38 protein-coding genes and 2 pseudogenes are annotated in these 44,127 nt (G+C 67.1%); 13 read left to right on the top strand and 27 right to left on the bottom strand.

What is annotated here, in order from left to right; all coding sequences use genetic code 11:
* The 9 genes from AC1D1W_RS10800 to AC1D1W_RS10760 all read right to left on the bottom strand — a co-directional run.
* On the bottom strand, positions 1-615 hold a 615-nt coding region (locus AC1D1W_RS10800; RefSeq protein WP_476943660.1), incomplete at its 3' end, for a shikimate dehydrogenase family protein.
* On the bottom strand, positions 612-2,366 hold the full coding sequence (mltG, locus tag AC1D1W_RS10795) for an endolytic transglycosylase MltG (RefSeq protein WP_476943659.1): 1,755 nt from the start codon (positions 2,364-2,366) through the stop codon (positions 612-614). The genes mltG and AC1D1W_RS10800, both read right to left, overlap by 4 nt.
* Complete coding sequence (gene ruvX / locus AC1D1W_RS10790; protein WP_243177367.1) at positions 2,363-2,947, bottom strand: Holliday junction resolvase RuvX; 585 nt, start codon at positions 2,945-2,947, stop codon at positions 2,363-2,365. The genes mltG and ruvX overlap by 4 nt, the downstream gene beginning before the upstream one ends.
* Before the next feature lie 10 nt (positions 2,948-2,957).
* The gene (alaS, locus tag AC1D1W_RS10785) at positions 2,958-5,636 is read right to left on the bottom strand and encodes an alanine--tRNA ligase (RefSeq protein ID WP_476943658.1); all 2,679 of its coding nucleotides are present in this window, start codon (positions 5,634-5,636) and stop codon (positions 2,958-2,960) included.
* A gap of 175 nt (positions 5,637-5,811) precedes the next feature.
* A complete protein-coding gene (locus AC1D1W_RS10780) occupies positions 5,812-6,078 on the bottom strand; it encodes a DUF6167 family protein (RefSeq protein ID WP_223916699.1) in 267 nt (88 codons plus the stop codon).
* Between the two features lie 20 nt (positions 6,079-6,098).
* Positions 6,099-6,473, bottom strand: a complete 375-nt coding sequence (locus AC1D1W_RS10775) for a DUF948 domain-containing protein (RefSeq protein WP_476943662.1) — start codon at positions 6,471-6,473, stop codon at positions 6,099-6,101.
* 167 nt (positions 6,474-6,640) lie between these two features.
* Positions 6,641-7,267, bottom strand: a complete 627-nt coding sequence (rpsD, locus tag AC1D1W_RS10770; protein WP_018773157.1) for a 30S ribosomal protein S4 — start codon at positions 7,265-7,267, stop codon at positions 6,641-6,643.
* Positions 7,268-7,453: 186 nt separating this feature from the next.
* Positions 7,454-7,852 (bottom strand): cupin domain-containing protein, encoded by a 399-nt coding sequence (locus tag AC1D1W_RS10765; protein WP_028276474.1) that lies wholly within the window; start codon positions 7,850-7,852, stop codon positions 7,454-7,456.
* 265 nt (positions 7,853-8,117) lie between these two features.
* Positions 8,118-9,446, bottom strand: a complete 1,329-nt coding sequence (locus AC1D1W_RS10760) for a replication-associated recombination protein A (protein ID WP_476943661.1) — start codon at positions 9,444-9,446, stop codon at positions 8,118-8,120.
* 177 nt (positions 9,447-9,623) lie between these two features.
* On the opposite strand from AC1D1W_RS10760, the gene AC1D1W_RS10755 reads away from it, so the two are divergent.
* Complete coding sequence (locus AC1D1W_RS10755) at positions 9,624-10,271, top strand: acVLRF1 family peptidyl-tRNA hydrolase (RefSeq protein WP_476943657.1); 648 nt, start codon at positions 9,624-9,626, stop codon at positions 10,269-10,271.
* Positions 10,272-10,426: 155 nt separating this feature from the next.
* On the opposite strand, the gene chcC2 is transcribed toward AC1D1W_RS10755, so the two are convergent.
* Positions 10,427-12,145, bottom strand: a complete 1,719-nt coding sequence (chcC2, locus tag AC1D1W_RS10750) for a 4-oxocyclohex-2-ene-1-carboxylate 5-dehydrogenase (protein ID WP_476943656.1) — start codon at positions 12,143-12,145, stop codon at positions 10,427-10,429.
* A 139-nt stretch (positions 12,146-12,284) separates the two neighbouring features.
* Here chcC2 and AC1D1W_RS10745 point away from each other — a divergent pair, with 139 nt between their 5' ends.
* The 5 genes from AC1D1W_RS10745 to AC1D1W_RS10725 all read left to right on the top strand — a co-directional run bounded on the left by AC1D1W_RS10745 (position 12,285) and on the right by AC1D1W_RS10725 (position 17,442).
* Positions 12,285-13,070 carry an IclR family transcriptional regulator gene (locus tag AC1D1W_RS10745; RefSeq protein ID WP_243177362.1) on the top strand — a complete coding sequence of 262 codons (786 nt, stop codon included), beginning with the start codon at positions 12,285-12,287 and terminating at the stop codon, positions 13,068-13,070.
* 106 nt (positions 13,071-13,176) lie between these two features.
* On the top strand, positions 13,177-13,938 hold the full coding sequence (locus AC1D1W_RS10740; RefSeq protein ID WP_243177361.1) for an SDR family NAD(P)-dependent oxidoreductase: 762 nt from the start codon (positions 13,177-13,179) through the stop codon (positions 13,936-13,938).
* A gap of 94 nt (positions 13,939-14,032) precedes the next feature.
* A complete protein-coding gene (chcC1, locus tag AC1D1W_RS10735) occupies positions 14,033-15,703 on the top strand; it encodes a 4-oxocyclohexanecarboxylate 2-dehydrogenase (protein ID WP_476943655.1) in 1,671 nt (556 codons plus the stop codon).
* Position 15,704: 1 nt separating this feature from the next.
* Positions 15,705-16,034 carry a Dabb family protein gene (locus tag AC1D1W_RS10730; RefSeq protein ID WP_243177359.1) on the top strand — a complete coding sequence of 110 codons (330 nt, stop codon included), beginning with the start codon at positions 15,705-15,707 and terminating at the stop codon, positions 16,032-16,034.
* A 10-nt stretch (positions 16,035-16,044) separates the two neighbouring features.
* Positions 16,045-17,442, top strand: coding sequence for an MFS transporter (locus AC1D1W_RS10725; RefSeq protein WP_476943654.1), 1,398 nt, complete (start codon positions 16,045-16,047; stop codon positions 17,440-17,442).
* A 320-nt stretch (positions 17,443-17,762) separates the two neighbouring features.
* Here AC1D1W_RS10725 and AC1D1W_RS10720 read toward each other — a convergent pair whose 3' ends face one another.
* Positions 17,763-18,605, bottom strand: coding sequence for a GNAT family N-acetyltransferase (locus AC1D1W_RS10720; protein WP_476943653.1), 843 nt, complete (start codon positions 18,603-18,605; stop codon positions 17,763-17,765).
* A gap of 95 nt (positions 18,606-18,700) precedes the next feature.
* On the bottom strand, positions 18,701-20,485 hold the full coding sequence (aspS, locus tag AC1D1W_RS10715) for an aspartate--tRNA ligase (protein ID WP_028277684.1): 1,785 nt from the start codon (positions 20,483-20,485) through the stop codon (positions 18,701-18,703).
* Between the two features lie 123 nt (positions 20,486-20,608).
* Here aspS and AC1D1W_RS10710 point away from each other — a divergent pair, with 123 nt between their 5' ends.
* Positions 20,609-21,988: an APC family permease gene (locus tag AC1D1W_RS10710; RefSeq protein WP_476943652.1), complete on the top strand. Its 1,380-nt coding sequence runs from the start codon at positions 20,609-20,611 to the stop codon at positions 21,986-21,988.
* Here the strand turns inward: AC1D1W_RS10710 and hisS are convergent.
* Positions 21,985-23,325, bottom strand: a complete 1,341-nt coding sequence (gene hisS, locus AC1D1W_RS10705) for a histidine--tRNA ligase (protein WP_476943651.1) — start codon at positions 23,323-23,325, stop codon at positions 21,985-21,987. The two genes, AC1D1W_RS10710 and hisS, sit on opposite strands and share 4 nt — an antisense overlap.
* A 279-nt stretch (positions 23,326-23,604) precedes the next feature.
* Between hisS and AC1D1W_RS10700 the strand changes: the two genes are divergently transcribed.
* The 3 genes from AC1D1W_RS10700 to AC1D1W_RS10690 all read left to right on the top strand — a co-directional run bounded on the left by AC1D1W_RS10700 (position 23,605) and on the right by AC1D1W_RS10690 (position 26,931).
* Positions 23,605-24,411, top strand: coding sequence for a peptidylprolyl isomerase (locus AC1D1W_RS10700; RefSeq protein ID WP_476943650.1), 807 nt, complete (start codon positions 23,605-23,607; stop codon positions 24,409-24,411).
* 61 nt (positions 24,412-24,472) lie between these two features.
* Positions 24,473-26,134, top strand: coding sequence for a DUF349 domain-containing protein (locus tag AC1D1W_RS10695; protein ID WP_476943649.1), 1,662 nt, complete (start codon positions 24,473-24,475; stop codon positions 26,132-26,134).
* Positions 26,135-26,250: 116 nt separating this feature from the next.
* Positions 26,251-26,931, top strand: a complete 681-nt coding sequence (locus tag AC1D1W_RS10690) for a hypothetical protein (protein WP_476943648.1) — start codon at positions 26,251-26,253, stop codon at positions 26,929-26,931.
* Between the two features lie 41 nt (positions 26,932-26,972).
* Here AC1D1W_RS10690 and AC1D1W_RS10685 read toward each other — a convergent pair whose 3' ends face one another.
* From AC1D1W_RS10685 to pdxT, 9 genes are all read right to left on the bottom strand, one after another.
* Positions 26,973-29,291: a RelA/SpoT family protein gene (locus AC1D1W_RS10685; protein WP_439954080.1), complete on the bottom strand. Its 2,319-nt coding sequence runs from the start codon at positions 29,289-29,291 to the stop codon at positions 26,973-26,975.
* A 215-nt stretch (positions 29,292-29,506) separates the two neighbouring features.
* Complete coding sequence (gene secF, locus AC1D1W_RS10680; RefSeq protein ID WP_028277691.1) at positions 29,507-30,526, bottom strand: protein translocase subunit SecF; 1,020 nt, start codon at positions 30,524-30,526, stop codon at positions 29,507-29,509.
* Positions 30,527-32,302 (bottom strand): protein translocase subunit SecD, encoded by a 1,776-nt coding sequence (gene secD, locus AC1D1W_RS10675; protein WP_476943647.1) that lies wholly within the window; start codon positions 32,300-32,302, stop codon positions 30,527-30,529. It lies immediately after the preceding gene.
* Positions 32,303-32,406: 104 nt separating this feature from the next.
* Positions 32,407-32,829, bottom strand: coding sequence for a preprotein translocase subunit YajC (gene yajC, locus AC1D1W_RS10670; protein ID WP_028277693.1), 423 nt, complete (start codon positions 32,827-32,829; stop codon positions 32,407-32,409).
* A 214-nt stretch (positions 32,830-33,043) separates the two neighbouring features.
* A complete protein-coding gene (gene ruvB, locus AC1D1W_RS10665) occupies positions 33,044-34,168 on the bottom strand; it encodes a Holliday junction branch migration DNA helicase RuvB (RefSeq protein ID WP_476943646.1) in 1,125 nt (374 codons plus the stop codon).
* Complete coding sequence (gene ruvA / locus AC1D1W_RS10660) at positions 34,161-34,805, bottom strand: Holliday junction branch migration protein RuvA (RefSeq protein ID WP_018773177.1); 645 nt, start codon at positions 34,803-34,805, stop codon at positions 34,161-34,163. Before ruvA ends, ruvB begins: the two co-directional genes overlap by 8 nt.
* A gap of 125 nt (positions 34,806-34,930) precedes the next feature.
* Entirely contained in the window at positions 34,931-35,518 is a 588-nt protein-coding gene (gene ruvC, locus AC1D1W_RS10655; protein WP_476943645.1) for a crossover junction endodeoxyribonuclease RuvC, read from the bottom strand.
* A gap of 48 nt (positions 35,519-35,566) precedes the next feature.
* A complete protein-coding gene (locus tag AC1D1W_RS10650; RefSeq protein ID WP_476943644.1) occupies positions 35,567-36,322 on the bottom strand; it encodes a YebC/PmpR family DNA-binding transcriptional regulator in 756 nt (251 codons plus the stop codon).
* Positions 36,323-36,325: 3 nt separating this feature from the next.
* Complete coding sequence (pdxT, locus tag AC1D1W_RS10645) at positions 36,326-37,036, bottom strand: pyridoxal 5'-phosphate synthase glutaminase subunit PdxT (RefSeq protein ID WP_476943643.1); 711 nt, start codon at positions 37,034-37,036, stop codon at positions 36,326-36,328.
* Positions 37,037-37,138: 102 nt separating this feature from the next.
* Here pdxT and AC1D1W_RS10640 point away from each other — a divergent pair, with 102 nt between their 5' ends.
* From AC1D1W_RS10640 to AC1D1W_RS10630, 3 genes are read left to right on the top strand one after another with little or no spacing between them, the layout of a single operon-like run.
* A complete protein-coding gene (locus AC1D1W_RS10640) occupies positions 37,139-38,428 on the top strand; it encodes a MurT ligase domain-containing protein (RefSeq protein ID WP_476943642.1) in 1,290 nt (429 codons plus the stop codon).
* Entirely contained in the window at positions 38,425-39,222 is a 798-nt protein-coding gene (locus AC1D1W_RS10635; protein ID WP_459384953.1) for a type 1 glutamine amidotransferase, read from the top strand. The genes AC1D1W_RS10640 and AC1D1W_RS10635 overlap by 4 nt, the downstream gene beginning before the upstream one ends.
* Before the next feature lie 5 nt (positions 39,223-39,227).
* Positions 39,228-39,716, top strand: a complete 489-nt coding sequence (locus AC1D1W_RS10630; RefSeq protein ID WP_476943641.1) for a GNAT family N-acetyltransferase — start codon at positions 39,228-39,230, stop codon at positions 39,714-39,716.
* A gap of 34 nt (positions 39,717-39,750) precedes the next feature.
* Here AC1D1W_RS10630 and AC1D1W_RS10625 read toward each other — a convergent pair whose 3' ends face one another.
* From AC1D1W_RS10625 to AC1D1W_RS10605, 5 genes and pseudogenes are all read right to left on the bottom strand, one after another.
* Entirely contained in the window at positions 39,751-40,530 is a 780-nt protein-coding gene (locus tag AC1D1W_RS10625; protein WP_476943640.1) for an alpha/beta fold hydrolase, read from the bottom strand.
* 69 nt (positions 40,531-40,599) lie between these two features.
* On the bottom strand, positions 40,600-41,481 hold the full coding sequence (locus AC1D1W_RS10620; protein ID WP_476943639.1) for an alpha/beta fold hydrolase: 882 nt from the start codon (positions 41,479-41,481) through the stop codon (positions 40,600-40,602).
* 11 nt (positions 41,482-41,492) lie between these two features.
* Positions 41,493-41,843: pseudogene (locus tag AC1D1W_RS10615) on the bottom strand (CapA family protein); the annotation flags it as partial.
* 254 nt (positions 41,844-42,097) lie between these two features.
* Positions 42,098-43,390, bottom strand: a pseudogene (locus AC1D1W_RS10610) (UDP-glucose dehydrogenase family protein).
* A 177-nt stretch (positions 43,391-43,567) separates the two neighbouring features.
* Positions 43,568-44,127: 3'(2'),5'-bisphosphate nucleotidase CysQ family protein (locus AC1D1W_RS10605; RefSeq protein ID WP_476943638.1), on the bottom strand; the 560-nt coding region annotated here is incomplete at its 5' end.

Here is a 44,127-nt window from a genome sequence, read left to right as displayed (position 1 = left end):
GGGCGGCAGCGTGGAGATGACCACGTCGGCCGCGGCGACGGCGGCTGCCGCCCCGGCGAGGGGAAGCACCCGGACGGGGACGCCGACGGCGGCGGAGGCCGCGCGGGCCTCCGCCGCGCGGCTGACATCGCGGACGAACACTTCGGCGGACACCGCCCCCAGTTCCTTGAGCGCCGCGATGGCTGCTGCCGCGGTCCCGCCCCCGCCGAGGATCACGGCGGTGGGCGCCGAGGCTGCCCCCGCGTGCCGGAGCGCGTTGACGATCCCGGTGACGTCGGTGTTGTACGCGACCAGTCGCGTGTGGCCGGCACTGCCGCCGTCTGATTCGAACGCAACCGTGTTGACGACCCCGAGTGCGCGCCCCACGCCCCGGACCTCGTCCACTTCCGCCACCATGGCCGATTTGAGCGGCATGGTGACCGACAGGCCGCGCCAGGAACCGTCAGCGCGCACCTCGTCCCTGACCTGCCTCATAAAATCGGGCAGGGCGGCCTCGGTCACGTCAATGGCGGAGTAGGCGATATCCACGCCCAGGTGGGCGTACGCGGCCCGGTGCAGCGCGGGCGACTTCGAATGGCTGATGGGATGCCCGAGGACGGCCGCCCGCAGCGTCATACGCAGCGTCCCGGGTTGGCCTCGCACCAGGCGTTGTACTGCGCCACGTAGCCGTTGTGTTCCGCGAGCGTCTTGGAGAACTTGGTCTCCTTGGTGTCCAGGTTGATGGTGACCCAGTAGAGGAAGCTGTTGGACTTGGGCTTGGCGGCGGCGTCAATGGCCGTCTTGCCGGGGGAACCGATGGGGCCGGCGGGCAGCCCCTGGTTGGCGTAGGTGTTGTACGGGTTCGACTTGTCAGCCTTCTGGGCCTCGTCGATGTGGAAGCTGCGGATGCCCAGGCCGTAGGTGACGGTGGCATCGGACTGGATGAGCCCGTTGGTCTCGGTGTTGTTGGGCTTGAGGCGGTTGTAGATGGCGCCGGCGACGTCACCATATTCGGCTTGGCCGCCTTCGGCCTGGACGATGCTGGCCACGGTCACGACGTCGTACTGTTTCGCGGGATCGGTAACGCCCTGGGTCTTGAGTTCATCCTGGGTGCTGCCGACGAGCTTCTGCAAAATGTCTTTGGCGGAGGAGCCCAACGGGAAGCGGTACTCCCCCGGCGCCAGGTAGCCCTCGAGGTTCTTGGCTTTGGCCGGGACGCCGAACTGCGCGGGCGCATCGCTGAGCGCTTTCAGATCCTGAACAGGAATCCCGGTGCCCTCGGAAATCGCCTGCAGGGATTCGCCGATCCGCAGCCCGGCGCTGAGCGCAAAGTACATGACCTTGCTCTGGCCCTTGTTGAGCAGGACATCCACGGCATCGGAGTTCTTCATTTCCTGGCGCATCGAGAACGTGCCGGGGTTCAGGGCACCGCCGGATGCGGTGAACTCCTTGAGGAAGGTGTCCGCGTTGGCCACGACCTTTTTCGACTGAAGTTCGGTGGCCACGGACCGCGTTCCGGCGCCGGGTTCGACCGTGATGGTGACCTCACCGGTTCCGGGGCCTGGGTAGTCGGCCATGGTGTCCCCGCCCAGGAGGGGCTTGAGGAACTGTGCGCCGACGGCGATTGCGACGACGAAGACCGTCAGGGTCAGCACCAGTGCCAGGAAGCGGCGCCGCCGGCGGACCTTCTTGGACGGTCCCTTGTCGTAGCGGACCGCTCCGGCCATCAGCTCCTCGCCCGGGTCGCCGTGGTACTCGGCCTCCGGGTGCGGCTGTGCCTGGGGGTCAACGGAGCTGTCGTAGAGATGGTGGGCCGCGTCGTGGGGGTGCGGAGCGTAGCCATCGTGGACGCCGGCGTCATGGGCAGCCGCATCGTGGCTGGCCCCGTGGCCGAGCCGGCCCGCTGACGCATAGACGACGTCCTCGTGGCCAGCGTCTTCGCGGACGGGCTCGTCGCGGGAAGGTACTTCGTGGACTGGTACATCACGGACAGGGATCAGCTGCGTGAAGTCTTCGTGCACGCCTTCTTCGCGCACGGACTCTTCACGCACGGCTTCTTCACGCACGGCTTCTTCGCGCACGGGCTCTTCACGCACGGCTTCTTCGTGCACGGGCTCTTCACGAATGGCTTCTTCGTGCACTGTCGGTGCCGCGTCGGGAAGTTCCGGTGCGGCCTGCGGCAGTTCGCTGTCTTGTGCCTGTTCCTGTGCCGGTGCCGTTGCCGGCGTCGGAACGTCCGGTCCCGTCTCAAAAGCCTGCGGCGGGATCACGTTGTGGCCCTGGGTGGCCAGAAGCTTTTCCCGGGCCCGGATTTCTTTGCGCGTCAGCGGTCGGCCGGCGCCACCAAGGGCGTCACCGGAGGAGTCATCACTGTTGACCGGGCTCACTGTAGCCTTCCATTTTCTGAAGAGTGCGTCTGTACTGCCGGGCCGGTCTGTGCGCCGCCTCCGGTCGGCCCCGGCGCAGACTCCGCGTACACGCGGTTTCCGACCTCCGTTCCCCTGGCCTTTTGCATATCAATCGCATGTTGCAGAATACCTGCCGCCGCAACCTGATCAACAACTGTACGGTGATTCCTGCTGCTCATGCCAGCTTCGTGCAGGTTGCGGTGGGCGCTCACGGTGCTGAGCCGCTCGTCAACCAGGCGCACGGGCACCTCGGATCCGGCGTCCTGCAGGGCCAGTACCAGCAGCTGTGCGTACTCGGTCGCCATCCTGGCGGAGGCGTGCTCTTCGCCCTTCATGGTGCGCGGCAGTCCCACGAAAATCTCCACGGCGTCCAGCTCCGCGGCCAGGGCAGCCAGGATTCGCACGTCAGTGTTCTTCTTCACGTTCCGCGCCAGCGTGCGCAGCGGCGTCGCCAGGATTCCGTCGGGGTCGCAGACGGCCACCCCCACACGGACGGTGCCGACGTCCACCCCGAGCTTCACGCCCCGGGGGTAGACGCCGGCCACAGCAGCTTCAGACACGTGGGATCCGCTATCGCCTGGTAATGGCGTCCACGACGGCGCCGAGGGCAGCACCGACCTTGGCTGCGTCGGTCCCGCCGCCCTGGGCGACGTCGTCCTTGCCGCCACCGCCGCCGCCGAGGATGCCTGCGGCGAGGCGCACCAGGGCACCGGCCTTGACTCCGGCTGCCCGGGCGGCTTCGTTGGTGGCGACCAGGATCACGGGACGGTCGTTGCTGACTCCGGCCACCGCGACGGCGGCGGCCTCGGACCCGAGACGCGTCCGCAGGTCCAGGGCCAGGCCGCGCAGGTCGTCCGCGCCGCTGACCTGGCCGGCGTCGTGCGCGATGACCTTGACGCCGGCGGCATCCTGGGCGGTGCCGACCAGCTGGGCTGCGGCGGCAGTGAGCTGCTCTTTGCGCAGCCGCTCAAGTTCCTTCTCGGCCGTCTTGAGCTTGGTCAGGGTGTTGGAAATCCGGTCCGCGAGCAGCCCGGAGGGAACCTTCAGCATTTCCGTGAGCTCGGTGACGAGCGCCCGCTCCGCGGCCAGGTGCCGGAACGCGTCCATGCCCACGAAGGCTTCAACGCGGCGGTTTCCTGAGCCGACCGACTGTTCGCCGAGCAGGGACAGGCTGCCGATCAGCGAGGTGTTCTCGACGTGGGTGCCGCCGCAGAGTTCCCGGGACCAGGCGCCGTCGATTTCCACAACGCGGACCTCGTTGCCGTAGTTCTCGCCGAACAATGCCATGGCGCCGAGCGCCTTGGCCTCGGCAAGCCCCATGATCTTGGTCTCCACCCGGAAGTTGTTGCGGATGGCGATGTTGGAGACTTCCTCGATCTCGGACCGGGTGGCGGCGCTCAGGCCCTCACCCCAGGCGAAGTCGAATCGCAGGTAGCCGGCCTTGTTGAAGGAGCCGCGCTGCAGGGCTTCCGGGCCGAGGATCTGGTGCAGGGCAGCGTGCACAATGTGCGTGCCGGTGTGGGCCTGCTCCGCGGCGTGGCGGCGTTCCCGGTCCACGGCGGCCTGAACCAGCGAGTCGGCACCGATTTCGCCTTCGCGGACGATTGCCTTGTGGACACTGAGGCCCTTGACGGGGCGCTGGACATCCAGGACCTCGACGACGAAGCCGTCGCCGGTGATCAGCCCGGTGTCGGCAGCCTGGCCGCCGGCTTCGGCGTAGAACGGCGTCTCGGCCAGGACCAGTTCGATTTCATCGCCGGTGGAGGCCTGGGCGACCTTCCGGCCGCCGGAGAGGATGCCGCGGACCTTGGACTCGCCCTGGAGCTCGGTGTAGCCGGTGAAGACTGTCTCGCCGGCGGACAGCAGCTCCTGGAACGCGCTGAGGTCAGCGTGCGACCCCTTCTTGCCCTTGGCGTCGGCCTGGGCGCGCTGGCGCTGCTCGAGCATGAGCTTGCGGAACTCGGGCTCGTCGACTTTCAGCCCGGCCTCTTCGGCCATTTCCAGGGTCAGGTCGATCGGGAAGCCGTAGGTGTCATGCAGGGCAAAGGCGTCGGCGCCGGAGAGCGGCTGGTTGGCGGCCTTGGATTCCTTGACGGCGTCCTCGAGGCGGGCGGTGCCGGAGGCGATGGTGCGCAGGAACGCCTTCTCTTCGGCGTAGGCAATCCGGCTGATGCGTTCGAAGTCGGTCTCTACGATCGGGTAGACACCCTTCATGGCGTCCCGCGAGGCGGGCAGCAGTTCCGGCAGGCACGCCTTTTCGACGCCGAGCAGGCGCATGGAGCGGACGGCCCGGCGGATCAGGCGGCGCAGCACGTAGCCGCGGCCCTCGTTGGAGGGGGTCACGCCGTCGGCGATCAGCATGAGGGCCGAGCGGATGTGGTCGGCAACGACGCGCATGCGGACGTCGTCCGTGTGGTGCGGGTCCTCGGCGGACTCCGCGGAGGTGTACTCCCGGCCGGAGAGTGCCGCGGCCCGGTCGATCACGGGGCGGACCTGGTCCGTTTCGTACATGTTCTCGACGTCCTGGAGGATCATCGCGAGGCGCTCCATGCCCAGGCCCGTGTCGATGTTCTTCTTGGGCAGCTCTCCGGTGATGTCGAAATCCACCTTCGAGCGGACGTTGTCGATCTGGTACTGCATGAACACGAGGTTCCAGATCTCGACGTAGCGGTTTTCATCGGCGATGGGGCCGCCCTCGACGCCGTAGGACGGGCCGCGGTCGTAGTAGATCTCCGAGCAGGGACCGGCGGGGCCGGGCTGGCCGGTGGACCAGTAGTTGTCGGACTTGCCCATGCGCTGGATCCGCTCGGCCGGCATGCCGGTGTTCTTCAGCCACAGCTGCTCGGCCTCGTCGTCCTCTTCATAGACGGTGACCCAGAGCCGCTCCGGCGGCAGTCCGTACCCGCCGTCGTCCACGCTGGTGGTCAGGAGCTCCCACGCGAACTTGATGGCGTCTTCCTTGAAGTAGTCGCCAAAGGAGAAGTTGCCGCACATCTGGAAGAACGTGCCGTGGCGGGCGGTTTTGCCCACTTCCTCGATGTCACCGGTCCGGATGCACTTCTGCACACTGGTGGCCCGCTGGTAGGGGGCCTCCTCACGGGCGGTCAGGTACGGGATGAACGGGACCATGCCGGCCACCGTGAACAGCAGGGACGGGTCGCTGGAGACCAGGGAGGCGGAGGGCACGGCGGTGTGCCCCTTGCTGACAAAAAAGTCGATCCAGCGCTTGGTGATCTCCTGCGACTTCATGAGCTGTTTTCTTACCCTTCAATATTCACTGCGTTAGGTGGCCCGCGTCTGTGCTGCGCGGGACAAGCTGAGGACCGGCATTGATCCGGGCCCGTCAATCTGGTGCCCGTCACCGGGGGCGTCGGCGCACCGTCGCCCCCGGTGACGGGCACCTTACTTACTAATTCTCTCCCGGCTAGCGCCGGACCGCATCCCGGCGGGCGACAGTGCCGCCGGCAGCGAGGTCCGTTGCCGTCTCGATCCCGAGGGCCGTGCGGAGTTCTGACTCCCGCTCGCCCATGCCATCGCGGACGGCATCGGCGAAGTCGAGCAGGCCGTCCGCCAGCCGTCCGACGGCGCGGTTCAGGCCTTCGGGGCCGAGGGCGGACTGCGCTTCGGTGACTTTGCGGAAGGCGATGACGCCGATCGCGACGCCGATTCCCATCCAGATGATTCTGTTCATGTCAGGTGCTCCCGGAGGGTTTAGCGGCTGCGGCGGCCGGTGGCGGGCTTTTTGCGGGTGCTGAAGGCGKAGCGCACGCCGTAGCTGAAGGCTGCCACCTTGATCAGCGGCGAGCCCACGGTGGCGGCCATGAGCGAGGACAACGCCGAGATGTTGGCGGAGGCGTCCGAGACGTTCGAGGAGATGCCGTCAACCTTCTTCAGCTGCTCGTTAGTGGTGGTCACCGTGGCGGTGACCTCGTCCATGAGCGGGGTGGCGCCGTCGCTGATGGAGCGGATGGTGGTCCGCATTTCGTCGAACACTCCCCCGAGCTTCAGGATCGGCACGGCGAGCAGCAGGACCAGCAGTGCAAACACTCCAGCCGCGATCAGGCCGGCAATATCGCCACCAGACATAGACACTCATCTCCTTGAACTGCAGTGGATACCTGCTTGTTGCGTCGGGCTCCGACGGTTTCGACCGCCGGGCGGAACCGGCTCCCGGGGAACTCCCCCAAGTACCTTACATACAAAGAAGCCCGCGGCGCTTGCCACGGGCTTCTTTGTAGGTGATGCCTTTTGAATTAGCGTGCGTAGAATTCCACGACGAGCTGCTCTTCGCAGGTCACGGGGATCTCGGAGCGCTTGGGGCGACGCACCAGGCGGGCCTGCAGGGCGTCAAGCTTGACGTCCAGGTAAGCCGGAACGATCGGCAGGACGTCGCGGTGAGCGCCGGCTGCTGCAACCTGGAACGGAGGCATGGTCTCGCTGCGGCTGTGAACGTGGACCAGCTGGCCCTCGCCGACGCGGAAAGACGGGCGGTCAACGCGGATGCCGTCAACGAGGATGTGGCGGTGCACAACCAGCTGGCGGGCCTGGGCGATGGTGCGGGCGAAGCCGGCACGCAGCACGAGGGCGTCGAGACGCATTTCGAGCAGTTCGATCAGGTTTTCACCGGTCAGACCCTTGGTGCGGCGTGCTTCTTCGAAGGCACGGGTCATCTGGGCTTCGCGGATGCCGTACTGGGCGCGCAGACGCTGCTTTTCGCGCAGACGTACGGCGTAGTCGGAGTCCTGCTTCTTGCGGGCACGGCCATGCTCACCGGGGCCGTACGGGCGGCGCTCCATGTACTTGGCGGCCTTGGGGGTCAGAGCGATGCCGAGTGCACGCGAAAGGCGTGCGGTACGGCGAGCACGAGTGTTGTTAGCCACTTGTGTCCTTCCAATATCTGCGGTGTGTCAGTGTTACTGGCCTCCACGATGGAGAGCATCGGCCAACCGCTGCCTTTTGCTACTGGGCACAGGGCAACCCTCATCGAACCGAAGTTTCCATGGATTGTGCGTCCGTGCCTTGCCAGACAACGGTCCAGCCTACCAGATCCGGCCCGCGGACCGAAGTCAGATTCTGGCGTGCGCTCCCCGGACACCGCTGCGCCCGAAGGACGCCGCGCCCAGGAATTCCACGGCCACGAACGGTTTCGGGCCCACCACCCATTCGTCGTGTCCCGGCGGAATCGCGTAGGTGTCGTTGGCGTGGATCGTGGAGCGCAGCCCTTCGGCCGTTTCGACTTCCATTTCACCGGAGATGCAGAAGCCGAGATGGTGGTGCAGGCAGACGTCGGTCCGCTCGTAGGGTCTGGTGTTCTCCGACCACCGCCAGCCCGGGCCCAGGATCAGCCGGGCCACCGAGTAGTCGTTCACTGTGCAGAGGTCGAATTCGGCCTTGTCCGGGCACCGTTTCTTGTCCGGCACATCGAAGGACTTCACTGCCATGGCTGTAACGAAGTTGATACTCATGGGACACCTGCCGGGGACGGGACGGGAACGCTCGCGCTGGATGAGCTGGGATGGAGCGAAGCCAGCTGCCGTTCCGGGGTCCGGAACGAGGGAGCCAGCGATGTGACCGCGCTGTCCCCTGCGCCGCACGGACGGTCAGCAGATCCATGCCGCCGTAATTCCACGTTAGACCTCTTGGCCCCTATGTCAACGGCGGATTCCGGCGCCACCGGGCGCCGCCGACCAGCCGCAGGTCACGGGCGTTCACTTGCCGCCCACGTGCCTTTCAGGTGCCGCGGATGATCCTCCGAAGCCGCTCGAGCCGGGTGGCGATGTCGCGTTCGGCCCCGTTGCCGGTGGGTTCGTAGTAGTTGCGCCCGACGAGGTCGTCCGGCGGGTATTGCTGCGTGGCGACGGCGTGCGGGGCATCGTGGGCGTATTTGTAGCCCTTGCCGTGGCCGAGCTGTTTCGAGCCCGGGTAGTGGGCGTCGCGAAGGTGGGCGGGGATGCCGTTCCCGAGCCCGGCGCGGACGTCGGCGATCGCCTGGTTAATGCCCATGTACGCGGCGTTGGACTTCGGCGCGGTGGCCAGATGCACCACGGCTTCGGCGAGGATGATGCGGCCTTCCGGCATGCCGATCAGCTGTACGGCCTGGGCCGCCGCGACGGCGGTCTGCAGCGCAGTCGGGTCAGCCATGCCGACGTCCTCAGCCGCCGAGATCACGATCCTGCGGGCCACGAACCGGGGGTCCTCGCCCGCCTCCAGCATCCGGGCCAGGTAGTGCAGCGCGGCGTCGACGTCGGAACCCCGGATCGACTTGATGAACGCGCTGGCGACGTCGTAATGCTGGTCCCCGGCCCGGTCGTAGCGGACGGAGGCAACATCCAGGGCGCGTTCGGTGTGTTTGAGCTCGATCTTCACCGGGGCCGCCTCGGGCGCCCCGCTGGCTGTGCCGGCTACGACTGCGTCGGCGTCGTCCGCGTCCCCGAACGCGACGCCGGCCGCCGCCTCAAGCGCGGTCAGCGCACGGCGGGCATCCCCGCCGGAGAGCCGGATGAGGTGTGCCAGGGCCTCGTCGCTGAGTTCCACTTTGCCGCCGAGCCCGCGGTCATCCGTTGCGGCCCGCAGGAGAAGGCCCTCGACATCGGCGTCGGTGAGCGGTTTGAGCGTCAACAGCAGGGAGCGCGATAGCAGCGGGGAAACGACGGAGAAGGAGGGGTTTTCGGTGGTCGCGGCGACCAGGACCACCCAGCGGTTTTCGACGCCGGGCAACAGGGCGTCCTGCTGGGCCTTGTTGAAGCGGTGGATCTCATCCAGGAACAACACAGTGGTGGTTTTGAACAGGTCACGGGCGGTGAGGGCTTCGTCCATGACGCGGCGGACGTCCTTGACGCCGGCAGTGATGGCGGAGAGCTCGACGAACTTCCGCCCTGGGCCCTTGGCGATGACGTGCGCGAGCGTGGTTTTGCCGGTACCCGGAGGGCCCCAGAGGATCAGCGAACTGGGACCCGCGGGGCCGGTGGCGTCCGTGCCTGCGGCGAGCTGGCGCAGCGGCGAGCCGTGGCCGAGGAGGTGCTGCTGGCCCACCACGTCATCAAGTGTCCGAGGCCGCATCCGGACGGCGAGCGGGCTGCGCGGGGAGACCCGGCGGCTCTCGCCGGTCTGGTCAGCGTCGCCCTCATCCTCGATAGCGGCGCCGCCGTCCCGCCCTGCGCCAAAGAGATCATCCACATAGATAGGCTACTTCTAGTTCCCGCCTGCCCAGACACCCTCGTAACGGAGACCCGCGCCATGACAACACCCGACACCCGTGTGGCGTTCGTCTCCGGGGCGCGGCTGCCGGGCTGGGTGGACCGCTTCGCCGCGAGCCACGGCGCACTGGTGGAGGAGGAGCTCGACGCCGGTCTGCAGCTGCGCGCCGCCGACGGCGCCGTAGCCCTGCTCCAGGCGCCGTGGCCGGCGGACGGCCGTCCTGGGCGCGGCGGCGACGCCGTCGCCCGCCTCGCTTCCCTGGCGTCCCAGTCGCGGAGCATCGGCACCGTGCTGGTCCGCCGCGGCGGATATTCGGTGGCTGTGGTCAGCGCCGGCACCGTGCTGGCGTCCAAGACCGGCACGCGCCACGTCCAGTCGCGGACGGCTGCCGGCGGCTGGTCCCAGCAACGTTTTGCCCGGCGGCGCGCCAACCAGGCCGATGCCCTGGTGGAGGCCGTCGCCGAGCACGCCGGGCGGATTTTCGCGGAGCACCCGATCGAGTATCTGGCTCCCGGCGGCGACCGGACCCTTGCCGAGCAGGTCCTCGCCGAACCGGTTCTGAAGCAGTACGCGGCACGTCCGAGGCTGGCGTTCCTCGACGTCCCGGATCCGCGCGCCGCAGTGCTGAAGAAGGCGGCCGCGGACCTGTGCGCGGTGCGGATCCTGGTGACGGATCCGCAGGCGTAGGATAATCCGCCGTTCCATCCCCCAATGTATACAGATGGAATGACGGCCTCTTCGCTATCCGGCTACCGGACGCCGCGGCTACTCTTCCGGCGCCAGAGTGACGGTGACGCCGTCGAGGGCGAATTCGCCATGATGGACTCCCCCGGCCTACGGCGTCAGACGCCGGCCGCGCGGGTTACACCGCGATCGGCGGCGAGTTTGGCGACGTCGCGTCCCGCCCGGTAGCCGAACACCAGGGCCGGGCCGATGTGGGAGCCGTAGCCAGGGTAGCCGCCGCCGAAGACGCTGACCGCTGCCGCACCGACGGCGATCAGGCCGGGAACGGCGGTTGCCTCCTCGGTAACTACCTCGGAGCGTTCGTTGACGCCGATGCCGGCGAACGTGCCCAGGTCGCCCATCTGGATCTTGGCCGCATAGTACGGGCCCTTGCCGACAGGGGCCAGATTGGGGTTCGGCTTGTGTTCCATATCGCCGCGGAAGTGGTTGTACAGGGTGGAGCCACGGCCGAACGCCGGGTCCTCGCCGCGTTCCGCTGCCGGATTGAACCCGGCCACGGTCTCCTTCAAACCCGCGGCGTCGATGCCGAGCTTGCCTGCCAGCTCCGCCAGGGTGTCCCCCTTGACCAGGTAGGCCGTTTTGTAGAAGTAGCCGCGCGGCATCGGCCAGGGCTTGGCATAGCCGATGCCGTACTTGTGCATCGTCCTGGCGTCACCAATCACATACCCGAACGTCTTGTCCTCGTCCTTGTTGTGCTCGATCATGGCCCCGCCGAAGTCGTGATAGCTCAGGGCTTCGTTCCCGAAGCGCTTGCCGTGACGGTCGACGGCGATCAGTCCCGGCAGCCCGATGGCCCGCAGGTGCGGGAAGAGGCGCTCTTTACCGCTGAGGTACTTGAAGACAGTTACCGGCGCCCAGGACCCCACACTGAACACCGAGTTGTCGATGTGGCCGCCCACGCTGATTGCCAGGGTGGCAGCGTCACCGCCGTGGCCCACGGTCGGGGTGAAGTGGTCGTCACCGTCGGCGTCGTGCGGGAAGTACCGCTTCCGCAGTTCCTTGTTGCCGGAGAAACCACCGGCAGCGAGGATAACGCCGAGCCGTGCGGCCACAGTCGCGGCGTGGTCTCCCCCAATGACCGCTCCGGTGATAGTGCCGGCGTCGTCCCTGGTCAGGGAGAGGACAGGAGATGAATTCCAGAGTCGCACACCCAAGTCATCGGCGCTCTTGACCATGCGGGTCATCAGCGCGTTGCCGTTGGAACGCAGGACCGGCCGCTTATAGCGGGCGGCATCGGCCCAGGTGCGCAACAACTTCTTCGCCACGTAGACGAACGACTTGACCGACTGGTTGACATGGAAGAACTCGTTGATGTCCGGACCCACCTGCGGCATGTAGCCAAAGACGGTGTAGGAACTCATGTAGGGCTGCATCAGGAGCCGCTTGTCCCCCAGCACGCGTGCGTCGACATCCTGCGGCAGTATTGCCCGCCCTGAGAGTTTCGCGCCGGGCAGGTCCATCTTGTAGTCCGGCGACTTCTCCGGGTAGGTGAACTTCACGTCGGTCTCGTTCTCGAAGAAGGCGATGGCCTCCGGCACGGTATCCAGGAAGTCACGGACGCCGGTCTGGTTGAACGTCTCCGGCGCCAGGCTTCGCAAGTAGGTCTCCGCTGCCTCGCGGGTATCGCCCTGCTCTACGCCCTGCTTGTTGCCGGGGACCCACGCCCAGCCCGCGGAGATCGCCGTCGTGCCGCCGAAATACTGCTCCTTCTCGGCCACAATCACGTTCAGGCCTTGCGAGGCGGCCTTCAACGCTGCGGCCATTCCGGCCGCACCGGAGCCGATGACGAGGACATCACAGAGGACGGGTATACACATGGTTTTGCTCCGTTCAGTCGGCCGCGCGCTTCGCTGCGGCAGCCGGGGTTGAATGCTAGTCCCCCAGTAGAGCCGGTGACGGCCAGCCCCGTGAGCAGGATTACCATTGAGCGGGAATATGGTTCCCTGAGGAGGGCGTGTGGCGAATTCCCCATCGGGCGAGTCGATCATCGGACGGTTCGTCAGAATCGTCAGCGCCTTCGACGACAGCCACACCTCCATGAGCGTCGCCGAACTGGGTCGCCGCACCGGACTGCCGGTGACCACCACCTACCGCCTCGTTAACGAACTCCTCCTCGAGCGGCTTCTTGAGCGCGAACCTGGAGGTGACATCCATATCGGAACGCGGATGTGGGAACTCGTTTCCCGAGGGTCCAAGATGCTGGGGCTGCGGGAGGCCGCCTTGCCGTTCATGGAGGACGTCCAGGCCGTGGTGCAGCACTCCACCACCCTGGGCATCCTTGATTCGGACGAGGTCCTGTATATCGAGCGGCTGGGCTCCGACAAGACCATTGTGGACATCACCAAGATCGCCGGCCGCCTCCCCGTCCATGCGACGTCCTCCGGACTGGTCCTGCTGGCCCACTCCCCCGCCGCCTACCAGGACCGCATCCTTGCCCGGCCCCTGACGAAGTTCACCGAAACCACCCTGACCGATCCCGCTTTGCTGCGCCGGCACCTGGCCGAGATCAGGCAACGCGGCTTCGCTGCCATGCCCGGCGTGATCGTGCCGGAGTCCAGCGGCATCGCGGTCCCCGTCTTCGGCCCGGACAACACCATCCGCGCCGCACTCAGCGTGGTGGTGCCGCGCAACGAGGAGAACGCGGCCGCCCGCGTACCCGTCCTGATGGCTGCCGCGCGGGGCATTTCGCGGGCCCTCGGCTGGCAGGGAGAACTCAAGGGAACCCTCCGCCAAAGCCACTAAGGCATTCCATTTCCGTTCATCGGGAATCGTGTGGTTGCCGTCACAGACTCACTGTCACTCTGGCTTAGTCGCAGCGAAGATGCTGCAGGAGCACGAGGAGCACCACATGAACCCCACACAGAGCCGCGTTGCCGGAAAGACCGCCATCGTCACCGGCGGCCGCGGAGATCTGGGCGGCGCCACCGCCGCCCTGCTGGCCGAGCACGGCGCGAAGGTCGCCAGCCTCGACGTTGCCGGCATCCCGGCCGGCGCCACTCACGAAAACATCAGCGAGTACGACGTCGACGTCACCAGCGAGGACAGCGTCGCCGAGACGATCCGCCGCGTCACCGACGACCTCGGCGCCCCCGACATCCTGGTCAACGCCGCCGGCATCATCGGCCCGGCCGGCGCGTCCCACACCGCCACCGTCTCTGACTTCGACACGATCTTCGACGTCAACGTCAAGGGCGTCTGGCTGATGACCAAGCACGTGGTCCCGGGAATGATCGAGAAGGGCGCCGGCAGCATCATCAACTTTTCGTCCATCCACGGCATCACGGGCGGCCGGAACGTGCCGCTCTACCACGCCACGAAGGGCGCCGTCCGGCTGCTGAGCAAGTCCGATGCGGCAGCCTACGGCAGCCACGGCATCCGGGTGAACTCCATCCATCCAGGTTCCATGAACACCCGGATGAGCCGCCGCTCCGCCGAACAGTCCGAGATCGGCGCGGAACAGTATTACAAGCAGCTCGTCGGCTCCAATCCGCTGCCCCGGCAGGGCGAACCGGACGAAATCGCCTACGGCGTCCTGTACCTGGCCTCGGACGAATCCCGCTTCACTACGGGTTCGGAACTCGTGATCGACGGCGGCTACACCGCCGTCTGACCTCTCCACCCCTGACCTGCCGCCCTTGCCCCAGTTTCCCGGAGCGGCTTACCGGCCGCGCAGGAACTTCTTCATTCCCTGAAAGGCATCACCTATGAAATTCGTCCATGGAACCGACCTGGACCGCTACGACGTCGTCGTCGTCGGCTCCGGCGCCGGCGCCCTCACCGCGGCTGCCACCGCCGCACGTGCCGGCAAGTCCGTCGTCGTCCTGGAAAAGAGCGCCCTGCTGGGCGGCACCTCTGCCGTCTCCGGCGGCATGCTCTGGGTCGCCGACAACCACTACGCCCGGGAAGCCGGGATCGCCGATTCGAAGGAAGCGGCCGCCGAGTATGTCCGCGCCGTGGCGCGGGGCCGTGGGCGGGAAGAGCTCCTGGACGCCGCCCTGAACTACGGCGGCACGATGCTCCGCTTCGTCGAAGAGGAATGCGGCGTCCGCTTCATTTTCCTCAACAACTTCCCGGACTACCGCCAGGACCTGCCCGGCGCAATGGAGGGTGGCCGCACGGTGGAGCCCGAACTGTTCAACAGCAAGGAAGCCCTCGGCGCGCTCACCTCCCATGTCCGCACCGACGGCCGCGCCCCGTTCACGATGCAGGAATATGAAAACTGGGGAGCGTTCGCCAAGTTCCCCTGGGATGACCTCGGCCAGCGCCAGGCCGACGGGCTCGTGGCCAAGGGCCAGGCCCTCGTGTCCATGCTCCTGGCTAGTCTGGTCCGCGACGGCGCCGCCCTCGTCACGGGTGCCCGCGGCCACCGGCTGCTCACGGACGGCGGCCGGGTGACCGGGGTCGAACTCGAATCCGGCGACATCTTCCAGGCGAACGACGGCGTGGTGCTGGCCACCGGCGGCTTCGAATGGGACAAGGCACTGGCCGACTCCATGCTTGCCTCACGGCTGTACACAATGTGCTCGCCGCCCTCGAACACCGGCGACGGCCTGCGGATGTCCCAGCGGATCGGCGGCCAGACCCGCGGCACCCGTGAAGCCTGGTGGGCGCCAATGTCCATTACCGGCGACACCCGCGACGGGCAGCCGATCGGGACCCTGCTCCGCTTCGAACGCCAGGGCCCGGGCTCGCTCATGGTCAACCGCCACGGCCGTCGCTTCGCCAACGAATCCCAAAACTACAACGACCTCGCCCGCAGCCTGCAGTCCTGGGATTCCGCCAGGAACCAGAGCCTCAACACCCCCGCGCATGTGATCGTGGACCACGCCTACATGGAGCGCTACGGCATCTTGGCACACCGCGCAGGCCAGCCCACCCCCGCCTACCTGATCGAGGCTCCGACGCTGGAGGAGCTCGCGGCGAAAATCGGCGTCCCGGCCGAAAGCCTGGCCGCCACGATGGCCAGGTTCAACGAGTTCGCCGTCAAGGGCGAGGACCCCGATTTCGGCCGGGGCGAAAGCGCGTACGACAAATACTGGGGCGACGACGAGAACCCCTACCCGAACCCGTCCCTCGGTCCGCTGCAGACCGGACCGTTCTACGCCATGGAAGTGGTCAACGGCGCGTTCGGCACGAACGGCGGCGTCGCCACCGATGGCCGGGCCCGGGTCCTGGACGTGGACAACCGCCCCATCGAGGGCCTCTATGCCGCCGGCAACACCACCGAAAACGCCTACGCCGCAGGGTACCCGGGTGCCGGCGCGACGCTCGGCCCGATCATGACCATGGGCTACCTCGCCGGCCGCACCATCGCCGGACAGGACCCCGAGTTCGTCTCCGGTTCCTCGGTCCCCGCCGAACTGATAGAAGCCTGAGATGATCCGCCACACCGTCCTCTTCAAGTTCAAACCGGACTTCCCGCCCGCCGACAAGCAGGCATGGATCACAGGACTCAACAGGATGACCGGGAACATTCCCGGAATGCTCAGCCTGACCCACGGCCCGGACCTGCTCAGCACCGAGCGCTCCTTCGACTACGCCATCGTGGCGGACTTCGAAAAGGTCGAGGACATCGCGGTATACAACACGCATCCGCTTCACGAGCCGCTCAAGGCGTACTCGTTTCCCAACAGCCAGCAGATCCTCGCGGTGGACTTCCATCTTGAGGCTACGAAGCCGGCGTCCACTGAGACATCGTCGTCTTAAGGAGATCACCATGCACACTGCATCCGCCCCACGCCTGGCCGCTCGCAAAACTCCGCGGAAGGCTGCCCTGGCATCCTTCCTGGGCAGCACCCTGGAGTACTACGACTTCTTCATCTACGGGACTGCCGCTGCGCTGGTGTTCCCGCACCTGTTCTTCCCGTCCGCCGACCCTGCCATCGGACTGATCGGCGCCTTCGCCACGTTCGGCGTCGCCTACGTGGCACGGCCGGTGGGCGGGCTGGTCATGGGCCATTTCGGCGACAAGCTGGGACGCAAGAAGATCCTGCTGCTCACCCTGGGCATCATGGGCCTGGCCTCGCTCGGCATCGGCTTCCTGCCGACCTATGAACAGGTCGGCGTCTTGGCCCCGATCCTGCTCGTGGCGGGCCGGCTCGCCCAGGGCTTCTCCGCGGGTGCCGAGTCGGCGGGCGCGTCCACGCTCACGCTTGAACACTCCCCGGACGGCAAACGCGGCTTCTTCACCAGCTTCGTGATGACCGGCTACGCCTCCGGCATGGTCCTAGCCACGCTCGTCTTCATTCCAGTCACGTCCATGCCGCAGGAAGCCATGATGAGCTGGGGCTGGCGCGTCCCGTTCTGGTTCTCGATCGTGGTCCTGGGCATCGCCTACTGGGTGCGGACCCACCTGGACGAAACTCCGGTCTTCGAGGAGGCCCAGGAGCACCGGCACGTCGCCCCGATGCCGGTCAAGGACGTCCTCAAGTTCCAGGGCGCCGATGTCCTGCGTGTGATGGGAATGTCCATCATGTCCGTCATGCAGACCATCTTCACGGTCTTCGGCCTGGCGTACGCCACCTCCACGGCCGGTTTTGACCGGGCCTCCATCCTGACCGTCAACGCCGTGGCCATCGGCTTGTCGATGTTCGCCATGCCGCTGGCCGCGAAGCTCTCGGACCGGATCGGCCGGCGCCCGGTGCTGCTGACCGCCGCGATCGGCTGCTCCCTCACGATTTTCCTGTACTTCCTGGCCCTGTCCTCGGGCAACATTGTGCTGGTCTTCCTAGCCGCGTTCCTGAACATGACGGTGCTCTACTCCGGCTTCAACGGCATCTGGCCCTCGTTCTTCGCCGAGCAGTTCGCCGCCCCGGTGCGCTATACGGGCATGGCGATGGGCAATCAGCTGGGTCTGGTCCTGGCGGGCTTCGGCCCAATGATCGCTGGCATGCTCCTAACCCCGGGCATCGCCGGCTGGGTTCCCGTGGCCGTCTTCGGCACGGTCTGCATGCTGATCGCCGCCGTTTCGGTGTACTTCTGCCGTGAGACGTACAAGACCCCGATTCAGGATCTGGGCGGCCCCTACCTGGCCGGGACCGCCCGGCGCCGAGAACTGCTTGCCGGGGAAAATCTCGCCGGGCAGCAGGCTCTGCCGGCCATGCGGCTTCCCTGAACCGCCCCGACCCTGAGGAGACCCTCATGTCCAGAACCAGCCCCCGCAGCGCATTCCCGCACCGCTGGCCCATTCACGTGACCGGGCCCCGGACCTTGGGACCGCAGGGATCCACCACACAGAGACCCATGCCGTGCGTAGCCCCGGCTGCACACGGCGAGGTACCGCCGGCCGCACCTCGGACCTCCAATGGTCAACTGACTGCCTCGCCGTGGCTCGGCCTGCACTTCGAAACCGAAGACATGTAGAGTCCCGTGCTTCGCCTAAAGGCCCGTCGGCGTCTGCGGTGCCCGATTCGCTCGGGTGCCGCAGAGGCCGTTTTAGCAGCCGGTCAAATGCCGCTTGGGCCTGTCCTGACGGTAGAGGTAGCGGCCGGCTTCGCGGAAGCCGGCGCCGGCGTAAAGCCCACGGGCACCGGCGTTGGAGGCCATGACCAGCAGCCAGTACCCCGCCAGGCCGCGGGCCCGGCCCTCGTGCAGCAGCGCCCGGACCACCCGGCCGCCATAGCCCCTACGCCGCGCATCCGGACGCGTTGCCATGCAGTACAGCCCGCCCCATCCGGGCCCGGACGGGCCGGTGTTGGGCAAGGCGAGGCGTGCGACGGCGGCCGGCGCGCCGCCGTCGTCCCGCACCAGAGCGTACAGCGAGGGGCACCCTTCGAGAATGCCGCGGGCCACGGCGAGCTCGTCCGCTCCCCCGCGGCCGTCGACGCTCCACCACAGTTCCAGCCATTCCGCCGACGGCTGGGCCGAAATTTCCACGGCAGGTTCGGGGCCGCCGGAGCCCGCGCCGGACTCCGGTCCGGACTCAGCACCCGGAACGTGGACGAGCACCAGGGTTTCGGACTGCCGGGTGAACCCTTCGGCGTCGAGCACCGCGTTGAGCGCCGCACGGCGTGGGTCCTCAAAAATTTGGAAGATGAGCGGAAGCCGCCGGCTGCGGTACCAAAGCCGGGCGTCGCGGACTGCGGCGAGCTGCCGGTGCGGATCCTCGCCGGGGTCCCTCGGCCAGACCGAGTTCGCCCGCTGGGTCACCCCTGACGCCGCCCGCAGCACCCACCCGCCGGATTCCTCGCGCTCCGCGGCAGGCCACGCTGAATCCATCAGCGTCTCCAGCCCGGGGATGGATCCAGGAATCATCCCGGGGCGCGGGTCCAGGTTCATCGAGCTACTCCGTCCGGGACGAATGCGGGCTACAAATGACAGACGGCAGGGGCTCCCCGGTTGCCCGGGGAGCCCCTGCCGCTGAAGTTCGCAGGCTAGTCCCTACCGTCCTCAGGTTTCTTGGGCTGCGGCTTGAAGTCGACGCCGGCTTCCTTGCGCTGCTGCGCCGTGATGGGAGCGGGAGCCTGGGTCAGCGGATCGAAGCCGCCGCCGGACTTCGGGAACGCGATGACATCGCGGATGGACTCCACGCCGGCCAGCAGGGCAACCACGCGGTCCCAGCCGAAGGCGATGCCGCCATGCGGAGGGGCTCCAAACTTGAAGCCCTCCAGCAGGAACCCGAACTTGGTCTGGGCGTCTTCCTTGTCCAGGCCCATGAGCTCGAAGACGCGTTCCTGGACGTCGCGCTCGTGGATACGGATCGAGCCGCCGCCAATTTCGTTGCCGTTGCAGACGATGTCGTAGGCGTAGGACAGCGCCGATTCGGGATCGGTGTCGAAGGAGTCCATGAACTCGGGCTTGGGCGAGGTGAACGCGTGGTGGACGGCGGTCCACTTGCCTGCGCCGACGGCGACGTCGCCGGAGGCGACGGCGGCGGCGGCCGGCTCGAACATCGGCGCGTCCACGACCCAGCAGAACGCCCAGTCAGCGGGGTTGATGAGCCCGGTGCGGTGGCCGATCTCGACGCGGGCAGCGCCGAGGAGCGCGCGGGACGGGGTCTTCTCGCCGGCTGCGAAGAAGATGCAGTCACCGGGCTTGGCGCCGACGGCGTCGGCGAGGCCCGCCCGCTCGGTCTCGGTGAGGTTCTTGGCGACGGGACCGGCGAGTTCGCCGTCCTCCTTGTACAGGACGTACGCCAGGCCCTTGGCGCCGCGCTGCTTGGCCCACTCCTGCCAGGCGTCGAGGGCCCGGCGGGCCTGGGAGGCGCCGCCGGGCATGACGACGGCGCCGACGTAGGGCGCCTTGAAGACACCGAAGTTGGTGTCCTTGAAGAATTCGGTCAGCTCGGTGAGTTCCTGGCCGAAGCGCAGGTCCGGCTTGTCCGAGCCGTAGCGGGCCATGGCGTCGTGGTAGGTGATGCGCTGGATCGGCGTCGGGATCTCGACGTCGATCAGCTTCCACAGGGCCTTGACGATGTTCTCGCCCAGACGGATGATGTCGTCCTGTTCCACGAAGCTGGCCTCGATGTCCAGCTGGGTGAATTCCGGCTGGCGGTCCGCGCGGAAGTCCTCATCGCGGTAGCAACGGGCGATCTGGTAGTACTTTTCGAAGCCGCCCACCTGAAGGAGCTGCTTGAACAGCTGCGGGGACTGCGGCAGCGCGTACCAGGAACCCGGCGCCAGGCGTGCGGGGACCACAAAGTCGCGGGCGCCTTCCGGCGTCGAACGGGTCAGCGTGGGGGTTTCGATCTCCACGTAGCCGTCCTGGTGGAGCAGTTCGCGGGCCACCCGGTTGGCTTCCGAACGCAGGCGCAGGTTACGGGCGGGGCCGGGGCGGCGCAGGTCCAGGTAGCGGTGCTTCAGGCGTGCTTCCTCGCCCACCTCAACGTGTTCGTCGATCTGGAACGGCAGCGGGTCCGAGGTGTTGAGGATCGTGACCTTCTCGGCCATGACCTCGATCTCGCCGGTGGGAAGCGCCGGGTTCTCGTTGCCTTCGGGACGCTGGGAGACGGTGCCGACGATCTGCAGCACATACTCGTTGCGCAGTCCGTGGAAGACCTCTTCTTCGCGGACCACAACCTGGGCGACGCCGGACGCGTCGCGCAGGTCAACGAATGCGACACCACCGTGGTCACGACGCCGGCCGACCCAGCCGGCGAGGGTTACGGTTTGTCCAATGTGCTCGGAGCGAAGTGATCCGAGGTCATGTGTGCGCAGCACAGCACGCCTTTCTGAAGAAGACAGAGGGAAAATCAAAAGCGATATCAAAACAATGACGTTCTAATAGGATCGCTACGGGAACGATCCCGTTAGAGTTTACCCGTTGGAAAGGCCCCTTTTGCCATGGCAACCCGGCACAACGGAAGCCAGCCCGGTGACCAGCCCCCGCGTCAGCCCCGCGATCAGCCCGGCGGCCGGCCTGGCCCGCAGCGGCCACCTCAGCGGCTGCAGCGCCGCCTCGGCGTGTTCGATTCCACGGCGATTGGCCTGGGTTCGATGCTGGGCGCCGGCGTGTTCGTCGTGTTCTCCCCCGCCGCAGCCCTGGCCGGGCCGCTGCTGACGCTTGCCGTGGCCGTGGCCGGCGTCATCGCCTACTGCAATGCCGTCGCGTCGGCGCAGTTGGCGGCGAGGTACCCCGACAGCGGGGGAACTTACGTGTACGGGCGCCGGCAGCTCGGCCAGTGGCCGGGCTTCATTGCGGGCTGGGGTTTCATCACGGGTAAGACGGCGTCCTGCGCGGCGATGGCGCTGACGTTCGGGCACTACGTGGCGCCGGCTTATGCCACGCCGCTGGCGGTCGCCGGCGTCGTCGTCCTCACGGGAGTTAATCTGCTCGGCATCACGCGGACCGCACTGCTGACCAGGATCCTGCTGGCCGTCGTGTTGGCCACGCTCGTCTTCGTCGCCGTTGCGTCCCTGCTCGGTCCGCACCCGGCGGGCGCCCCTGCCGTGTCGGCGGCGCCGGCCTATCCCGCGCCGCCCTCCGGCGGCTGGGGCGTCCTTCCCGCGGCGGGGCTGATGTTCTTCGCCTTCGCGGGTTATGCGCGGATCGCCACCCTCGGCGAGGAGGTCAAGGATCCCGCCCGTACCATCCCGCGGGCCATCCTGGCCGCACTGGCCGGGGCCTTCGTGATCTACCTTGGCCTGGCCGCGCTGCTGCAGTGGCACCTGCCCCCGCAGCAGCTGGCTGGTTCGACGGCGCCGCTGCTGGACGCGGTGGCCGTCACCCGCCTCGGCGCCGGCGTCCCGTTCGTCCAGGCCGGAGCGGCAGCGGCCTGCCTCGGCGCGCTGCTGGCCCTGATCACCGGGGTCGGCCGGACCACGTTGGCGATGGCGCGGGAACGGGACCTGCCCGCCCCGCTGGCCAGTGTGGGCCGCGCCCGCACTGTCCCGTTCATGGCGGAACTGGCCGTCGCGGCCGCCGTCGTTGTCCTGCTGCTGAGCACTGACGTGATGACCGTGGTCGGATTTTCCAGCTTCGGCGTGCTGGTCTATTACGCCGTGACGAACGCCGCGGCTTTCACGCTGGCCGGTCGCCCCTGGCATGCGCCGCGCTGGCTCAACGTGCTGGGTTTCCTCGGCTGCCTGGTCCTGGCCGTCACCCTGCCGCCGGCCTCCGTGCTGTTCATGGCGGCGGTGCTGGCGGCAGGGGTGGCCGGGCGGTTCCTCGTCCTGCTGGTGCGCCGGACGCGGGACGCTAGCGGGCCTGCCGGGAAGTCCTAGCTCGCGGCGATTACGCGCACGTGCAGGTCCTCCTTGGAGGGCGTCCACGAGGCCGGGTCGGCGTCGTACTGCTCGCCCGTGCGGATGTCTTTGACCTGGTGCTTGCCGTCGTCGTCAGTGAACCAGACAAACGGAATGCCGCGACGGTCGGCGAACTTGATCTGCTTGCCGAACTTCTCGGCCTTCGCGGCGACCTCCGTGGCGATGCCCCGGCTGCGCAGCTGCGCGGCGACATCCTGCGCCGCGGCCCAGCTGTCGTCGTTGTTCAGCGTCACCAGCACGGCGGTCGGCACGGAGCGCGTGGCCTTGGCCAGGTCCTGGCTCAGGATCCGCGACACCAGCCGGGTGACGCCGATGGAGAGTCCGACGCCGGGGAATTTGCGGTTGCCCTTGCTCGCCAGGGCGTCGTAGCGGCCGCCGGAGCAGATCGAGCCCAGCTGCTCGTGCCCCACCAGGACGGTTTCCACCACGGTGCCGGTGTAGTAGTCGAGGCCGCGGGCGATGCTGAGATCGGCGACGACCCGACCCGGCGCGTGCTGGACAGCGGCCGCAATGACCTGCTCCAGCTCGTTCAGGCCTTCCTCCAACAGCTCGTTGGTGACGCCCAGCGCCCGGACCTGCTCCACAAAGGACGTGTCCTTGGTGCGGATGCCCGCGAGCTTCAGGGCAGCCTGCGCCTGATCGTCAGTGGCGCCGAGTTCCTCCTTGAGCAACTCGGCCACCTTCGCCGGCCCGACCTTCTCGAGTTTGTCGATGCTGCGCAGGACGCCCGCGGTGTCCGTGAGGCCGATCCCTGTGTAGAAGCCCTCGGCCAGCTTGCGGTTGTTGATCCGCAGCAGGAAATCGGGGATGGGCAGCGCGTTGAGCGCCTCCGCAATCACCAACGCGATTTCGACGTCGTACCGGAACGGCAGTTCGCCATCGCCGACGACGTCGATGTCCGCCTGGGTGAACYCCCGGGCCCGTCCCTCCTGGGGACGTTCGCCGCGCCAGACCTTCTGGATCTGGTAGCGGCGGAACGGGAACGCCAGGTAGCCGGCGTTTTCCACGACGTACCGGGCGAAGGGCACGGTGAGGTCGAAGTGCAGGGCAAGGGCGTGCGGGTCGAACTTGGCCGCGGAGTCCTCATCGTCCTGGAGCCGGCTGAGGCCGTAGACCTCTTTGTCAATTTCCCCCTTGCGCAGCAACTGGCCCACCGTCTCCACGGCGCGGGTCTCGATCGAGGAGAAACCATGGAGTTCGAAGGTCCGGCGCAGCGTGTCCAGCACATGGAGTTCCACCAGCCGCTCCTCGGGAAGCCACTCGGGGAATCCTGACAGGGAGGCTGTGCGTGCCATGGTGAAATTTTCTCCTCTGGTTACCACTGCGGTATCTCGTTGCTACTGCAGTATCTTCGGGCGCGGGCGTCAGGCGGCATTCTCTCTATCGAAACGTAACGAAGATAAGCGGCAGACCGGCCAGTCGTGCATAAACTGTGTGCGGCAGTCAGTTTATGCGTTCGGCGCCTGCTTCTTCCAACGGAGCCGGACCCGGCGGGACTGCCGGCAGCTTGCTGCTGCTACCGCGACGGCGCCTACGGCCCCGTCATGGTGGCGGCCATACAACCAGGAGGACCTTTGGCGGCCAGTTCACGCAGCGCACGCGAGGCGAAGCGGCGCGTCCAGCAGATGGAGGCCAGGCGCGGCCTGCGCCGGGACCAGGACAAGCGCCGCAAGCGCGACAACGTCTTCGCCATCAGCGCCGGCACGGCAGCAATTGGCCTCGCTTTGGTGCTTCAGCTGACCGCCTTCGCCTCAAACCCGACCGAAGAGGAATTCGCGGCCGCGCAGGAGGGTCTGAACAGCCCGTCGGCATCCGCCTCACCCACAGCGGCCCCGACGAACGGCGCGAACATCCCCAAGCCGGAGACCGCCGCGGGCAAGACGTTCACGGGCGAGCTCAAGCTGAACCGCGGCACGCTCGGCGTCGAACTCGACGGCACGAAGGCCCCCCAGGCCGCGGCGGTCTTCAAATCCCTTGCTGACCAAAAGTTCTACGACGGCGTCAGCTGCCACCGGCTGACCACGGCCGAGAACTTCGGCGTCCTCCAGTGCGGTTCCAAGGCCGGCGACGGCAGCAGCGACCCGAGCTACACCTGGGGCCCGCTGGAAAACACCCCGCAGGACAACAAGTATCCCGCCGGAACCATCGCAGTGGCCCGGACCGGCGGGAACGCCAACGGCAACGGCACCCAATTCTTCATTGTGTACAAGGACACCGTCATTCCAGCGGATGCCGCCGGGGGCTATACGGTGGTGGGCAAGGTGACCTCTGGACTCGACGTGGTGGGCGGTATTGCCGCCGCCGGACTGAAGCCCGGCGACAACGCCACCGACGGCGCACCTGTGGAACCAGTCACGATAGACTCGTTCTCACTGAAGTAACCAGCCGCGGCCCTCAAGGCCCTGGTCCCGGTATTTCCCTCCAAGCGAAAGACTTCTAGCGGTGACAGACAGTCAGAAATCCGACGAAACATTGGCAACAGCAGCTGCCAACGAAACCGAAACCGAGGCAACCCCCGCCGAGAGTGCAGGCACTGCCGTAGACTCCGACGGCGAGACTGCGGCACCCGAGGCACCAGCCGCGGCCGGCGAGGAACCCGCCGCAGCCGGCGAGGAACTTACCGAGGCATCCGAGCCCACTGTGCCCGCCGTTCCGGCGGAACCCGCCGAGCCGGCGGAGACGGCCGAGCCTGTTGACCAAGCCGAAGCCACCGCCGCCCCGGTTCCGACGCCGGGTCCCGCGCCGGCCGCGCGTCCCGCACCGAGCCCGGCAGCATTTGCCGGCCGGCCGAAGGCCAAGCCGTCTGCGGCCGCACCGGCTCCGGCCCCGGCGGCCGTGTCCTCCGCAGCCTCACTGGCCGAAGCGGCCCGCTGGGGCCGTGTTGAAGGCGACGGCCACGTCTTCCTGACCGTTGACGGCACGGAATACCCCGTAGGCCAGTACCCGGGGGTCAGCGAGGACGAGGCCCTGGGCTACTTCGCCCGGAAGTTCGAGGACGTGGTGGCCCAGATCGTCCTGCTGGAACAGCGGGTGAGTTCCAAGGCGCCCACCGCGGACATGCAGAAGACCGTCACGCACCTGCGCGAGCAGCTCGCCGAGCGGAACATGGTGGGCGACATCCGCTCCGCCGAGGCCCGGCTGGACGCTCTGGTGACACAGATCGGCGAGCTGGAAAAGGCTGAGAAGGCCGAGCACGACGCTGTCCGCGCCGCTGAGCTTGCCGCCCGCGAGGCGATCGTGGCCGAGGCCGAGGAAATTGCCGGCCACGATCCCGCGCAGATCCAGTGGAAGACCTCCAGCGCGCGGATGAACGAACTCTTCGAGAGCTGGAAGACCGCCCAGAAGAGCGGCGTCCGGCTCGGCCGCAGCAATGAGGACGCACTGTGGAAGCGGTTCCGCGCCGCCCGCACGGTGTTTGACCGGCACCGCCGCGCGTACTTCTCCCAGCTGGACAGCAACAATTCGGCGGCCAAGGCCGCAAAGGAGAAGCTCATCACCGAGGCCGAGGCCCTTTCGTCCTCGACCGACTGGGGTTTTGCCGCCGGCGAATACCGCCGCCTGATGGATGAGTGGAAAGCCTCTCCCCGCGCCAGCCGCAAGGACGACGACGCGCTGTGGGCCCGCTTCCGCGCCGCACAGGACGTCTTCTTCACCAACCGCCAGGCAGCCAACGACGAGATCGACCAGGAATACGGTGCGAACCTGGTGGTAAAGGAAGCGCTCCTGGTGGAAGCCAACGAGCTCCTGCCGATCAAGGATCTCGCGGCAGCCAAGAAGGCACTGCAGTCCATCCGGGACCGCTGGGAAGAAGCCGGCAAGGTGCCGCGTGCCGACATGGGCCGCATCGAAGCCGGCCTGCGGAAGGTGGAGGACGCTGTCCGCCACGCCGAGGACGAAAACTGGAAGCGCTCCAACCCGGAGACGAAGGCGCGCACCAACAGCGCCCTCACCCAGCTCGAGGCCGCCATTGCCGGCCTCAAGGAAGATCTGGCCAAGGCGGAGAAGGCCGGCGACGAGCGCAAGATCAAGGCCGCCCGGGAAGCCCTAGAGGCACGCCAGGCCTGGCTGGAGCAGCTCGAGCGCTCAGCGAGCGAACTCTCCTAGGCACGCGGCACCTCCGTACGAAGTACACCAGCAGGTCAGTCCAGGCCCCGTTTCGGTTATCCACATGACCGGCACGGGGCCTGTTCTATGTCCGGGGAACCGGGAACGATGGCGGAATGGTAATCATGCCCCGCGCTCCCACCGCTCCGCCGGTTCCGGGCCGGCACGCCCTGGTGCCGGGACCTCCGGTGCCAGGGACTCCAAGTCCAGGTGCGGGGCCGGAACATTGCGAGCTCTACTCCCCCGGCGCGCTGTTCTCCTGGCCGGAGCTGCAGGCCATGGCCGCCGACGGCGTGCTGACGCAGCTGTATCAGCGCGGCTACCTGCCGCCCGGGTCCCACGCCAGTCCGCAGCTTCGCGCGCGGGCCGCGTCCCTGGTGGTGGCCCCGGCGATCCGGCAGCGGGTCGTGGCGGGCCGGATGACCGCGGCATGGATCTATGGGTGTGCCACGGAGCCGGACCGCCTGGCGCTGCTGGTTGACGCCAACCGGCGGATCTMCAGTCTGCGGTCCGTGCGCGGCTGCACCTTCCACGAAGTTCGCCTGGGGCCGTTCGACGTCGTGAGCATGGGAGGCCTGATGGTGTCCAGCCCGCTGCGCACGGCCGTGGACGTCGCGATGCACGTGGACGCGGAGCGGGCCGTGCCGGCCCTCAGGGCGCTGTTGGCTCGTCCCGGGCTGGGCGTCCGCCTGCGGCTGCTCAGGCTCGCCGTGGAGGCGAGTCCGCGCGTTCCGCATAAGCGGGCGGCCCTGGCGAAGCTCGCCGCCCTCACGGCAGAGCCGGCGGCGCCAGATTGATCCCGGGCAGTAAGCGGTGGACCGCGGCCTGAACTGCCGGGTCAGCTGCGGCGGCGGTTTCCGGTGGTGCGGTACACGTCGAAGACGCCGTCGATCCTGCGGACCGCGCTGAGCACGTGGCTGAGGTACTTCGGGTCGCCCATCTCGAAGGCAAACTTGGAGATTGCCACCCGGTCAGTGGACGTGTGCACGCTAGCCGCCAGGATGTTGACGTGGTTTTCCGAGAGCACCCGGGTGACGTCGGAGAGCAACGATTTGCGGTCCAGCGCCTCGACCTGGATTTCCACCAGGAACACGCTGGACTGTGTGGGGGCCCAGTCCACCTCCACGATCCTGTCCGGCTGGTCCATCAGGCCGCTCACGTTGGTGCAGTCGGTCCGGTGCACGGAGACCCCGGAGCCACGCGTGACGAAGCCCAGGATCGGATCCGGCGGGACCGGCGTGCAGCACCGGGCGAGCTTGACCCAGACGTCGTCCACGCCGCGGACAACGACGCCGGAATCGGAGAACCGGGCCTTGCTGACCTGGGTGGGGATGGAGACCTCGGTGAGGGCATCGTCCGGGTGCTCGTTCCCGCCCAGGCTCTCCACCAGGCGTTCCATCACGGACTGGGCGGAGGTGTGGCCGTCGCCCACGCCAGCGTAGAGCCCGGAGATGTCAGCGTATTTGAAGTCCTCGGCGATCGCCGCGAGGGCGTCGTGGGTCATGAGCCGCTGCAGCGGGAGGTTTTGCTTCCGCATCGCTTTGGTCAGCAGGTCCTTGCCGCGGTCAATCGCTTCCTCGCGGCGTTCCTTGCTGAACCATTGCCTGATCTTGTTCCGGGCCCGGGCACTCTTGACGAAGTGCTGCCAGTCCTGGCTGGGGCCGGCTCCTTCGGCCTTCGAGGTGAAGATCTCGACCCAGTCGCCGTGGTTCAGTTCGCTGTTGAGCGGAACGAGCTTGCCGTTGACGCGTGCGCCGATAGTCCGGTGGCCCACCTCGGTGTGCACGGCGTACGCGAAGTCGACGGGTGTGGACCCGGCGGGGAGGGCCATGACCTCGCCCTTGGGGGTGAAGACGAACACTTCCCGGGCGTTGATTTCAAAGCGGAGGGAGTCGAGGAATTCGCCGGGGTCCGACGTTTCCTGCTGCCAGTCCACGAGGGAACGCAGCCAGCCCATGTCGCCGTCGCGCGGGCTGCCGGGGCCGGCCGCCGTCCGGTTCGGCTGGTCCTTGTACTTCCAGTGCGCGGCGACGCCGTACTCGGCCCGGCGGTGCATCTCGTGGGTGCGGATCTGGATTTCGACCGGCTTGCCGCCGGGACCGATCACCGTGGTGTGCAGCGACTGGTACATGTTGAACTTGGGCATCGCGATGTAGTCCTTGAACCGCCCGGGCAGGGGGTTCCAGCGCGAGTGCATCGCGCCCAGGGCCGCGTAACAGTCCCGGACAGAATCGACCAGAACGCGCACGCCCATGAGGTCGTTGATGTCGTCGAAGTCTTTGTCGCGGACGATCATCTTCTGATAAATCGAGTAGTAGTGCTTTGGCCGCCCGGTGATCGTGGCCTTGATCTTCGCGGCCCTGAGGTCCTCGGTGATCTGGTTGCGGATGACCCCCAGGTTCTTTTCGCGTTCCGGGGTCCGGTCCCCCACCATACGCACGATTTCCTCGTACACCTTCGGATAGAGGGCAGCGAAGGACAGGTCCTCCAGCTCCCACTTGATCGTGTTCATGCCAAGCCGGTGGGCCAGCGGCGCGAAGATTTCCAGCGTTTCCCGGGCCTTGCGGGCCGAGGACTCAGCCGAGACAAAACGCCACGTGCGGGCATTGTGGAGCCGGTCGGCGAGTTTGATCATCAGGACGCGGATGTCCTTGGCCATGGCGACGACCATTTTGCGCACGGTCTCGGACTGGGCCGCCTCACCGAAGCTGACCTTGTCCAGCTTCGTGACGCCGTCCACCAGCATGGCCACTTCCGGACCGAACTCGGTCTTCAGGTCGGCGAGGGTGTAGGACGTGTCTTCGACGGTGTCATGCAGCAGGGCCGCGGCCAGCGTGGTGCCGCTGAGGCCGAGTTCGGCGAGGATGGTGGCCACTGCGACGGGGTGGGTGATGTACGGGTCGCCGCTCTTGCGCTTCTGGCCCCGGTGGCAGCGCTCGGCGACCACGAAGGCGCGCTGGATGAGATCGAAATCCTCTTTGGGGTTGTTGGCGCGCACAGTGCGCAGCAACGGCTCCAAAATCGGCGAGTAGGCCGGAGTACCACGGCCCGTCAGCCGGGCAAGGCGGGACCTCGTGCGCTCGCGCCGGCCGGGAAAAGTGGGCCGGGCACCGGAGTTGTCCACCGGCACGGGAACATCGGGGCGTCCGGGAACCACCAGGCCAGTCTGTGAACCCTGGCCTTGGCCCTTGTCCGCAGGTGCCTCCGGCACCGGCGTCGAACGTTCTTCCAATGGAGCACCTCTCGCGACCGGTTAATTATTCAAGTGTATTCCCGCAGCAGGATACTTCGATAACCGGCGGGGATACGGCGACGGGCCGGAGGCCGTCGAAAACGACGGTCTCCGGCCCATTTGTGGCCGCGTGGGACGGTTCAGGCGGTGGCGGGCGAAGCCGGCGACTCGGCTTTGGCTGCCGCGTCAACACGCCTCTGTTCCACCCGTTTGGCCTGCTTGACCAGGTCGGGTTCGCCCTGCCGCAGCGCGGCGTACAGCGGAGCCGCGATGAAGATCGTGGCGGCAGTACCCACCAGGATGCCCACGAACAGCGCCAGGGACAGGTCCCGCAGGGTTCCGGCACCGAGCAGCCCGGCACCGATGAAGAGGATCGCGCCGACCGGCAGGATAGCCACCACCATGGTGTTAATGGACCGGACCAGGGTCTGGTTGATGGCGAGGTTGACCTCTTCGGCGAAGGTCCGCCGGGTGGAGGCCTGCATGTCGGAGGTGTTCTCCCGGATCTTGTCGAACACCACCACGGTGTCGTACAGCGAGTAGCTGAGCACCGTGAGGAAGCCGATGATGGCCGACGGCGTCACTTCGAAGTCGCTGAGGCCGTAAACACCGGCGGTCACGAACATCGTGACGGCCATGCCGACAAGTGCCGAGAGCGACATCTTCCAGGTCCGGAAGTAGAGCGCCATCAGGACGGCGGCCAGGCCCACAAAGATTGCCAGGCCCATCAGCGCCTGCTTCGTGACGTCCGCACCCCAGGTGGGGCCGACGAAGGTCGAGGTAACTTCGTTATCCGTCACGCCGTAGGCCTTGGTGAGGCCTTCCTTGATCTGCAGCGTCTCGTCGTCGGAGAGCTTGTCCGTCTGGATGCGCATGGTGGTGCCGGCGACGTTAGCCACGCGCGGCACGGACCCCGCCACGACGTCCTTGACGGCCTTCTCGCCGAGGGAGGCCTCGGTGGTCTTGACGTTGGAGACCGTGAACTCGGAGCCGCCGCGGAACTCGATGCCGAGGTTGAACCCACCCTTGGCGACCGGGATCAGGATGGAGAGGGCGACGGCGATCCCGGCGATCAGGAACCACAGCTTCCTGTAGCCGACGAAGTCGTACGAGCGCTTGCCCGTGTACAGCTCATTGCCGAATGTTGAGAAGTTGACCATTTACTTGCCCTCCTTGGACGCGCTCTTGGAGGTACCGGCGAGCTGTGCCTGTTGTGCCTGATCCTGCTTTTCGGCGAGGCGGCGTTCTGCAATGGTCATCCGGCGTTCTGCCTCGGCGGCGGCGCCGGTGTTCTTCGCGCGCACCACTGCCACGGGCTTGTCCTCCGGGGTACGGACCCGGCCGGCACCGCGGTACAGCGGGACGGCGCCGAGGCGCTTCGGGTCCAGGCCCGAGAACCGGTGGCCTTCGCCGAAGAACTTGGTGCGGGCCAGCAGCTGCAGGGTGGGGTGGGTGAACATGAAGACGACAATGAGGTCGGCGATCGCGGTGAGGCCGAGGGTGAACGCGAAGCCGCGGACGTTGCCCACTGCCACGAAGAACAGCACGACGGCCGCGAGAAGGTTCACGGCCTTGGACGCGAGAATGGTGCGCTTGGCCCGCTTCCAGCCGTTTTCGACGGCCGAGACCAGGCCGCGGCCTTCGCGGAGCTCATCGCGGATGCGTTCGAAGTAGACGATGAACGAGTCGGCTGTCTGGCCGATGGCCACGATCAGGCCCGCGACGCCGGCGAGCGAAAGCCGGTAGTTTTCGGTCCAGCCGAGGATGGCGATGGCCAGGAACGTCAGCACCCCGGCGATCACGAGGGAGGCCACGGTCACGAGGCCAAGGGCCCGGTACTGGAACAGCGAGTAGACAAACACCAACAGGAGGCCGATCACGCCGGCGAGCATACCCATGCGAAGCTGCTCACCGCCGAGGGTTGCCGAGATCTGCTGTTCGCTCTGGATTTCGAAGCTGATCGGCAGGGCACCGAAACGGAGCTGGTCGGAGAGGGCCTTGGCCGACTCCTCGGTGAATCCACCGGTGATCTGCGGCCGGCCGTCGGTGATGACGGCGAGGGAGCGCGGGGCGGAGATGACCTGGTCGTCCAGGACGATCGCGAACTGGGATTTCGGATCCGAGCCGGTCTGGCCGCCGCCGGCGGCGTAGAACTGGTACAGGCGCTCGGTGATTTCCTTGAACTTGGTGGTGCCCGCGTCATCGAACTGGATGTTGACGGCCCATTCATTGGTCACGRCACCCTGTGCGCCGCGCTGCAGCTGGAAAGAGGAGGACTTGATGTTCGAGCCCTTCACCTCCACCGGACCGAGGATGTACTTGATGGCCGGCGAGTTGGCCGAGGCCGGCTCGCAGGTCACCAGCGGCTTGGTCGGGTCGGAGCGCTGCTGCTTGTCCTGGGAGGGGTTGTCGCAGTCGAGGGCCTCGAACTGCTTGTAGACCTCGGGGGTAATCCAGTTCTCGTCGCTGCTGTTGGCGGGCGCGGCTGTCGGCTTCGGCAGCTGGGCATCCGGGGTCCTGGAGGCGGCGGGGACTGCTGCGCCGGGGCCGGTCTGGATGACCGGGCGGAAGTTCATGTCGGCGGAAGCCTGGATCAGCGCACGGGTTTCCTTGGCAGGGGTTCCTGGGAGGCTGACGACGACGTTGCGGCCGGACTGCGTGCTAATTTCCGCTTCCGCGACGCCCGAGCCGTCCACGCGCTGGCGAATGATCGCCACGGCCTGGTTGAGCTGGTCTTCGGTGATACCCGAACCGCCCTCAACCTTGGGCGCCAGGATCATCTGGGTGCCACCTTCAAGGTCCAGTGCGAGCTTTGGAGCCCAGCCCGCCTGGCCGGCCATCGTGCCGCCCGCCAGTACAGCCGTCATGGCGGCGATGATTACGCCAAGCCAGACCAGCATCCTGATGGCTGAGTTTTTGGGGCCAGTTCGTGCCATTGTCGATCTTTCTATTATTTACGGCGGATCCGCCGGCGCGGGCTCTGGGCCCCGCCGACGGATACCCGCAACCGTTGCTTCGCGGGATAGCTCAGGTAGGCAGACTAGCTGTCTTTTTTGCCTTCATCGTTGAGGCGGCGCAGGGTTTCCTCGGGCGTTTCGGTGCGCGGCGCATCGTGGACGGGGGCGCTGGCGTCGGTCCCCTCAGCACCCAGCTTCTCGGTGGTCAGCGAGGACGCGTCGTCGGGAACGACCGTGGGCTCCTCGGCGGCGACAACCGGCTCCACAATTTTGGTGACGGCCTGGCGGTGCACGGTGGCGGTGTTCCCCGGGGAGAGCTCCAGCGTGACCTTGTTCTCGGCCTCATCGATGTCGATGATCCGGCCAAACAACCCGAAGCTCGTCATGACCTCGACGCCGGGGCCGAACTTCGACTGGAGCTGCGCCTGCTGCTGCTGCGTTTTCTTGTTGCGGCGGAACATCATGAAGACGAACACGCCAAGCATCACGAACAGGAGAATTGTCATTAGATCCAAGGGGAAAGTTCCGTTCTTTACTTGCATAGCTGTTTTTCAGCAACGTCCGTTTGTTCCTGACGGCGCGGGCAGGGGTCTGCGCAGCAAACTGGCAGCGAGACCGTCCCCCAGACCGCCGGCGGCTACCTGCTCTCCGCCCACGGAAACAAAACCCGGACGTGCCGAGCGTCATACCAGTCTAAAGGGAAAAGCTGAAAGAACGGTGCTAGCGGCTGTTTCGGATCCACTGAGGATCGGTTTCTTCGCCGGGATCCCCGCCGGACCCGCCGATCGGGCTCTCGCCCAGCTCGTCGGCCTGGAACAGTTCCAGCGGGTCCTGGCCGAAGGCACCGGCCGGAATGGCGAAGCCCAGGTGTGTCCATGCCGGCGCCAGGGCTATCCTGCCGCGCGGCGTCCGGCCCAGGAGTCCTTCACGCACCAGATAGGGCTCGGCGACCGTTTCCACGGTCTCCGTTTCCTCGCCGACGGCGATCGCGAGCGTGGACAGGCCTACCGGCCCGCCGCCGAACTTGGTGATGAGGGCCTCGAGAACGGCACGGTCCAGCCGGTCCAGGCCCCGCTTGTCCACCTCGTACATGTCCAGGGCCGCGGAGGCCGCCCGCGAGTCGATTTGCTCGATGCCATGCACGAGCGCCCAGTCCCGGACGCGGCGCAGGAGCCGGTTGGCGATGCGTGGCGTGCCCCGGGACCGGCCGGCAATCTCGCTGAACCCGGCGGAGTTGACCTTCAGGTCCAGCAGGCCGGCGGAGCGGCGCAGGACCAGTTCCAGCTCCTCAACGGAGTAAAACTCGAGGTGGCCGGTGAAACCGAACCGGTCCCGCAGCGGGCCGGGAAGGAGGCCGGCCCGCGTGGTGGCGCCGACCAGGGTGAAGGGCGGCAGCTCCAGCGGAATGGCCGTGGCGCCGGCGCCCTTGCCGACGACGATATCGACGCGGAAATCTTCCATCGCCATGTACAGCATTTCCTCGGCCGGCCGGGACATGCGGTGGATTTCATCCAGGAACAGGACCTCGCCCTCCGAGAGCGAGGACAGGATGGCCGCAAGGTCGCCCGCGTGCTGGATGGCCGGGCCGCTGCTGATCCGCAGCGGGACGTTCATTTCGGCGGCGATGATCATGGACAGCGTGGTCTTGCCCAGGCCGGGAGGGCCCGAGAGCAGCACGTGGTCCGCGCTGCGCCCACGCATGCGCGAGGCCTCCAACACGAGGGAGAGCTGCTTGCGGACCCGGTGCTGGCCCACGAAGTCGTGCAGGTTCTTGGGCCGCAGGGCGGCTTCGATGACCCGCTCCTCCGGTTCCTCTCCCCCGGCGACGATCGACGGCTCAGCCACGCGCGCCTACCCGGTTCCCGGCGCGGGCGCCGTCCTGGCCCAGCCAGCGCAGCGTCGCGCGGAGAATCTCCGCTACATTGCCGTTCGCCGCGAGGTCCGGGGAATCGGCCAGGGACTTGTCGATGCTGGCCGTGGCATCCTTTTCGGACCAGCCCAGGCTGGTCATCGCGGCCACCACCTGCGGCTTCCAGACGGATTCCGCGGACACGGCCGCGACAGGCGCGCCGGCGGTGCCGTGCGGCACAAGCTTGCCGGCGAGTTCGAGCACGATCCGGCCAGCCACCTTCGGTCCGATGCCGGGGACCTTCGTGAAGGCCTTGCCGTCGCCGGAGTGGGCGGCCACCCGGATGGCTTCGGGCTCGTGGACGGCCAGCACCGCCAGGGCGAGGCGGGGACCGACGCCGCTGACGCTGAGGAGCACATCAAACACCTCGCGTTCGTCATCGCTGGCGAAGCCGAACAGGGTCAGCGAGTCTTCCCGCACGATCAGGGACGTGAACAGCTTTCCCTCCTCACCCACCCGAAGGCCGCTGAGGGTCTGGGGTGTGGCGTTGACGCTCATGCCGGCGCCGTTGAGGTCGATCACGGCGGAGGACAGGCCAACATGCGCAACGGTTCCGCGAAGAAAACTGATCAAGGCCGGGCTCCTGGTCTAACTGGCGTCTACAACTGGGTGATGAAAGAACGTACAGCCGGGCACGCCGACTATCCGAACATATCTACGAATACCCTACCAAGCCCCGCTGCGTCACAGCCGGACATTCAGCGCGCACGGCGCGCTTTTGCCTCCGCGTCCGCCCACGCCCGCTGCGCCGGAGTGAGGGACTGGCTGCCCGGCCCAGTCGTCACTGCATCCTTGGTGGAAGTGCCGCCGCCGGACCGCCAAGCGTGGGTGATGGCCAACGCAAGGGCGTCGGCGGCGTCGGCCGGGCGCGGAGGCGCGTTCAGCCGGAGGATCTTGGTCACCAGCTTGGTGACCGCATCCTTGTTCGAGGTCCCGCTTCCCGTCACGGCTGCCTTGACCTCGGACGGGGTGTGCAGCGCCACCGGGATGCCACGGCGCGCGGCGGCCGCAATGACCACCCCGGAGGCCTGCGCCACCCCCATGACCGTGCTGACGTTGAGCTGGGAAAAGACCCGCTCCACGGCGAGCACCTGGGGTTCGTAGCGGTCCAGCCACTCGTCGATGGACGTGGCGATGACCAGCAGCCGCTGGTCCAGGCTCTCCTCGGGAGAGGTGCCCACAACGCCGAAGGCCACCAAAGTGGCCCGCCGGTTCCGCTCGACGTCGACAACGCCGATCCCGCAACGGGTGAGGCCCGGGTCAACCCCCAACACGCGCAGCGTCACGGTTGGGCCGTCAAGACCGGGCCCCAAAGTCACGTTTGGGTGAGCGGGTCACTCGGCTTCCAGTGCGGCCTGCACGTCGTCGCTGAGGTCGGCGTTGCTGTACACGTTCTGGACGTCGTCGAGCTCTTCCAGGGCGTCCACCAGCTTCATGAACTTCTTGGCGGCATCAAGGTCCAGCGGCACCTGCATGGACGGCACAAACTCGGCCTCGTCGGTGTCGTACTCAATTCCGGCTTCCGTGAGGGCATCGCGAATGGCCTGGAGGTCGGTCGGCTCGGAGTGGATCTCGAAGCTGTCGCCGTTGTCCTTGACTTCCTCGGCCCCGGCATCAAGCACGGCCATCAGGACGTCGTCCTCGGTCAGGCCGTTCTTCGGCAGCGAGACGACGCCCTTGCGGGAGAAGAGGTAGCTGACGGAGCCGGGATCGGCGATCGTGCCGCCGTTGCGGGAGATGGCGAGCCGGACCTCGGAGGCGGCACGGTTCTTGTTGTCCGTTAGGCACTCGATCAGCAGCGCGGAACCCTGCGGGCCGCGGCACTCGTACATGATTTCGGTGTAATCGACGACCTCGCCGGTGAGCCCGGCGCCGCGCTTGATGGCGCGGTCGATATTGTCAGCGGGCACCGACGTCTTTTTCGCCTTGGTGACGGCCAGTTCCAGGCTGGGGTTGCCGGAGAGGTCGGGGCCGCCCATGCGCGCGGCGACTTCGATGTTCTTGATCAGCTTGGCGAACGACTTGGCCCGGCGGCTGTCAAGGATGGCCTTCTTATGCTTGGTCGTCGCCCATTTGGAGTGGCCTGACATGCTTTACGCTTCTCCTCTGATCATTCGAATAAACAGTTCATGCACGCGCTTCTCCCCCGTCACTTCCGGGTGGAAGGAGGTGGCCAGCAGCTTGCCGGAACGCACTGCAACAATTCTAGCCGTCCCGTCCAGTACAGCGGCATGCGAGGCATGCTCCGGGTCCGCGGGTTCCGCCTGCGCCAGGACCTCCACCCCTGGACCCACGCGCTCCACCCATGGGCCTCGGATGAACACGGCATGGACGGGAGCCACGCCGGAGCCGGTGTCGCTGAACCCGAGCCCCCTGAAGTCCAGGTCCGTCTCGAAGGACTCGCGCTGCCGGCCGAAGGCGTTGCGGCGCACGGTGATGTCGAGTCCGCCGAACGTCTGCTGCGGGTTTCCGGCGAGGTCCTTCGCCGGGTCCGCGATCTCGTCCGCCAGCAGGATCATCCCGGCGCACGAGCCGTAGACGGGCAGGCCGGCCTGGATGCGTTCGCGCAGCGGACCCCGGAGCCCGAAGATCCGGGATAGCTTGTCGATCGTGGTCGATTCGCCGCCGGGGATGATGAGCCCGTCCAGGCCGTCGAGTTCGGCGGGACGCCGGATCCCGACGCCGGCGGCACCGGCGGCTTCCACGGCATGCAGATGCTCCCGGAAATCGCCCTGCAGCGCCAGGACGCCGATCCGGAGCCCCGTTCCCACGCGGGATTCAAGGGAAATAGAGGGGGTGGTCATCCCCACAGCATAATGCTCTGCGCGGCACGGTACGCATGGAAGACGCATGCAGCGGCCGCGGGCGTCCGGGTTCCATGCCGCTGCTGGGATATATTACAGAGCATGCTTTACTTCAGCGTTCCGCTCGGCAAGTTCGTCCGCCGGGTCTCCCGGCTCAGGGGCGGAGGCTCGGCCCTCCCCGGGCTTGTGGTCGAAAAAATCGACCCCGATTTCATGCGGCGGACGCTGTCCACGCTGCCGCTGGGGGTCGCCGTCGTCAGTGGCACGAACGGGAAGACCACCACCACAAAGATGGTCGTGGAACTGCTCGAGAGCCAGGGATTGAAAGTCTTCACCAACCGCACCGGCAGCAACTTCACCCGGGGCGTGGCCGCGGCCCTCCTGGGCGAGGTCGACTGGCGGGGCCGGCTCGATGCCGACGTCGCGGTCCTGGAACTGGATGAGGCGCATGCCGTCCACTTCGTCAACAAGGTCCCGCCGCGGTACAGCCTCCTGCTCAACGTCCTCCGCGACCAGCTGGACCGGTTCGGCGAGATCGACAAGACCGCCGAACTGCTCCAGCACATCGCGTCCAAGACCACCGGGACCGTGGTCCTGAACCGGGAAGACCCGCGCGTCGCCCGGATCGCCCAGACCCTGGACGAGCCGGAGGTGCTCTACTTCGGCCTCGACGATTCCCTGCTGAGCACCTTCCCCAACGACGACGACATGCGCGCCGCCCCGGGCAGCCCGGTGCCGGCCGCCCCCGCCCGGCCCGCCGCCGACGTCGTGTTGCGCCGCGTGGGCGCCGACGATGCCGATTTCGAGTATGACGGCGCGACGGTCACCACGGGGATGAAACTGCGCGGCGTCTACAACATCTTCAATGCCGCCGCCGCGCTGACCCTGGCCCGCGGCGTCTCCGGCGCCCGCGGCACCGGGACCGACCAGGCCGGCCTGCTCACGGCGCTGTCCAAGGTGGCGCCGGCGTTCGGCCGCGGCGAAAGCCTCGTGGTCGATGGCCTGCCGCTGGAACTGGTCCTGGTCAAGAACCCCAGCGGTTTCCGGCTCGGCCTCAAGTCGTTCCCCGCCGCCGGGTACGCCACGATGATCGCGATCAACGACAGCTACGCAGACGGCCGGGACATGTCCTGGCTGTGGGACGTCGAATTCGACACGCTCCGCGACAGCGGCGTGGACCAGCTCACGGGCTCGCGCGCGTATGACATGGCGCTGCGGCTGCAGTACGACGACGTCGCGATCGGCGCCGTCGACACGGAGATTGCGCCGGCACTGGCAGCCTTCATCCGCGGCGGCGAAGGCAAGCCGAAGAGGATCTTCTGCACCTACACGGCCATGCTGGCCATCCGCCGCGAGCTGTCCAAAATCACCACAGTGGAGGTGGTCTCATGACCCCCGGTTCCCCCGAAACCCCGCACGAGCTGTCCTTTGGGCACGAACTTCCGCCCGAAGATTCCGCGGCTCCCAGCAAGGGAACCATCCGGGTCCTGCAGCTCTACCCGCGGGACATGAACATTTACGGCGACTGGGGCAACGCCCTGGTCCTCGCGCAGCGCCTGCGCTGGCACGGCTACACGCCGGAACTGCTCGAGTACAACGTTGGTGACCCGTTCCCTGCGGACGTGGACCTGATCGTCGGTGGCGGCGGACAGGACAGCGGACAGCTCGTCATCCAGGACGACCTCCTCTCGCGCGAGTCCACCCTGAAGCAGATGGCCGACGACGGCACCCCGATGCTCGTGATCTGCGGGCTGTACCAGCTGTTCGGAAAATTCTTCAAGACCCGGCTCGGGTCCGTCCTTCCGGGCATCGGCATCCTGGACGTGGAAACCCACGGCACCGACGAGCGCCTGATCGGCAACGTCGCGGTCTCCTCCCCCGAATTCGGCAGCATCCTCGGCTACGAAAACCACAGCGGCCAGACCACTCTGGGACCGGGTGTCGAACCGCTCGGGACGACGGCCAAAGGCACCGGCAACAACAGCACGGATGGCCAGGAGGGAGCCCGCTACCGCAACATCGTGGCGAGCTACCTGCACGGCTCGCTGCTGCCCAAGAACCCGGCTCTCGCGGATTTCCTGATCCGGACCGCCGTCGAACGTAAATACGGCAGCTTCACCCCGGGCACGCCGGATGACTCCTACGCGGTGCTGGCGCGGGAACACGCCGCCCGCCGGCCACGCTGACTTAGGTGGCAGGCGCCGAGGGCGGCACGGTCCGGATTGGGCGCGACACCCCGGAGCGCGAGGACGTCCTGCAGCTCCTTGACGAACACCTCGCCGACATGTACGCGACCTCCCCGCCGGAAAGCGTCCACGCCCTTGATCCCGCCGCGCTGGCCGGATCCGGCATCAGCTTCTGGACCGCCCGGCAGGACTCACGGCTCCTGGGCTGCGCGGCGCTGAAACACCTGGCTCCCGGCGACGCCGAGATCAAGTCGATGCGCACCGCGAATGCAGCCCGCGGGCGCGGCGTTGCGTCGGCGCTGCTCCGCCACCTCCTGGCCGAGGCCCGGCACAGCGGCTACGAACGCTTGTTCCTGGAGACGGGGAGCCAGGAGTTCTTCGTTCCCGCGCGGCGGCTGTACGAGCGGCACGGCTTCACGGACTGCCCGCCATTTGCCGGCTACGAAGCCGACCCCAACAGCGTCTTCATGTCCCTGCTCCTGGACGCCGGGTAGCTGCCGGGCAGCTTTCCATGGACCCCGCCTGCCCTTATCGGCTCCGGACGAAGGCCAGGACGTCGCGCGGCACCCGCCTGCTCGATCCTGCCCGGATATGGCCCCATCGCTCGTAGACGATCAGGGTGCAGTCTGGAATCAATTGCGCGGTCTCCTCCGCAACCGCCCTCGGGAAGAACGCGTCCCGGCCGCCGCAGAGCAGCAGGACGGGCGGACGAATGAGCGGCAGTACCGCCCGCGCATCGAATGCGAACTCGGCCCGCGCCTCCGTCAGGACGTCCGCGGCGGGGCATCCGGAGGGGTCCAGCACGCGGCGGCCGACGACAGGTCCCAGCAGTTCCCGCAGCCACCGGGTCCGCGGACCCGGTAAGAGGTACTCGGCCAGGACCGTCCCGGCGCGGCCTGGGTCTCCGGCAGCAACGGCGGCGGCCATCCGCTCGTCCACGTCCTTGCCCCACGCGCTCAGTTCGGCCGCCGTGACCACCATCGCGATGTGCCCGAAGGACTGGGGATGGCGGGCGGCCAGATACTGCCCGATCATCCCGCCGAATGACTCGGCCACCACCACCCCGACCCGGCCGCCGAACTCCTCGGCGATCAGCCGGGCGTAGTCGTCCGCCATGTCGGCGCTGGTGTGCGACGCCGGCATGTTCCGCCGGCGGGTGACAATCCAGATCGCGTACCCGGCCTCCTGATAGGCGGCAAACTCCCGCCGGAACAGTCCGCGCAGCACCCCCTGGGGCACGAAGCTCCCCGGTCCGCCCTGGACGAACAAGAGCGTCTTCGGGCCCCCGCCCCACGTCAGGTATTCCATCCCATTGCTGAACGTCCCGCTCCTGGATTCCCGATCCCGCCGGTTTGCCCGGGCCATGATGCCGCCGGCCTACGGTGTTATCTGCGTCGTCGGCTTCGGCGTCGGCAGCGGCTGCGGCTGCCGGAGAAGCTCCGCGAACTCCGCCGGCCGGGATGCCGGCCACCAGTGGCCGCTGTCCACCCGGATCACCGTGAGGTCATCCACCCAGGAATCCAGTCCGTCCACGAGGTCCGGCGACAGGAAGGAATCCCTCAGCGGCACCACCACCTGGACGGGCAGCGTCACGCGGCCGCCGGCCGGCCAGTTCACCGCCGAGAAGAAATTTGCGCGGTAAAGGGCCAGGCCGCGGATGGGATCATCGCCGACGTCGCGCTTGGCCGTCTGCCCATAGCGTTTCGTGAGGAAGAGGCGCCAGGCGGCCTCCGGCAACTTCGGCACAAGGAAGGCGGCGATGTACCAGCTGCGGGCCAATTGTCCGGCCAGCTGCGGCCACGCCCGGGGACGTGCATACCGGCTCCGCACCCAGCGTGCGAAGTGCCGCAGGTCCGGGCCCGAGATGGACGTGTACCGGCCGATCAGGACCGCGGCCCTGGGGTCCTGGACGGCGGCCCAGCCCTGGATTGAGCCCCAGTCATGGCCCACAAGATGGACATCCACGGCTCCGACGGCGGCCAGCACGGCAAACATGTCATCCACGAGCGTCTTCAGGGTGAAGTCCCCGGGGAGGCCCATGACGGCGGACGCGCCCGCGTTCCGGGTGTCGTAAGCGACCACGTGGTGGCTTCGGGCCAGATCACGGATGGCCGGCAGGAAGACCTGATGATCGTCCGGATAGCCGTGTACCAGCAGCAGCGTCGGCACTTCGGGTCCCGGCTCCCTGCCATACTCGAACACGGCAAGCTCGGCCCCGCTGGACGCGACGGTGCTCCGCCGTTCGTTGATCATCTCCATGCCGCCCAAGCTTAGGGCCCCGGGGTGAGAATAAGCTCATGGGCGCCCGCCGCCGCGGCGCCCATCGACTCCAGCACGGCCGTGGTGCGCCGGCGCGTGGCCGCGTCCGCCGCCGTTCCGGCGCAACGGCCCTGCGGCGCGTCGGCCGCCACCGAACACCAGCGGTAGGGTCCGCGGACCATCACCGACGGCGCCCAGGCCAGGTCCGAGGCGGCCCAGGACCCGGCCGCGTCCTGGCTGAACTGCACCCGGACCAACAGGCCCTCGTTGTTGACCACGAACGACGGCGAGAGCTCGGTGATGCCGTTGCCGAGCCCGTACACAATCCAGGTTCCCTTGTACTTCTCGATCGGCAGCACCGACACTCCCACCGGAGGGCGGAACAGCCAAGGACAGGCCCAAGCCTATCTGCATGAGGCGGCGAAACATCATCGATAGGCAATATGCCCAACCAGGGCGCAGCTTTAAAGCCTTCGGCGGCAGGATTGCTCCAAAAGCGACTGGCACGGATGGTCCGGCACCAGGTCACGGCCCGGGTGATTTTCGCTTGCCCGATCTGCGGGACAACTCTTGCAAAGAGCCCAAAAACTCCAGGCCCGCCGCCTTCGAGACTGCCCTAGTGCATTTTTCCGACGCCGGTATAGGCAAAGCCATGGGCTTCCACCTCCCGCGCGCGATAGACATTGCGCAGGTCGACGAGAACCGGGCTCTTCATGACGGATTTCAGGCGCTCGAGATCGAGTGCGCGAAATTCGTTCCATTCGGTGACGAGAACCGCGACATCGGCGCCTTCGGCGGCCTGATAGGGGCCGTCGGCGAATTCGATAGCCATCAGCTGCCGGGCGTTTTCCATGCCTTCCGGATCGTAGCCGGAAACGATCGCGCCGGCATCCTGCAGGGTCTGGACGACGGCGATCGCCGGGCTGTCGCGCATGTCGTCGGTGTTCGGCTTGAAGGTCAGCCCGAAGACGGCGACCTTCTTGCCGCGCACATCGCCGCCGGCAGCCGCGATCACCTTTCGGCCCATGGCGCGCTTGCGGGTATCGTTGACGGCGATGGTGGTTTCGATCAGTCGGACCGGGCTTTCATAATCCTGGGCGGTCTTGGCGAGCGCCAGCGTGTCCTTCGGGAAGCAGGAGCCGCCGTAGCCGGGGCCGGCATGCAGGAATTTCGAGCCGATGCGGCCGTCGAGACCGATGCCGCGTGAAACGTCCTGGACGTCGGCGCCGACGCGCTCGCAGAGATCGGCCATTTCGTTGATGAAGGTGATCTTCATCGCCAGGAAGGCATTGGCGGCATATTTGATCAGCTCGGAGGTCCGGCGGCTGGTGAAGAGGAGCGGCGACTGGTTGAGATAGAGCGGGCGATAGACTTCCGTCATCACTCCGCGGGCGCGTTCGTCGGAAAGGCCGACGACGATGCGGTCAGGGCGCTTGAAGTCCTCGATCGCAGCACCTTCGCGCAGGAATTCGGGGTTGGAGACGACGGCGAAATCCGCGTCCGGATTGGTTTCGCGGATGATCCGCTCCACCTCGTCGCCGGTGCCGACCGGAACGGTCGACTTGGTGACGATGACGGTGAAGCCGGTCAACGCCTCGGCGATTTCGCGTGCTGCGGCATGGACATAGCCGAGATCGGCATGGCCGTCGCCGCGGCGCGACGGCGTGCCGACCGCGATGAAGACGACATCCGCGTCGGCCACGGCGGGGCCGAGTTCCGTGGTGAAGGAAAGGCGACGGGATTTGACGTTCGATTCGACCAGCGCCTCGAGGCCCGGCTCGAAGATCGGGATGACGCCTTGTTTCAGCGCCTCGATCTTTTAGGCAGCCTTGTCGACGCAGATCACGTCATGTCCGAAATCCGCAAAGCAGGCACCCGACACGAGGCCGACATAACCCGATCCAACCATCACAATACGCATCAATGATCCTCATCTTTATCCGGCAATCTCACGCGCAGCGGTTTCCTAAGCGCATCCGAAAGGGAATGCAACGCGTCGGATTGGTTGCCTGCGGCGCTTTGGTCAGGCGTTACCCGAGCCGGCCTGAGTGGCCAACGTTACGGGGTAATGACAATAGGATTGCGGCTACGGCTTTCCAGGGCGCGATCCCCAGGCAATGAAATCGGGATTGGCGAAATCCATCATGTCCGCGCGGCCGGTCTTGCCATAGGTAAGCGGTGCCCCGTCGAGCGTGACCGTGCTGCCGCCAGCGGCACGGAGCACGGCGTCTCCGGCGGCCGTGTCCCATTCCATGGTTCGGCCGAAGCGGGGATAGAGATCGGCCACACCCTCCGCGAGCAGGCAGAATTTCAGCGAGGAACCAATGCTGCGGATATCGGCGGCGCCTGATTTTTCGAGGAAGGCCTCCGTCTCGGCGGAATTATGCGAGCGGCTCGCAACGCAGATCGGGCGGGCCTCGACGGGCCTTGCGACGACCGGCGCCCGGCTCGTCACCGCGAATTTGTCGTCGATCACAAGTTTTTCCGCCCGTCCACCGCCGCCGAGATAAGCGACCTTGAGGGCGGGCGCATAAACGACACCGAGGATCGGCATACCGTTCTCGATCAGGGCGATGTTGACCGTAAAATCCTCGCGATCGTTGATGAACTCCTTGGTGCCGTCGAGCGGATCGACCAGGATGAAGG

The sequence above is a fragment of the Arthrobacter sp. P1_B4 genome, from assembly GCF_056406555.1.
The sequence above is the reverse complement of the archived record's forward strand: the minus strand, read 5'-3'. Positions and strand labels throughout refer to the sequence as shown.

Excerpts from the sequence above, each read along its gene's own strand:
- pdxT (WP_476943643.1), bottom strand. The coding sequence starts at position 37,036 with ATGACCACCCCCTCTATTTCCCTTGAATCCCGCGTGGGAACGGGGCTC.
- yajC (WP_028277693.1), bottom strand. The coding sequence starts at position 32,829 with ATGACAATTCTCCTGTTCGTGATGCTTGGCGTGTTCGTCTTCATGATG.
- AC1D1W_RS10620 (WP_476943639.1), bottom strand. The coding sequence starts at position 41,481 with ATGGAGATGATCAACGAACGGCGGAGCACCGTCGCGTCCAGCGGGGCC.
- AC1D1W_RS10760 (WP_476943661.1), bottom strand. The coding sequence starts at position 9,446 with ATGCGGCCTCGGACACTTGATGACGTGGTGGGCCAGCAGCACCTCCTC.
- AC1D1W_RS10740 (WP_243177361.1), top strand. The coding sequence starts at position 13,177 with ATGAACCCCACACAGAGCCGCGTTGCCGGAAAGACCGCCATCGTCACC.
- AC1D1W_RS10710 (WP_476943652.1), top strand. The coding sequence starts at position 20,609 with ATGGCAACCCGGCACAACGGAAGCCAGCCCGGTGACCAGCCCCCGCGT.
- alaS (WP_476943658.1), bottom strand. The coding sequence starts at position 5,636 with ATGAAGTCGCAGGAGATCACCAAGCGCTGGATCGACTTTTTTGTCAGC.
- chcC1 (WP_476943655.1), top strand. The coding sequence starts at position 14,033 with ATGAAATTCGTCCATGGAACCGACCTGGACCGCTACGACGTCGTCGTC.
- secF (WP_028277691.1), bottom strand. The coding sequence starts at position 30,526 with ATGGTCAACTTCTCAACATTCGGCAATGAGCTGTACACGGGCAAGCGC.
- AC1D1W_RS10625 (WP_476943640.1), bottom strand. The coding sequence starts at position 40,530 with ATGGAATACCTGACGTGGGGCGGGGGCCCGAAGACGCTCTTGTTCGTC.
- AC1D1W_RS10780 (WP_223916699.1), bottom strand. The coding sequence starts at position 6,078 with ATGAACAGAATCATCTGGATGGGAATCGGCGTCGCGATCGGCGTCATC.
- AC1D1W_RS10720 (WP_476943653.1), bottom strand. The coding sequence starts at position 18,605 with ATGAACCTGGACCCGCGCCCCGGGATGATTCCTGGATCCATCCCCGGG.
- AC1D1W_RS10725 (WP_476943654.1), top strand. The coding sequence starts at position 16,045 with ATGCACACTGCATCCGCCCCACGCCTGGCCGCTCGCAAAACTCCGCGG.
- AC1D1W_RS10640 (WP_476943642.1), top strand. The coding sequence starts at position 37,139 with ATGCTTTACTTCAGCGTTCCGCTCGGCAAGTTCGTCCGCCGGGTCTCC.
- AC1D1W_RS10765 (WP_028276474.1), bottom strand. The coding sequence starts at position 7,852 with ATGAGTATCAACTTCGTTACAGCCATGGCAGTGAAGTCCTTCGATGTG.
- AC1D1W_RS10635 (WP_459384953.1), top strand. The coding sequence starts at position 38,425 with ATGACCCCCGGTTCCCCCGAAACCCCGCACGAGCTGTCCTTTGGGCAC.
- AC1D1W_RS10755 (WP_476943657.1), top strand. The coding sequence starts at position 9,624 with ATGACAACACCCGACACCCGTGTGGCGTTCGTCTCCGGGGCGCGGCTG.
- chcC2 (WP_476943656.1), bottom strand. The coding sequence starts at position 12,145 with ATGTGTATACCCGTCCTCTGTGATGTCCTCGTCATCGGCTCCGGTGCG.
- AC1D1W_RS10730 (WP_243177359.1), top strand. The coding sequence starts at position 15,705 with ATGATCCGCCACACCGTCCTCTTCAAGTTCAAACCGGACTTCCCGCCC.
- AC1D1W_RS10650 (WP_476943644.1), bottom strand. The coding sequence starts at position 36,322 with ATGTCAGGCCACTCCAAATGGGCGACGACCAAGCATAAGAAGGCCATC.